The 45,972-nt window shown below is 44.9% G+C and carries 43 protein-coding genes and 1 tRNA gene; 15 read left to right on the forward strand and 29 right to left on the reverse strand.

Features of this window, described 5'->3' with window-relative positions:
* Window positions 1-85: 85 nt before the first annotated feature.
* Window positions 86-162, reverse strand: a tRNA-Arg gene (locus AC4MRV_RS15035).
* A gap of 314 nt (window positions 163-476) precedes the next feature.
* Here AC4MRV_RS15035 and AC4MRV_RS15040 point away from each other — a divergent pair.
* Window positions 477-890: a c-type cytochrome gene (locus AC4MRV_RS15040; RefSeq protein ID WP_491188144.1), complete on the forward strand. Its 414-nt coding sequence runs from the start codon at window positions 477-479 to the stop codon at window positions 888-890.
* Between the two features lie 72 nt (window positions 891-962).
* Here AC4MRV_RS15040 and rep read toward each other — a convergent pair whose 3' ends face one another.
* The gene (gene rep / locus AC4MRV_RS15045; RefSeq protein ID WP_491188145.1) at window positions 963-2,981 is read right to left on the reverse strand and encodes a DNA helicase Rep; all 2,019 of its coding nucleotides are present in this window, start codon (window positions 2,979-2,981) and stop codon (window positions 963-965) included.
* 198 nt (window positions 2,982-3,179) lie between these two features.
* Here rep and AC4MRV_RS15050 point away from each other — a divergent pair, with 198 nt between their 5' ends.
* The 4 genes from AC4MRV_RS15050 to ubiK all read left to right on the forward strand — a co-directional run bounded on the left by AC4MRV_RS15050 (window position 3,180) and on the right by ubiK (window position 8,408).
* Complete coding sequence (locus tag AC4MRV_RS15050) at window positions 3,180-3,761, forward strand: TetR/AcrR family transcriptional regulator (protein WP_491188146.1); 582 nt, start codon at window positions 3,180-3,182, stop codon at window positions 3,759-3,761.
* Between the two features lie 18 nt (window positions 3,762-3,779).
* Entirely contained in the window at window positions 3,780-4,886 is a 1,107-nt protein-coding gene (locus tag AC4MRV_RS15055; protein ID WP_491188147.1) for an efflux RND transporter periplasmic adaptor subunit, read from the forward strand.
* A gap of 11 nt (window positions 4,887-4,897) precedes the next feature.
* Complete coding sequence (locus tag AC4MRV_RS15060) at window positions 4,898-8,020, forward strand: multidrug efflux RND transporter permease subunit (RefSeq protein WP_491188148.1); 3,123 nt, start codon at window positions 4,898-4,900, stop codon at window positions 8,018-8,020.
* A gap of 136 nt (window positions 8,021-8,156) precedes the next feature.
* On the forward strand, window positions 8,157-8,408 hold the full coding sequence (ubiK, locus tag AC4MRV_RS15065) for a ubiquinone biosynthesis accessory factor UbiK (RefSeq protein ID WP_126575583.1): 252 nt from the start codon (window positions 8,157-8,159) through the stop codon (window positions 8,406-8,408).
* A gap of 35 nt (window positions 8,409-8,443) precedes the next feature.
* Here the strand turns inward: ubiK and AC4MRV_RS15070 are convergent, their stop codons facing one another.
* Both AC4MRV_RS15070 and ilvC read right to left on the reverse strand, forming a co-directional pair.
* Window positions 8,444-8,977 (reverse strand): hypothetical protein, encoded by a 534-nt coding sequence (locus AC4MRV_RS15070; RefSeq protein ID WP_491188149.1) that lies wholly within the window; start codon window positions 8,975-8,977, stop codon window positions 8,444-8,446.
* A gap of 375 nt (window positions 8,978-9,352) precedes the next feature.
* Entirely contained in the window at window positions 9,353-10,837 is a 1,485-nt protein-coding gene (gene ilvC / locus AC4MRV_RS15075) for a ketol-acid reductoisomerase (RefSeq protein WP_491188150.1), read from the reverse strand.
* Between the two features lie 145 nt (window positions 10,838-10,982).
* Between ilvC and ilvY the strand changes: the two genes are divergently transcribed.
* Window positions 10,983-11,876, forward strand: a complete 894-nt coding sequence (gene ilvY / locus AC4MRV_RS15080; protein ID WP_491188151.1) for an HTH-type transcriptional activator IlvY — start codon at window positions 10,983-10,985, stop codon at window positions 11,874-11,876.
* Between the two features lie 217 nt (window positions 11,877-12,093).
* Here ilvY and hemN read toward each other — a convergent pair whose 3' ends face one another.
* The 5 genes from hemN to AC4MRV_RS15105 form a co-directional block, all read right to left on the reverse strand.
* A complete protein-coding gene (hemN, locus tag AC4MRV_RS15085; RefSeq protein WP_491188152.1) occupies window positions 12,094-13,482 on the reverse strand; it encodes an oxygen-independent coproporphyrinogen III oxidase in 1,389 nt (462 codons plus the stop codon).
* 184 nt (window positions 13,483-13,666) lie between these two features.
* The gene (locus tag AC4MRV_RS15090) at window positions 13,667-14,155 is read right to left on the reverse strand and encodes a DUF2489 domain-containing protein (protein ID WP_491188153.1); all 489 of its coding nucleotides are present in this window, start codon (window positions 14,153-14,155) and stop codon (window positions 13,667-13,669) included.
* A 7-nt stretch (window positions 14,156-14,162) separates the two neighbouring features.
* Entirely contained in the window at window positions 14,163-14,699 is a 537-nt protein-coding gene (gene yihI / locus AC4MRV_RS15095; RefSeq protein WP_491188154.1) for a Der GTPase-activating protein YihI, read from the reverse strand.
* Complete coding sequence (locus AC4MRV_RS15100; protein ID WP_491188155.1) at window positions 14,699-15,337, reverse strand: class I SAM-dependent methyltransferase; 639 nt, start codon at window positions 15,335-15,337, stop codon at window positions 14,699-14,701. Before AC4MRV_RS15100 ends, yihI begins: the two co-directional genes overlap by 1 nt.
* A 726-nt stretch (window positions 15,338-16,063) precedes the next feature.
* The gene (locus tag AC4MRV_RS15105) at window positions 16,064-16,681 is read right to left on the reverse strand and encodes a c-type cytochrome (protein WP_491188156.1); all 618 of its coding nucleotides are present in this window, start codon (window positions 16,679-16,681) and stop codon (window positions 16,064-16,066) included.
* A gap of 148 nt (window positions 16,682-16,829) precedes the next feature.
* Here AC4MRV_RS15105 and yihA point away from each other — a divergent pair, with 148 nt between their 5' ends.
* Window positions 16,830-17,495 carry a ribosome biogenesis GTP-binding protein YihA/YsxC gene (yihA, locus tag AC4MRV_RS15110; protein ID WP_491188157.1) on the forward strand — a complete coding sequence of 222 codons (666 nt, stop codon included), beginning with the start codon at window positions 16,830-16,832 and terminating at the stop codon, window positions 17,493-17,495.
* A 150-nt stretch (window positions 17,496-17,645) separates the two neighbouring features.
* On the forward strand, window positions 17,646-18,035 hold the full coding sequence (locus tag AC4MRV_RS15115; protein ID WP_491188158.1) for a glycine zipper family protein: 390 nt from the start codon (window positions 17,646-17,648) through the stop codon (window positions 18,033-18,035).
* A gap of 440 nt (window positions 18,036-18,475) precedes the next feature.
* Here AC4MRV_RS15115 and spfP read toward each other — a convergent pair whose 3' ends face one another.
* From spfP to hemB, 4 genes are all read right to left on the reverse strand, one after another.
* Window positions 18,476-18,523, reverse strand: coding sequence for a small protein SpfP (gene spfP / locus AC4MRV_RS15120; protein ID WP_438356636.1), 48 nt, complete (start codon window positions 18,521-18,523; stop codon window positions 18,476-18,478).
* 193 nt (window positions 18,524-18,716) lie between these two features.
* Window positions 18,717-21,512, reverse strand: a complete 2,796-nt coding sequence (gene polA / locus AC4MRV_RS15125; protein WP_491188159.1) for a DNA polymerase I — start codon at window positions 21,510-21,512, stop codon at window positions 18,717-18,719.
* 625 nt (window positions 21,513-22,137) lie between these two features.
* Window positions 22,138-22,575 (reverse strand): GNAT family N-acetyltransferase, encoded by a 438-nt coding sequence (locus AC4MRV_RS15130; protein ID WP_491188160.1) that lies wholly within the window; start codon window positions 22,573-22,575, stop codon window positions 22,138-22,140.
* A gap of 63 nt (window positions 22,576-22,638) precedes the next feature.
* On the reverse strand, window positions 22,639-23,688 hold the full coding sequence (hemB, locus tag AC4MRV_RS15135; RefSeq protein ID WP_491188161.1) for a porphobilinogen synthase: 1,050 nt from the start codon (window positions 23,686-23,688) through the stop codon (window positions 22,639-22,641).
* 147 nt (window positions 23,689-23,835) lie between these two features.
* Here hemB and AC4MRV_RS15140 point away from each other — a divergent pair, with 147 nt between their 5' ends.
* Window positions 23,836-24,597, forward strand: a complete 762-nt coding sequence (locus AC4MRV_RS15140) for a TatD family hydrolase (RefSeq protein WP_491188184.1) — start codon at window positions 23,836-23,838, stop codon at window positions 24,595-24,597.
* A 327-nt stretch (window positions 24,598-24,924) separates the two neighbouring features.
* Here AC4MRV_RS15140 and tatC read toward each other — a convergent pair whose 3' ends face one another.
* The 7 genes from tatC to rmuC all read right to left on the reverse strand — a co-directional run bounded on the left by tatC (window position 24,925) and on the right by rmuC (window position 31,101).
* A complete protein-coding gene (gene tatC / locus AC4MRV_RS15145) occupies window positions 24,925-25,677 on the reverse strand; it encodes a twin-arginine translocase subunit TatC (protein WP_491188162.1) in 753 nt (250 codons plus the stop codon).
* Window positions 25,678-25,741: 64 nt separating this feature from the next.
* The gene (gene tatB, locus AC4MRV_RS15150) at window positions 25,742-26,173 is read right to left on the reverse strand and encodes a Sec-independent protein translocase protein TatB (RefSeq protein WP_491188163.1); all 432 of its coding nucleotides are present in this window, start codon (window positions 26,171-26,173) and stop codon (window positions 25,742-25,744) included.
* A gap of 3 nt (window positions 26,174-26,176) precedes the next feature.
* Window positions 26,177-26,413 (reverse strand): Sec-independent protein translocase subunit TatA, encoded by a 237-nt coding sequence (tatA, locus tag AC4MRV_RS15155; protein ID WP_491188164.1) that lies wholly within the window; start codon window positions 26,411-26,413, stop codon window positions 26,177-26,179.
* Between the two features lie 48 nt (window positions 26,414-26,461).
* Window positions 26,462-28,096 (reverse strand): ubiquinone biosynthesis regulatory protein kinase UbiB, encoded by a 1,635-nt coding sequence (ubiB, locus tag AC4MRV_RS15160; protein ID WP_491188165.1) that lies wholly within the window; start codon window positions 28,094-28,096, stop codon window positions 26,462-26,464.
* Window positions 28,093-28,698 carry a ubiquinone biosynthesis accessory factor UbiJ gene (locus AC4MRV_RS15165; protein WP_491188166.1) on the reverse strand — a complete coding sequence of 202 codons (606 nt, stop codon included), beginning with the start codon at window positions 28,696-28,698 and terminating at the stop codon, window positions 28,093-28,095. The genes ubiB and AC4MRV_RS15165 overlap by 4 nt, the downstream gene beginning before the upstream one ends.
* 11 nt (window positions 28,699-28,709) lie before the next feature.
* Window positions 28,710-29,492 (reverse strand): bifunctional demethylmenaquinone methyltransferase/2-methoxy-6-polyprenyl-1,4-benzoquinol methylase UbiE, encoded by a 783-nt coding sequence (gene ubiE, locus AC4MRV_RS15170; protein WP_491188167.1) that lies wholly within the window; start codon window positions 29,490-29,492, stop codon window positions 28,710-28,712.
* Window positions 29,493-29,550: 58 nt separating this feature from the next.
* A complete protein-coding gene (gene rmuC / locus AC4MRV_RS15175) occupies window positions 29,551-31,101 on the reverse strand; it encodes a DNA recombination protein RmuC (protein ID WP_491188168.1) in 1,551 nt (516 codons plus the stop codon).
* A 168-nt stretch (window positions 31,102-31,269) separates the two neighbouring features.
* Between rmuC and AC4MRV_RS15180 the strand changes: the two genes are divergently transcribed.
* Entirely contained in the window at window positions 31,270-32,175 is a 906-nt protein-coding gene (locus AC4MRV_RS15180) for a DMT family transporter (RefSeq protein WP_491188169.1), read from the forward strand.
* A gap of 14 nt (window positions 32,176-32,189) precedes the next feature.
* Here AC4MRV_RS15180 and AC4MRV_RS15185 read toward each other — a convergent pair whose 3' ends face one another.
* From AC4MRV_RS15185 to ftnA, 4 genes are all read right to left on the reverse strand, one after another.
* Window positions 32,190-33,014 (reverse strand): HDOD domain-containing protein, encoded by an 825-nt coding sequence (locus AC4MRV_RS15185; RefSeq protein WP_491188170.1) that lies wholly within the window; start codon window positions 33,012-33,014, stop codon window positions 32,190-32,192.
* A gap of 86 nt (window positions 33,015-33,100) precedes the next feature.
* On the reverse strand, window positions 33,101-34,294 hold the full coding sequence (locus AC4MRV_RS15190) for a BaiN/RdsA family NAD(P)/FAD-dependent oxidoreductase (RefSeq protein ID WP_491188171.1): 1,194 nt from the start codon (window positions 34,292-34,294) through the stop codon (window positions 33,101-33,103).
* A gap of 111 nt (window positions 34,295-34,405) precedes the next feature.
* Complete coding sequence (gene uspB / locus AC4MRV_RS15195; protein WP_491188172.1) at window positions 34,406-34,729, reverse strand: universal stress protein UspB; 324 nt, start codon at window positions 34,727-34,729, stop codon at window positions 34,406-34,408.
* A gap of 73 nt (window positions 34,730-34,802) precedes the next feature.
* Window positions 34,803-35,330, reverse strand: a complete 528-nt coding sequence (ftnA, locus tag AC4MRV_RS15200; RefSeq protein ID WP_491188173.1) for a non-heme ferritin — start codon at window positions 35,328-35,330, stop codon at window positions 34,803-34,805.
* A 154-nt stretch (window positions 35,331-35,484) separates the two neighbouring features.
* Here ftnA and uspA point away from each other — a divergent pair, with 154 nt between their 5' ends.
* Together uspA and AC4MRV_RS15210 are read left to right on the forward strand one after the other, a co-directional pair.
* Complete coding sequence (gene uspA / locus AC4MRV_RS15205; RefSeq protein ID WP_491188174.1) at window positions 35,485-35,910, forward strand: universal stress protein UspA; 426 nt, start codon at window positions 35,485-35,487, stop codon at window positions 35,908-35,910.
* 56 nt (window positions 35,911-35,966) lie between these two features.
* Window positions 35,967-36,845 carry a carboxylate/amino acid/amine transporter gene (locus AC4MRV_RS15210; protein WP_491188175.1) on the forward strand — a complete coding sequence of 293 codons (879 nt, stop codon included), beginning with the start codon at window positions 35,967-35,969 and terminating at the stop codon, window positions 36,843-36,845.
* Window positions 36,846-36,899: 54 nt separating this feature from the next.
* Here the strand turns inward: AC4MRV_RS15210 and AC4MRV_RS15215 are convergent, their stop codons facing one another.
* From AC4MRV_RS15215 to AC4MRV_RS15225, 3 genes are all read right to left on the reverse strand, one after another.
* The gene (locus AC4MRV_RS15215; protein ID WP_491188176.1) at window positions 36,900-37,463 is read right to left on the reverse strand and encodes a hypothetical protein; all 564 of its coding nucleotides are present in this window, start codon (window positions 37,461-37,463) and stop codon (window positions 36,900-36,902) included.
* Window positions 37,464-37,563: 100 nt separating this feature from the next.
* Window positions 37,564-38,343: a class I SAM-dependent methyltransferase gene (locus AC4MRV_RS15220; RefSeq protein WP_491188177.1), complete on the reverse strand. Its 780-nt coding sequence runs from the start codon at window positions 38,341-38,343 to the stop codon at window positions 37,564-37,566.
* A 47-nt stretch (window positions 38,344-38,390) separates the two neighbouring features.
* Complete coding sequence (locus AC4MRV_RS15225) at window positions 38,391-41,537, reverse strand: EAL domain-containing protein (RefSeq protein ID WP_491188178.1); 3,147 nt, start codon at window positions 41,535-41,537, stop codon at window positions 38,391-38,393.
* Between the two features lie 93 nt (window positions 41,538-41,630).
* On the opposite strand from AC4MRV_RS15225, the gene asnC reads away from it, so the two are divergent.
* Window positions 41,631-42,095, forward strand: a complete 465-nt coding sequence (asnC, locus tag AC4MRV_RS15230; protein WP_491188179.1) for a transcriptional regulator AsnC — start codon at window positions 41,631-41,633, stop codon at window positions 42,093-42,095.
* A 30-nt stretch (window positions 42,096-42,125) separates the two neighbouring features.
* Here the strand turns inward: asnC and tsrA are convergent, their stop codons facing one another.
* Together tsrA and AC4MRV_RS15240 are read right to left on the reverse strand one after the other, a co-directional pair.
* Complete coding sequence (gene tsrA, locus AC4MRV_RS15235; protein ID WP_491188180.1) at window positions 42,126-42,410, reverse strand: H-NS-like global regulator TsrA; 285 nt, start codon at window positions 42,408-42,410, stop codon at window positions 42,126-42,128.
* Window positions 42,411-42,492: 82 nt separating this feature from the next.
* A complete protein-coding gene (locus AC4MRV_RS15240; protein ID WP_491188181.1) occupies window positions 42,493-43,689 on the reverse strand; it encodes a multidrug effflux MFS transporter in 1,197 nt (398 codons plus the stop codon).
* Between the two features lie 107 nt (window positions 43,690-43,796).
* Here AC4MRV_RS15240 and AC4MRV_RS15245 point away from each other — a divergent pair, with 107 nt between their 5' ends.
* Window positions 43,797-44,738: a LysR family transcriptional regulator gene (locus AC4MRV_RS15245; protein ID WP_491188182.1), complete on the forward strand. Its 942-nt coding sequence runs from the start codon at window positions 43,797-43,799 to the stop codon at window positions 44,736-44,738.
* 87 nt (window positions 44,739-44,825) lie between these two features.
* The coding region (locus AC4MRV_RS15250) for an aminopeptidase P family N-terminal domain-containing protein (RefSeq protein WP_491188183.1) at window positions 44,826-45,972 on the forward strand (1,147 nt) is incomplete at its 3' end.

The following is a 45,972-nucleotide window of genomic DNA, read 5'->3' on the forward strand; positions in this document are numbered from 1 at the left end:
ACCCGCGACAACTGGAATCACAATCCAGGGCTCTACCAACTGAGCTATAGCCACCACTGATTTTTACCGATATTCCCCAGGCGAATGGTACGCCCGAAAGGATTCGAACCTTCGACCTTTGGCTCCGGAGGCCAACGCTCTATCCAACTGAGCTACGGGCGCATGCCCTATCGGCGGAGTGGAATAATACGTATATCACACTATGCCGTCTAGTACTTTTTCAACTTTTTTTATCGTTTGACGCCTTTTTCAACAATTAAAGTGTGATAAACCCCTATTTCCCATTAGATAACTGATTACAAGGAGGTAACTTGCTGTTTATTGCAACAAGTTAACAGGATATAATCACCCATTATTTACATTGATTTAACAGCAAGTTTCTCTTCTTATATGTATAGAAAGCCGCTGTAGGTCATAATCACACTCTAATAAATGGGTAAGCACGAACTTACCTTCAGGAATGTAAAGTGAGTTTAATGGATATGTCTCGAAAAATCTTAACCGCTTTGGTCGCTGCAGTAACTTTTTCTAGCGCCTCTTTCGCAGCTAACGTAAGCCAAGAAGAATATGATGCAATTGCTGAGCGCATTGCACCTGTCGGTGATGTTTACCTAGCGGGCGCAGAGCCAGTTAAAGTAGAACCAACCGGTCCACGCGATGGCGCGACTGTTTACGGCACTTTCTGTATTGCTTGTCACGCATCTGGTGTAAGTGGTGCACCGAAAACAGGTAATGCTGGTGATTGGGCTCCACGTATTGCTCAAGGCAGAGATGTGCTAAATAACCATGCAATCAACGGCTTCAACGCCATGCCAGCAAAAGGCTCTTGTATGGATTGTTCTGATGAAGAAATCATCGCAGCTATTGATCACATGATCGAAGGCCTCTAAGGCTTAAATCAAGAATATAAAGAAAGGGCTTGGTTTTTTAACCAAGCCCTTTTTGTTTGGACCAACTGGATATCAGTTTTTATTAAACATCGCTTTTAAGTTCGCAATATGCGCCTGCCCTTTTGCCATTCGCTCTTCTTGCGTTTGTGGCTTCTTATTGACTTCCCACTCAACGTCATCAAATGGTAGTTCATCAAGAAAACGACTCTGACTTGGTTTTATTAACTCACCAAACTGACGACGCTCTTTACACATTGTAAACGTAAGCTCTCGTTGCGCACGTGTAATGCCCACATACATCAAGCGACGCTCTTCCTCGACATTGTCCTCATCGATACTGGTTTGGTGCGGTAGAATCCCCTCTTCTGAACCAATCAAGTATACATATGGGAACTCCAGGCCTTTCGATGCGTGTAACGTCATTAATTGAACCGCATCGCTGTCATCGTCTTCTTCTCCCCGCTCCATCATGTCACGCAAGGTCAAACGCTGAACCACCTCTTTAATCGTCTTCTCTTCTTGGTCGTAGTTGTCCCCCTCAAGGTCTGCCACAATCCAAGAGTAAAGATCCGAGACGTTCTTCATCCGCATTTCCGCCGCTTTCGGGCTTGCCGAAGTTTCGTACAACCAATCTTCGTAGTTGATATCTCGTACAAGAGAGCGCACCGCCTCAACCGTATCGCCTCGCTCCGCTTGGTCAGCAATTTTCACCAACCAAGCTGTAAAGCGGCGCAAATTTTCTAAACCGCGACCCGATAACGTCTGCTCAAGCCCCATTTCGAAACTTACTTCAAACAAGCTTTTACCGCGCATATTGGCGTAGCTACCGAGTTTCTCTAAAGTCACAGGGCCAATCTCTCGACGAGGCGTATTCACAATGCGTAAAAACGCGTTGTCATCATCTGGGTTCACCAATACTCTCAAGTACGCCATGATGTCTTTGATTTCTGCACGAGCAAAGAATGACGTTCCACCTGATAGCTTATAAGGCACTCGGTTTTGCATTAAAGATTTTTCAATCAAACGTGATTGATGGTTGCCGCGGTAAAGAATGGCATAATCTTTATATTCGGTCCGATTCAGGAATTTATGTGCAATCAGTTCACCCGTAACGCGTTCAGCCTCATGCTCTTCATTCTTTGCCAGTAATACCTTTAGTTTTTCACCGTCAGGAATTTCGGAGAATAGTGACTTCTCATAGACGTGAGGGTTATTGGCGATAAGAATGTTGGCTGCACGTAAGATACGACTGGTTGAACGGTAGTTTTGCTCCAATTTTATTAAGCGTAAATTGGGATAATCTTGACCCAAAAGCACTAAGTTTTGAGGTTTCGCCCCGCGCCACGAATAAATAGATTGGTCATCATCACCTACCACCGTCAAACGGCCACGTTCACCGACAATCAGTTTCACCAAATCATACTGGCTGGTATTGGTGTCTTGGTATTCATCAACTAATAAATAACGAATACGGTTTTGCCAGCGTTGGCGTACTTCTTCGTTTGTTTTTAGCAAGAGTACTGGTAGCGAAATTAAGTCATCAAAATCGAGAGCGTTATAAGCCTTCATCTGCTTTTGATACATCTCAAAGCAGAAAGCAAACAGCTGTTGTTGCTCACCTTTAGCCTGGGCTTTGGCCTGCTCTGGTGTCAGCATGTCGTTTTTCCAATTGGAGATACAACTCAATAGCTGACGCAGGAGATCTTTATCTCCATCAAGCTGCTGCTCAGTCAGCTCTTTAAGCAGAGCCATCTGATCTTGGTCATCGAATAGAGAAAAGCCGGACTTAAGGCCTAACGCTTTATATTCACGCTTAATGATGTTGAGACCGAGTGTATGGAATGTGGAGACCATTAAGCCTTTAGCTTCGTTTTTACCTAATGTTTGTCCAACACGCTCTTTCATCTCACGTGCCGCTTTATTCGTAAACGTCACCGCCGCGATGTTACGCGCTTTATAGCCACACTGCTGAACCAAGTAGGCAATCTTGTTAGTAATAACACGAGTTTTACCGGAACCAGCGCCAGCCAATACTAGGCATGGCCCTGATACATATTTTACGGCTTCGTCTTGTCTTGGATTCAGCTTCATAAGTGTCTCAAAGGTGAAAAATGTGGCGCATATAATAATGGCGCAACAGATCGATTGCTATGGTTAATCGTAAACCAATCAGCAACTCAACTGTTTCTTAATCACGATAATTTTATCTGATTAATTAAAAATCTTTATTGCACACTTGTATAGCTGTTAGGCTATAATGAATGAACGTTCATTCATTGTGGTGGGATTATGTCCAGTAACACCCAGATAGATAAACGCGAACAGATTCTTTCCGCGGCAGAAAAGCTAATTGCAGAGTCAGGTTTTCAAGGCCTCTCGATGCAAAAGCTAGCCAAAGAGGCGGGAGTTGCTGCAGGAACTATCTATCGTTATTTCTCAGATAAAGAGCACCTCCTTGATGAAGTACGTTTAATGGTTTCAAGACGAATTGCTGATGCTGTTCAAGCAGGTGTTAGCGATGATATGCCTTTGAAAGAGCGCTACCGCACGATGTGGCTCAATATTTGGACTTTAGCGGCTTCACATATTGATACCATAAGCAATCGCGTTCAGTATGAGTCTTTACCCTGTGCAAACAAACGCACAACAAGGGAACTTGAGCGAGAAATGTTTGCCCAAGTGGATCGCTTGTTTGTGGAAGGTAAAGAGCAAGGAATCTTTAAACCACTCGATAACGAAATTTTGTCAGGGCTCAGTTTTGAGGCCAGTGTCGCACTGGCTCGTAAACACGCTTTGGGGTTTTATCAATTGGATGACGATGCGCTCGATGCAGCAATCGAAGCCAGTTGGGATGCAATAATTAATCATTAACTTGGAGTTCTAATTAGAATGAAAAAGTGGACTTTCTTTATGTTGCTTATCGCAATTCTGCTGTTTGGCAGTGTGATAGGCTTCAATCTCTTTAAACAGCAGAAGATAGCCGAGTATTTGGCGAATCGACCTGAGCCTGAGTTCCCTGTTACTGTTACAGAAGTTCAGCCTGTTGACTGGGTACCTGTTATCGAAGCGATCGGTTTTATCGAACCTAACCAAGGTGTTACGGTTGCAAACGAAACGAGCGGTGTTATCGATAAGATTTCATTTGATTCGGGCACTCAAGTAGAAGAAGGCCAGCCTTTAGTACTGTTGGACTCTGAAGTTGAAAAAGCAAACTTGAAGAGTGCTCAAGCTAAGCTTCCTGCAGCGCAAGCAAAGTACAAGCGCTACCAAGGCCTGTACAAAAAAGGTTCTATTTCGAAAGAAGCTTATGATGAAGCAGAAGCAAACTACTTCTCCCTTCAAGCTGATATCGAGAGCCTAAAAGCAGCGATTGACCGCCGTGAAATCAAAGCGCCATTTGCTGGTGTTGTCGGTATTCGTAATGTTTACCTAGGTCAGTACCTACAAGCTGGCACAGATATCGTGCGTCTAGAGGACACCAGCGTGATGCGTCTACGCTTTACGGTTCCTCAAACAGACATCTCTCGCATTAGCTTAGAGCAAGAAGTAGATATCTTTGTCGACTCTTACCCAGAGATCGCATTCAAAGGCTCTATTTCTGCCATCGAGCCTGCTGTTAATATCCAAAGCGGTTTGATTCAAGTACAAGCAGACATTCCAAACAGCGATGGCAAATTACGTAGCGGTATGTTCGCACGTGCAAACATCATCCTTCCTAAGCTAGATAACCAAGTTACGCTGCCTCAAACAGCCATCACTTTCACTCTATATGGTGACAACGTGTACATCGTTTCTGACCAAGATGGTGAGCAGCGAGTGACTCAGCAAGTGGTTAAAGTGGGTGAGCGAACCAAAGATATCGCACACATTCTGGAAGGTGTGAAGCCTGGTGATGTCGTCGTCACATCAGGTCAAGTACGTCTAAGTAACCACGCGAAAGTTCGTGTAGTAGAAAGCGATGCGACTACTCCACCAGCTGAAACACCAATGCTGTAATTGGAGGCCTCATGCGCTTTACTGATGTTTTTATTAAACGTCCAGTTTTAGCGGTATCGATCAGCTTTTTGATAGCTCTACTTGGTTTACAAGCTATCTTCAAAATGCAGGTCCGTGAATACCCTGAAATGACGAATACAGTAGTGACGGTTTCGACCAGTTACTACGGTGCCAGTGCAGACCTTATCCAGGGCTTTATTACTCAGCCTTTGGAGCAAGCCGTCGCGCAGGCAGATAACATTGATTATATGACTTCGCAGTCGGTGCTAGGTAAATCTACCATCACCGTCAACATGAAGTTGAACACTGACCCGAATGCAGCATTGTCTGACATTTTGGCCAAGACTAACTCGGTTCGTTCTCAGCTACCTAAAGAAGCAGAAGACCCAACCGTAACCATGTCTACCGGTTCTACAACGGCAGTACTTTACATCGGCTTTACCAGTGACGAGCTTTCTTCAAGCCAAATCACTGACTACCTTGAACGTGTAATCAACCCTCAGTTGTTTACTGTTAACGGTGTATCTAAAGTCGACCTTTACGGTGGTATGAAGTACGCACTGCGTATCTGGCTAGACCCTTCTAAGATGGCAGCGCTTGGCTTAACAGCAACTGATGTTATGGGTGTATTGAATGCCAATAACTATCAATCTGCGACAGGTCAGGCAATTGGTGAATTTGTTCTGTACAACGGTAGCGCGGATACTCAGGTATCCAACGTTGAAGAACTCTCTAACCTAGTTGTTAGTACTGATGAAGGTGATGTGACTCGTTTGAGTGATATTGCAAAAGTATCACTAGAGAAAAGCCACGACGTTTACCGCGCAAGTGCTAACGGCCAAGAAGCGGTGGTTGCGGCGATCAACGCAGCCCCAAGTGCGAACCCAATCAACATCGCAGCTGACGTGCTGGAACTATTACCTCAGTTAGAGCGTAACCTACCAAGCACCATCAAGATGAACGTGATGTATGACTCGACCATCGCGATCAATGAGTCAATTCATGAAGTTGTTAAGACTATCGTGGAAGCAGCGCTGATCGTTCTTGTCGTTATTACCTTGTTCTTAGGTTCGTTCCGTGCGGTCATTATCCCTATCGTTACTATCCCACTCTCTTTGATTGGTGTTGCGATGGTAATGCAAGGTATGGGCTTCTCGTGGAACTTGATGACACTACTAGCAATGGTACTGGCTATCGGTCTGGTAGTAGATGATGCGATCGTTGTTCTCGAAAACGTCGACCGTCATATTAAACTGGGTGAGTCTCCATTCCGAGCTGCGATTATTGGTACTCGTGAAATCGCGGTACCTGTTATCGCAATGACATTGACGCTAGGTGCCGTATACGCACCGATCGCCTTAATGGGTGGTATCACCGGTTCGCTATTTAAAGAGTTCGCCTTAACTCTAGCAGGTTCGGTATTCGTATCAGGTATCGTGGCACTGACACTATCGCCAATGATGTGTTCAAAAATGCTTAAAGCTAACGAAGCGCCAAGCAAATTTGAACAGAAAGTTCATCACATCCTAGATGGCATGACCAATCGCTACGAGAAGATGCTAAAAGCAGTTATGCTTCACCGTCCTGTCATTTTGGCATTTGCGGTGATCGTATTTGCGAGCTTACCTCTGCTGTTTAAGTTCATCCCAAGTGAACTTGCGCCATCGGAAGATAAAGGCGTTGTGATGCTGATGGGTACAGCGCCATCAAATGCCAACTTAGACTTCATGCAGAACACCATGAACGACGTAAACGAAATTCTGTCTGATCAGCCAGAAGTAGCGTTTGCCCAGGTGTTTACTGGTGTGCCTAACTCAAACCAAGCATTTGGTATTGCGTCTATGGTGCCTTGGAGTGAGCGTGAAGCGAGTCAGTCTGAAGTAGCGAATCGCGTGGGTGGATTAGTCGGTAACGTTCCTGGAATGGCGGTAACTGCATTCCAGATGCCAGAGCTACCAGGTGCGGGTTCAGGCCTTCCAATCCAATTCGTTATCACAACACCGAATGCGTTTGAAAGCCTATTCGCGATTGCGACTGAAGTCCTAACCGAAGTTAAATCTAGCCCTATGTTTGTATATTCAGATCTCGATCTGAACTACGACTCAGCGACGATGAAAATCAACATCGACAAGGACAAAGCTGGCGCTTACGGCGTGACCATGCAAGACATTGGTATCACGCTAAGCACCATGATGGCCGACGGTTATGTAAACCGTATTGACCTAAATGGTCGCTCTTATGAGGTGATCCCTCAAGTTGAGCGTAAGTGGCGTCTAAACCCAGAGTCGATGAACAACTACTATGTTCGCAGTGCAAATGGTAAAGCGGTACCTCTAGGCAGTCTCATCACTATTGATGTTGTTGCAGAGCCTCGCTCACTACCTCACTTCAACCAGCTAAACTCAGCAACGGTTGGCGCGGTACCTGCGCCTGGTACCGCGATGGGTGATGCAATCAACTGGTTTGAAGGCATAGCGACCGACAAACTACCTAGCGGCTACAACCATGACTATATGGGCGAAGCGCGTCAGTACGTGACCGAAGGTAGTGCACTGTATGCGACATTTGGTTTAGCACTGGCGATCATCTTCCTCGTTCTGGCGATTCAGTTCGAGTCACTGAAAGATCCAATCGTTATCATGGTATCGGTACCTCTTGCAGTGTGTGGCGCGTTGATTGCTCTTGCATGGGGCGCGGCAACGATGAACATCTACTCTCAGGTAGGTCTAATTACCCTAGTTGGTCTAATCACCAAACACGGAATCTTGATCTGTGAGGTGGCCAAAGAAGAACAGTTGCACAACAAACTTGGCAGAATGGAAGCGGTAATGGAAGCGGCGAAAGTACGTCTACGCCCTATCCTAATGACCACTGCGGCGATGATCGCAGGTCTTATTCCACTGATGTATGCAAGTGGTGCAGGTGCGGCTCAGCGCTTTAGTATCGGTATCGTAATCGTTGCTGGTCTTGCGATTGGTACTCTGTTTACCCTGTTCGTACTTCCAGTTATCTACAGCTACCTTGCTGAGAAACATAAGCCTTTACCAGTCTTCGTAGAAGATAAAGACTTAGAGAAACTAGCCCGCATTGATGAAGCGAAAGCAGCGCAACGTGAGCTAGCCGACAATCACTAAGCTGATTACTAAAACAACCCCAAAAGGTCACTTCGGTGACCTTTTTTATTACTGGTCTCTTTTTTACTATTGAACTAGCGACTTTCTTGTAACGTTTAAATAGAATGTAGGCAAAGATACAGGAGTTTTAGTCACCATGTTTGACCCAAAAAAACTAGAGCAAATCGCTAAACAAATTCATGACTCTATGCCAGCCCCAGTAAAAGAGCTCGGTTCGGACGTCGACCAAAAAGTTCGCCAAGTAATCCAAGGCCAACTCAATAAGCTAGACGTAGTGAGTCGCGAAGAGTTCGATGTACAGACTCAAGTGTTGCTACGTACGCGCCAAAAGCTTACAGAAATGGAAAAGAAGCTGGCGGATTTAGAAGAAAAGCTGGCGGATAAATAATAAAAACGCTTCCCAGGTGGAAGCGTTTTTTAGTATTACTGTTCCGCTTTGAAAGCTATCTGAGAAGCTTGCTTGAAGCCCAAAGCAGAAACGGTATAAGTGTAGTCTTCCATCACCGTTTGTTCTGCTAGATTGATACTTCCAATCTTCACTTCTTTATTACCAATAAAGTGCCCATGTAAAAAGCTCTTACCCGCTTCAGTCGCTGGAGAATATTGGGCAAAACCATCATGGCAAACCCCTCTCATATCGATAAACTTGCCATCAACGGCAATCTCTCGATTTGGCAATGGTCGATCATCCGACCCTTGCTCATCTTCACCATTACAGCGATGGCCACGATCAACAAAGTGCAAACTGAAGTCACCATCAAAGCGAACCTTCAAATAGCCATAGTTATGCTCATCTGCGGCGATAGTATCAGAGACGACTTGAGCACCTAGACCTTGGACAAACTGCCACTGTTGAGTATCAAACTGGTGTTTATCAAGTTCTGGTAGCGGGCGCCCCATCGCCAAACACATGGTCGACGTTAAGCTCAACACTGCACTTACTATAAATTTGTTCATGGCTACTTCCACCTCATTGATTCTACGCTCACGATCTAACCACATTAAAGGTGTCATTAGGCTTCAATATGTAAGGCTCCTACAGAGTTTTGACTGACTTTTTACCTCAGATAAAACAAAAAGGGCTTGGTCACGGCGACCAAGCCCTTTCAATTAGATGTTGTGTTTTATTTTGTATTTATTGACCCCAGTCTATCTGGAGTTCTTACTGCTTTGCTTTAGTGCAATTACGCAGATTGTATATTCGAAGCTAAGAGCTTCGTTCCCTAAGGGAACAAATTACGCTGAATTAAGGTTTCATTTCTAGGAGAAGGCGCGAGTTTACGTTAGTAAATGAGCACCTTCGACACCGAAATGGAACCTTAAGGCAAGTAATTAGCCACCTACCGCGATGTTCTTCATATCAGTCATGTACCCACGTAGCTCTTCACCGATGTACTCAACTGGGTGGTTACGGATAGTATCGTTTACCGCGATTAGCGTTGCGTTATCAACTTGGTTAGACGTTTCGCCTAGACCTTTACCGATTACGTCTGTACCTACTGAAGGCATGAACTTCTCACGTAGTAGCGGTGTTGCTACGTTAGCAAATAGGTAGTTACCGTATTCTGCTGTATCTGAGATTACTACGTTCATTTCGTATAGACGCTTACGTGCTACTGTATTCGCGATTAGTGGTAGCTCGTGTAGTGACTCGTAGTACGCTGACTCATCGATGATGCCTGATGCTGTCATCGCTTCGAATGCTAGCTCAACGCCGGCACGAACCATAGCAACCATTAGGATACCGTTGTCAAAGTACTCTTGCTCAGAGATTTCTACGTCGCCTGCTGGGTAGTTTTCAAATGCTGTTTCACCCGTCTCTGCACGCCAGCCTAGTAGGTTTGCGTCATCGTTAGCCCAGTCAGCCATCATAGTGCTTGAGAACTCACCAGTGATGATGTCATCCATGTGCTTGTTGTAAAGCGGACGCATTAGCTCTTTTAGCTCTTCAGATAGCTCAAATGCTTTGATTTTCGCAGGGTTTGATAGACGGTCCATCATGTGCGTAATGCCACCGAATTTCAGTGCTTCTGTGATGGTTTCCCAACCGTACTGAAGAAGTTTACCTGCGTAGCTTGGGTCAATGCCGTCAGCAATCATTTTCTCGTAAGATACGATAGAACCCGCTTGTAGCATGCCACATAGGATGGTTTGCTCACCCATTAGGTCAGATTTAACTTCAGCAACGAATGAAGACTCTAGACAACCTGCGCGGTGACCGCCTGTACCTGCTGCCCATGCTTTCGCGATATCCCAGCCTTCACCTTTAGGGTCATTTTCTGGGTGAACGGCGATTAGTGTAGGAACACCGAAACCACGCTTGTACTCTTCACGAACTTCTGTACCTGGACATTTAGGCGCAACCATTACAACCGTTAGGTCTTTACGGATTTGCATGCCTTCTTCAACTACGTTGAAGCCGTGTGAGTAACCTAGTGCTGCGCCTTCTTTCATTAGCGGCATTACCGTTTCTACAACGTTAGTGTGCTGCTTGTCTGGAGTCAGGTTGATTACTAGGTCTGCTTCAGGGATTAGCGTTTCATAGCTTGCTACTTCAAAACCGTTTTCTTTTGCGTTCTTGTAAGACTGACGCTGCTCGTCAATCGCTGCCTGACGCAGTGCATACGCTACGTTTAGGCCAGAGTCACGCATGTTTAGACCTTGGTTTAGGCCCTGAGCACCACAACCAACAATAACGACTTTCTTACCTTTCAGGTAATCCGCTTCTGTTGCGAATTCGCTGCGGTCCATGAAACGACAACGACCTAATTGGTCTAGCTGCTCGCGTAGGTTTAAAGTATTGAAATAGTTAGCCATCTGGGCGCTCCTTAAAAGAATTTTTCCATTGAGGTCGGTCGTTTTGTTACCGAATGAGTTCATACTAAAACAGACATTCTGTTGCTTAAAGTGATATATTCACAATTAGTAATTGCAATTAATGCAACAGGGATGTGACCTTTTCATGAACATTAAATGTCTGCAGCTGTTCATTCATCTGTGTGATAGTAAAAGCTTTGCTAAGACTGCCTCGGCAATGCATATCAGCCCTTCAGCTCTCAGCCGCCAGATCCAAAAATTGGAAAGCGATACTGGTCAAGCGCTGTTTCTGCGTGACAATCGCAGTGTCGAACTGACCCCTGCTGCGAAAAAACTATTACCTGTGGCTCTGAATATCTTGGGAGAGTGGCAAAACTACAATGCGCAGCTAAAAGGACATGACGAAGAACTAAAGGGGGAAATTCGCTTATTCTGCTCAGTAACCGCCAGTTACAGCCATTTGCCCGAGCTGCTCTCTGAGTTTCGTCTCCAGCACCCCTTTATTGAATTCAAACTTTCAACTGGCGACCCCGCACAAGCGATTGGCAAAGTATTAGCTGATGAAGCAGATATTGCTATCTCTGCTCAACCGGAACAGTTACCAGCGCGAATCGAGTTTGAAACCATCAGTGAGATTCCGCTGTCTGTGATCGCCCCGGTTGGGGTAAGTAATTTTGCGGAAGAGTTGAGAAAAGATAAGCCTGATTGGTCTGTGATTCCATTTATTGTCCCAGAGTCAGGTACCGCCCGAGACCGCGCCAATGCTTGGTTTAAATCAATGAAGATTAAACCTAACATCTATGCTCAAGTGTCAGGTCATGAAGCGATTGTCAGTATGGTCGCGCTCGGGTGTGGTGTCGGTATTGCGCCAGATGTGGTGATCAACAACAGCCCAGTTAAAGAGAAGATAGAACGGCTCAAGGTCGCCGCTTCGGTCAAACCCTTTAAGCTTGGGGTGTGCTGCAAGCGCTCACAGCTGGATAACCCGCTAGTTAAAGCCTTATGGGAGATGGCGCACGATACTTATATCGCTCCTTAATCATCACAGCTCCAAATACAACAAAGCCACCGTTTTTTCAGAAATCAAGAAACTCGGTGGCTTTTGTAATTAAAGCAGTTTTCTAAATAGTTGGAGTCACAGCTAGGCGTCAAACAACCTTATTCCCCTGAGCATAGTGCGCTATGTGATTGGGTCGGCCGGCGCTCCGGGAAGGTTGTGAAGCCAACGACGCTGTGGCTTCAAATATGACGAAAACTTAGATGACGCGAGAGAACTGCTGCTGCCTAGCCTTAGCTCTAAGATACTTATCGAAACACATACAGATGTTACGAATCAGCAAGCGGCCACGTAGGGTTACTCGAATCTCTTTATCGTCGACTTCAACCAGCTCATCATTAATAAACGTCTGAAGTAGTTCTAAATCTTCTTTAAAGTACTGATTAAATTGCACCTTAAACTCAGACTCAATCATGGTCTTATCCAGTTTAAAGTTACAGATAAGCTGTTTAATCACTTCGCGACGCAGTAAGTCATCACTATCAAGAGCCACGCCTTTCCATAATGCGTGGCGCTGATCACTCACTTGCGCATAGTACTTTTTCAACTCTTTCTGGTTCTGCGCGTAAGCATCGCCAATCATTGAAATCGCAGAGACACCGAAGCCCACTAGATCGGCTTCACCTTGGGTTGTGTAACCTTGGAAATTGCGGTGAAGCACACCTTCACGCTGCGCCACAGCCAACTCATCATCTGGCTGAGCAAAGTGATCCATACCAATAAACTGATAGCCAGCATCGGTTAGCGTTGCAATGGTATCTTGTAGGATGGCCATTTTCTCTTCAGCGACAGGTAAATCTTCATCTTTAATTTTGCGCTGAGCCGCAAATAGCTGAGGCATATGGGCATAGTTAAACACCGATAAACGACCCGGCTGCATCTCAAGGACTTGTTTTAGTGTGTCAGCAAATGAATCTTTGGTCTGTTTTGGTAAGCCATAAATCAAATCTAGGTTAGTCGAACGAAAACCTAGTTCTTTAGCGCGCGCAACCATGGCAACGATAAAGTCTTCATCTTGCTCACGGTTTACCAGTTTTTGCACTTCTTTATTGAAGTCTTGTACGCCAATACTTAAACGGTTGAACCCTTCACCACGCAGGTGATCCAGCATATCTAGCTCGATTTCACGCGGGTCAACTTCGATACTGATTTCAGCATCACCTTCAAAGTAGAACTCGCCACGAAGAATCGCCATTAATCGGCTAATTTGCGCTTTGGTTAGGAAAGTTGGTGTACCACCACCAAAATGCAGTTGAGTCACTTTGCGCTCTTGCAGTAATGCCGCTCTGGTACGGATCTCCAGCTCCAATACATCAAGATACTCATCCGCTTTATGAGCGTGACGCGTAATCACCTTGTTACAGCCACAGTAGTAGCAAAGCTTGTGGCAGAAAGGGATATGGATATATAGAGAAAGCGGTCGCTCTGGATACTGTGTACAAGCCATGTCGTAATCAGAAACCGTAAAGGCTTCATGAAACTCGAGTGCTGTTGGGTATGAGGTATAGCGAGGACCAGAATAGTTGTACTTATCCAGTACCGCTTGATCCCAGACAATTTGTTGGCTTGCGACGACAGGCTGCGACATGTTGGTATTTCCGTTTGGGCTTAATGCTTAGCTGGCTTGAGTGCCATTGTAATTAGCAGGCTATTTTGCCACACCTGAGTTCAACTCGCGGGTAGCCGGACTGCTTTTTGAGTAGCAATACTCAGAATTGATAACTCGATCACTACCCCATAAGTGTAAGCGATCGAGCTATAAAAACATCCACCTAGATCATTTGAATGTTGATCTGGTTGTTGAGAGGTTGAACCTTTTTCTGCAGTAGCTTCAGCTCTTCGATGATCGCATCTTGAAGACGCGATTCTGCTTTGTGACGCTCTAGGTTTTGTTTCATGCGGTCTTTCTTCACCAAACTTTGGCGATCTTCACCACGAGCCATATCTTTTACGATATGGAACAACTCTGACGTAGCTGGGTACTCTTTATCAAAATCGACCCTGTCATCACCCTGCACATAATCCATAATGTTATAGAGTCGGATGCTAATTTCCGACAAGTCACATTGTCCTTGTATACCGGCTAAACAAAGCACATGAACACTTTCAAAGATGTTAGCGTTACGCTTTTCAATTGCTAACTTCTGGTGCTGCAGTTGCAATTCCTTTTGCTTCTTAAGCTGGAGCAGAAGGTAACCTGCATATGACGCTAAGCCGAGGATAATCGCTCCACCCGTAATGGCTAACAAGGTTACATTCATCGCTTACTTATCCTTTAAATTGGTCTAGGTCCAAATCTTCAAATTGTGATAGAAGATCGTCATCAGAGCCAGCATCACCCTTTACGGTACTGTCTGTCTCTTGCTCAGACTCATCTTCATCATAAATGCCAAGTTGCTTCATCAATACTTCGATACGCGCTAGTTTCTCGTCAACGTACTTCTGTAGACCTGCACCTAGGTTTTCACCTTCTTCAATACGGTCTAGCAATACATTCAGCTGCGCATCATTTTCTAGCATCGCCAGCTCTTGCTCCGCACTCAAACGGCGCTCTGTTTTGCTAAGCTTCTTCTGAGGCTCTACCACAAGTGGAATTTTCTTTTTACTGCCTAAGCGAGGGTCACGTTTTTGGCCAGCCGCTTGCTGCTTACCAGCCTTCGCTTCAGAATTACGACCACCTGTCTTTAGACCTTTACGCTTTTTGTCTTTCTTACGCAGACGTCCTTCAACATCTGACTGAGTGCGGTTACGAACAACAACAACGTCGCCATTACCGCCAGATCTTACTTTTTTACTACGGCTCATTACTGGGCTTTCCTCAGTAAAATTACATCATTACCTATAAATTCAAGCTCGAGCTGATCCCGCTCTGCCAAATATTGAAACGTTTTACGACTGAAAAACACCACGTGAGTCAGATCGTTTTTGTAATGCCATGAGGCGAATGCTTCAACATCAATGACCATCTTAGTCATAAGACCAATCCAGCCACCGGGCTTAACTAAATTTAACCATTGCTGCCACACCAGGTTGGGCTCATAAAGATGCTCAATCACTTCTGTAGCAGTCATAAAATCATACGACGTGCCTAATACCGCTTTATCTGGGTGGTAGTAGATATCGTATAAATTCATGGTGTGCCCCTTCTCTTCCAACATTAATGACAATGTAGGACCTGGGCCACAACCAAAATCTATCCCATGAGAGTTTGGTTTAATACGCTCTAATATGGGGTCTGCAACCCGAGATAAAAAGCGTCGATAGCCTTCGTCTTCCGGGTTGTTCTCATGCATATCATAGTGTGCTTTTTCTTGCTCCGCATCTAAACGCTGGTCCGGATTCACGAACACAAGTTCACATTGCGAGCACTGAAGATATTCTCTGCGCTTATCTTGATGGTAGTGCTGAGTATCTAGGCTTTGGCAAAGGGGGCAATTATGCATATCGACTGCGTTAACTCATCCTCAAACGGGGGATGCGAAACATACCAGAAACTGGCGTTAGAGTGGAGCACTATTGTGCAAATAATCATCGATTCATTGAAATTTAGAGATAAAAAAAGCGATAGGGTTAACTATCGCTTTCTAAATGCCTTACGGCCAAACTGTGTTGTACTGATTTCAGTACACCAATATTCCATTTGTTTTTGGTGCTTTCCCTGCCAAAAGTGTTGTTTGCCACCATCCTGGTGAATTTTGGCTTTCCTTTTACTTCCTGCTACCTGGGTTAATCCTTAACCTGATCCGTTTCACTGTCTTAAACCATTAGACAAGGTGACCATCCGTATCCAGTAGGCTTCCTACCTACCCTGCATCCTGCTTATCACCCAAGCTATCCTAGCTTGCGTCCTTGGAGACCTCCTGGTCTGAATTCCGTTATCAGCGTCCTACCGATGAATACACTTTACCGCTTTGGTTCGAGCGAACAATCCCTGAAAAAAAATATTTAGCCATTATTTTTTGCCAAAATTGAAACCTTTTATTTTTCAATCGCTTACACAAAGACACTAGACATCCAAGCAATCAAGTATGGCAAATATCTTACACCAAACTGAGAAAGATGCAGTTTCACCGCTTAAGCTCATATGTGATGTCGATCATACGAAAAAGCCCAGAGGACTCTCTGGGCTTTTTCAATACAACTAGTTGCTCGAACAAAATTTTTAGGGCTTAGTGCAGGCCACCAACGTACTTAGAAAGAGTATCGATATCTTCATCCGTTAGCTTCTTCGCGATATCACGCATCATTGCGTTCATATCGTTACCACGAGAGCCGTCACGGAATTTCTCTAGCTGAGCTTTAATGTAGTCAGCGTGCTGGCCAGAAATCTTAGGGAAGCCAGACAGTTCGGTACCGTTACCACGAGGGCCATGACAAGCAATACATGCTGTTAGACCACGTTCTGCATCACCTGCGGTGTAAAGTACTTTACCCGCTTCAACAACGTTTTCAGGTGTTGTGTTGTGAGAGATAGGCAGAGATGCGTAGTAAGCACCTAGGTCTTTCATATCTTGCTCAGATAGCGGCATAGCCATGCCACTCATCACAGGATCCATACGACCTTGTTTACCATTGCTAGTCATACCCAATTTCAGATCTCTAAGTTGCTTCTCAATATACTTAGCATGCTGACCCGCAAGTTTAGGGTACATAGCGAGTTGACTGTTGCCGTCAGCACCATGGCAGGCAACACAGGTTTGAGATTTTGCTTTACCAGCTTCAATACTGCCTTGGGCCCATACAGAGCAACTGGCTAAAAGACTCAAGATTAGCGCTAATTTCTTCATGACATTCCATTATAATTATCAAGCTTCCAGTACCACTTGCTGTTGCCAGTCGTGATACAATAGGCGACCTTATGCCGAGCACGGTTATTTTACACAATTTCACAAAAAAGTAATCAATCGACTACACAAAGTCGAGATGGAGTTAACAGTGAGCGTAAAAATTCATTATCAAAACACGCATTTCATCACGAGTGCGCCGGATATCCGCGCCTTGCCAACCGATGAAGGCATCGAAGTTGCGTTTGCAGGGCGCTCCAATGCGGGTAAATCTAGCTCTCTAAATCGCCTGACGAACCAACGTAGTCTTGCAAAAACCAGTAAAACCCCTGGTCGAACACAATTAATTAACCTTTTTAAGGTCACTGACGGCTGCCACATTGTCGATCTTCCTGGGTATGGTTTTGCTCAAGTTCCGCTTGAAATGAAGAAAAAGTGGCAAAAATCTTTAGGAGAATACTTACAAAAGCGCCAAAGCCTGAAAGGTCTTGTGGTACTGATGGATATTCGCCACCCAATGAAAGATCTCGACCAACAGCTTATCTTCTGGGCTGTTGACAGCGGTATCCCAGTTCAAGTTCTGTTAACAAAAGCAGACAAACTGAAAAGTGGCGCTCGCAAAGCTCAAGTATTGAAGATCAAAAAAGATGCAGTAGGTTTTGGCGGTGATGTAAGCGTAGCGGCCTTCTCGTCACTAAAAGGCATCGGTGTCGATACACTCCGTAATAAGCTTGATGAATGGTTTGCTCCTGCACTTGCAGACTCATTAGTTGAAGAGATCGTTGAAGAAGAGAATATCGACGACGAACAACCATAATCACCATTTGGCACATCAATCATTCTCGAAAGCCCTGCAACTATGCAGGGCTTTTTCTTTATTCCATTGAGAATAGCGGATATTCCAATAATAGAATTCCGCCTCTTTATACTGGCCTCAATGCAAAACCACTTAATAGGCGAGTCAAAAATGAAATCTATCACTTCCCTATCGCTTGCGATGGTCTTTTCAATGTCTGCTCATGCGAGCCTTATCGCTGATAAATCAGGCATCAATGAAAAGGACTATATATACGACATGCATCAGTGTGAGACGCTAGCTGGTCAAGTTCAAAAAGAGACTCGCTCTCGCGGTGCTGTAGGTGGTGCATTGAAAGGTGCAGCCGTCGGTGCTGCAGGTAGTGCAATTGCTGGAGGCTCTGGTACTCAGGGGGCAAAAACTGGTGCCGCAGTTGGCGGAACTGCCGGAGTAATAGGTGGAAGTCGAGATCGTAGAGCAAACCAAACTGCCTACAAACAGGAGCAACATGTTGTCATGAGAAACTGTATGACAAATCGAGGCTATACCGTTCTCAATTGATAAAAACAAAACGCCCCACCTTCATGGCGGGGCAACGGGAGAGAAATAGGAGGTAATAATTATTATGTGCCGATGATTATGGATAAATCGTCGCAATGCAATCCTTACTCTCTTCCCTCTTTTAGCACAACCCAAATAACAAAAAAAATCACATAAGCGCCTGTTATAAAAGAACTTAATCTCGCAACTGGTTTACTCTTCGCTTCTGTTACTTTATTAGTTTCCTAACAAAAATAACTAAACTGTGATTGGCATTTTTTTACAAAGGTTATGAAAGTTACAAAAAGAAGAACTTATTACGTGAGTCAGTAACTGAAGAAGATGTTAATAGGAAATATTGACGGAAACTGAGGATAAAGTAGTTAGAGGACTGATTTTTATGATTTTTTCTTTGCCACAATAAAAAACGCCCCAGTCAAAAACTGACTGGGGCGGCTGAATCAGCCTAATCCAATAACGTGAAACAAAAGGTCTGAAAGATAGAACATCTTACCTCTGTACCCTACGCCGTTAAATGTACAACAATTGGTCAGAAATGGAAACTGTTTTTGTAATTTTTTTTCATTGAAATTTTGTTAAATAACATTTCACCAAATTTGATTGGCACTTAATTGGCGACAAAAAAAAGCCAGCGTTTGTGCGCTGGCTCATATTATTTCTCATTTTTAGCTCACTTTATGTCTAGTGAGCCTGATCCCAGTTATCACCATGACCTGCCTCAGCAACTAACGGCACATCTAACTCTGCAGCTGATTCCATTAATTCTTGTACTTTACTTTCAATTTCGGTCAAAGCTGACTCTTCAACTTCAAATACCAATTCATCGTGTACTTGCATCAATAGCTTAACGCGACCAGCACCTTCCGCTTGAATCCACTCATCCACAAGCAGCATTGCTTTCTTGATGATGTCTGCCGCGGTGCCCTGCATTGGTGCGTTGATTGCAGCACGTTCAGCCGCTTTACGACGCATACCATTACGTGATTGGATCTCTGGCAGATGTAAACGACGACCAAAGATGGTTTCTACGTAACCTTGCTCGGACGCTGCACTGCGCGTGTCTTCCATGTACTGCATAACGCCAGGGTAACGCTCGAAGTATTTGTTCATGTAGTCTTGCGCTTCACCACGTGGGATACCCAGTTGCTTCGCCAAACCAAATGCACTCATACCGTAGATAAGGCCAAAGTTGACCGCTTTAGCACGGCGACGCTGCTCTGAGCTCACTTGGTCAATGGTGGTGCCCATGATCTCAGCTGCCGTTGCAGCGTGGATATCTTTGCCTTGTTGGAACGCTTCGAGTAGTGCCTTATCACCCGAGAGGTGAGCCATGATACGCAGTTCAATTTGAGAGTAATCGACTGCCATGATCTTAAAACCGTGTGGCGCAACAAATGCCTGACGAATACGACGACCTTCATCATTACGAATTGGAATATTTTGCAGGTTTGGATCGGTGGATGATAGACGACCTGTCGCTGTTACCGCTTGATGATAAGAAGTATGCACACGCCCCGTTTCAGGGTTGATCATCTTCGGTAGCTTGTCAGTGTATGTCGATTTGAGTTTTGCTAAGCCACGATATTCCAGAATTAGTTTTGGTAGTGGGTAATCCAGAGCCAGCTCTTGCAGCACTTCTTCATTGGTTGAAGGCGTGCCTGATGGCGTCTTCTTAATAACAGGCAGGCCCATCTTATCAAATAGTAACGCTTGCAGTTGCTTCGGAGAGTTCATGTTGAACTCTTGCTCTGCGATTTCGTACGCCTTTTGCTCTAACTCATCAAGACGCTGAGCGATCTCTTGCGATTGAGCCGCTAGCTTCATGTCATCAATCAGAACACCGGTACGCTCAATCCGAGATAACACCGGTACGAGAGGTACTTCGATCTCTTCATAGATAGATTTCAGCTTTTCGTCTTGTTCGATATTACTCATTAGACGATTGTGCAAACGCAATGTCACATCAGCGTCTTCAGCGGCATAAGGAGACGCCTGATCGAGCTCAATCTGATTGAACGTCAGTTGCTTCTTGCCTTTACCAGCAATCTGTTCGAACGAAATGCAGCTGTGCTGAAGGAAACGCAGTGCCAAGCTGTCCATGTCGTGCTTGCCACCCACACTGTTGTAAACATACGAAGCGAGCATGGTGTCGTGTTTGATGCCTTTCATCTCAATACCGTAGCGCGCTAATACGCTCGCATCGTATTTAAGGTTCTGACCCACTTTCGCTTGAGCATCATCTTCAAGAATCGGTTTCAGTTGCTCTAGCACCCAGTCACGCTTTAACTGCTGTGGCGCATCTAGGTAGTCATGAGCGACAGGGACGTAAGCAGCCACTCCTTCTTCAGTCGCAAACGAAAGGCCAACCAGATTTGCAACCATGTAATCTAGGCTGTCAGTTTCAGTATCAAACGCAAATACCTCGGCCGCTTTGAGCTTATCTAGCCAAGCGTTAAAGCTCGCTTCATCTAAGATAGTCTCATATTGGCTGCGATCGATAGTCACGGCTGACGTATCCATCTCTACGCCACTAGACGCTTTCGTCGCACCTGTAGCAGCGCCCGATTTTTCGTCCGCTTCGACTACACCAGTGCCACCGTCAAGCAGCTCATTCAACCAAGACTTAAACACAAGCTGACCGTAAAGCTTAACCAGTTCATCTTTGTTTGGTTCTGCTTTTAGCAGCGATTCTGGTGTCTCTTCGAGTTCAACATCAAGCTTGATAGTCGCAAGTTCGTAAGAAAGCTGCGCATTGTCTTTATTATCGACCAGCTTCTTCGCCATGGTTTTAGAACCACGGAAGCCAAGCGGTGCAATGTCATCAAGATTTTCATACAGCTTATCTAGACCGCCAATGCCTTGCAGTAGTGCCGTTGCAGTCTTGTCACCCACACCCGGTACACCCGGAATGTTATCGACTTTATCGCCCATTAACGCCAAGTAATCGATGATAAGCTCTGGTGGGATACCAAACTTCTCAACCACGCCCTCACGATCCATCACCACGTTAGTCATGGTGTTGATCAAAGTAACATTGTCATCCACCAGCTGAGCCATATCTTTATCGCCTGTGCTGATCAATACCGGCATGCCTGCTTGCGATGCTTGGTAAGCCAACGTACCAATCACGTCATCCGCTTCCACGCCAGGAACGCAGATCAACGGTAAGCCCATCGCACGAATTACATTATGTAGAGGCTCGATCTGACAACGCAGATCATCAGGCATTGGTGGACGATTTGCTTTGTATTCTGGATACATATCATCACGGAAAGTTTTACCTTTCGCGTCGAAGACTACGGCAATACGGTCAGAAGCGAACTGGCGCATCATGCTGCGTAGCATGTTAACCACGCCGTAAACCGCATTAGTTGGAATATCACCATTACTCATCGTGCCTGGGTAGGCATGAAATGCACGATATAGGTAAGAAGAACCATCGATAAGAATCAACGGATTATCAGGAATGTTAGCCATAGTCTTTACGTATCCAAAGAAAATGCAAAAAAGATCTGCTTAGGATGCCATGAGTCCGTCAGTGAATCCATTTTAACTCTCAGAACTCGACTCACACATTTGATTATTCTTATATCAATGGACACCATCATCTGTGGATAACTCTGTTTATATTATTTATTCACAGGATATAAAAACGAATTAAAAGCACAAGAAAAACAACATAAGCTAATGTAATAAAAGAAAATTATCAGAGATCGATCGTTGATAGATCGATCTTGAAATGATCTTGAGTTGTGGAAAAGACTATTGGTGTCCTTTTATTCGATCCCAAATTTCAGGCATAAAAAAAGCGACATCTTTCGATGTCGCCTAGCAAAAAGGGGTCAAAGCGAATTTAGGTGAATAAAGTGCTTTGCCATAAAGCTATAAATTACACTGGAAGCAATGTGAGCAATGTCGTGTCAAAAAGAACTCGTGCAAGTTCGATTAAGTTCAGTGTCATCACCGTCTCCAATTTGAATCTGGTAAGTCAACGTCCTTGTGAACTTCTCTCATTCCCTAAGACGAGATAAATAATAACCATTCTCATTTATCTCGTCAACATCTAAATGAGAAAAAATCTCATTTAATTTTTATGACACTGCTATAGCGACTTCAAAAAGTGTATGCGACTTTCTAGCAAAGGTTCTTTTTGTTCATAATTTTCAATTAGATAGCCATTCTTTATTAACAGCCTTAGCATGCTGGGAAACTGGTTACGCGACTTCACTCTGAGATATTTGTACCCTTGCTGTTGTACCCACTCTTCCTGCTGTTCCAATAAAGATTGAGCAACACCCTTATTTCTGGCTAGTGGTGATACTCCGCCAAACCAGCTATAGAAAGTCTCATCATCCAACTGGTATCCAATCTTAAACCCAAGAAGCTTATCCTCTTCTTGAGCAACTTGGATAAACCAACGCAGCTTACCCTCCAATCGAGCCGATAAACTTTCAACCGTTTCTTTATGGGCAAACTCATCAATCTGAGCCACAACTTGGACGCACTCTTCTAGCGTCCCTTGACGATAAATCACACTCATAGCTTTTCTCGCAATAAAAAGGCTGACAATCGCCAGCCTTTAGAAGTTGATCAATTCAAGAGATTACTCTTGTTCACCTTTCAAAAAGGTCGCCGCTTGTGCATTTTCTTCCGCTAACCACTCTGCCACATCTTTAGCAAAATAAGTAAGGATGCCGTCTGCACCCGCACGTTTAAAGCAAAGAAGAGATTCCATTACTGTCTCACGCTCTTTTAGCCAGCCGTTCGCAAACGCGGCTTTGTGCATCGCATATTCACCAGATACTTGGTAAGCAAACGTCGGGACTTCTAGTTCTGACTTCACACGGCGAACGATGTCTAGGTAAGGCATACCTGGCTTAACCATTACCATATCAGCACCTTCGTTCACATCCATCGCAACTTCATGGATTGCTTCATCGCTGTTAGCAGGATCCATTTGGTAGTTCTTCTTGTTACCGCCTTTTAGGTTGCTTGCACTGCCGACCGCATCACGGAAAGGACCATAATAACAAGACGCATATTTTGCAGAATACGCCATGATTTGGGTATTGATATAACCGGCTTGCTCAAGCGCTTTGCGAATCTCACCAATACGTCCATCCATCATGTCTGAAGGCGCGACTACATCAGCGCCCGCTTCCGCATGAGAAAGAGCTTGTTTAACCAAAACCTTAGTGGTCTCGTCATTTAGAACATAGCCATCTTCATCGATGATGCCGTCTTGACCATGAGTCGTAAATGGATCCAACGCAATATCGGTAATCACACCAATTTCTGGCACATGCTCTTTGAGTGAACGTACCGCGCGCTGAACCAAACCTTCAGGATTATACGCTTCTGCCGCACAAAGGCTTTTCGCATCTTGGTTTACCACAGGGAACAGAGCAATCGCAGGCACTCCTAACTGTGCAAGGTATTGTGCTTCTTCCAACATGAGGTCGATGGACAAACGCTCAACGCCCGGCATTGACTCAACCGTTTCGCGACGATCTTTACCCATTAAAATAAACATAGGGTAAATCAGATCGCTAACAGACAATTGGTTCTCCGCCATTAAGCGGCGGCTAAAGTCATGCTTGCGCATACGGCGCATACGACGGCCAGGAAACTGACCTTGAATAGAAACTGACACTCTGTTCTCCTTGTGTGGTGAAAGTGCTTGATTCGCATAATATCACTCCAAGTTTGAGACGCCAGAGAGAGAACGGAAAAATGCAGAAAATGACCAAAAGCTCACACTGCCGTATACTGAGCACACGAATGACCAATGAGAAATACCATGATCGATACCCATGCCCATATTTACGCTAGCGAATTTGATAATGACCGCGATGACGTCGTTCAGCGCGCTCTAGAGCAAGGGGTTGAAAAGATTCTATTACCAAACATCGACTTAGAGTCTATCCAACCAATGCTTGCAACCGAAGCCGCTTACCCAGATGTGTGTCGCTCTATGATGGGTTTGCACCCTTGCTACGTTGACAGCAATGTCAAACAGACATTAGATACTATCCACTCTTGGTTTGATAAACACAGCTTTATCGCTGTAGGTGAAATTGGTATCGACCTCTATTGGGATAAAACGTATAAAGCTGAACAAGAGATGGCATTCATCACTCAATTGAACTGGGCAAAAGAGATGAATTTACCTGTCGTAATTCACACTCGTGATTCAATTGAGGAAACCTTAGCACTGCTGCGCAGCGAACAGGATGGTTCTCTATCGGGGGTATTCCACTGCTTCGGCGGCAGTGTAGAAGAAGCGAAAGCAATCAACGATCTTGGTTTTCATCTAGGTCTAGGTGGCGTATCTACATTTAAAAATGGTGGTATGGATAAAGTCATTCCCCACCTAGACATGAACTATGTAATTCTAGAAACAGATTGCCCATATTTGGCTCCAGTGCCTCACCGGGGTAAACGTAATGAACCAGCATACGTATCATTGATTGCGCAAAGAATAGCCGACTTACGCAATTGTTCTATCAATGACATTAATACAATTACTAGCAAAAATGTTAAGCAACTGTTCTTATTGTGAAAATTGACAATTGATTAACGACATTTTTATCATTACATCGTGAGCTATGCCACACTTTTTACTTTTAAACAAACTGCAACTGATTTAACATTGCGTCTCAATAATTAGAAGGCGTCTTGTATGTGCAACCACGGTAGTTACTTACAAAGACAGCACCGAACATTTTTGCAAAAGTTGCTAGGTATTAAAGAAATCTACATATGTTCTCACTGTGGGCATACTATCAAGGTTAAATAGTTCCTCGCGACAGTATGAGATGTATTGGTACTGTCCATAAACAAAAAAGCTTGCCGTGAGGCAAGCTTTTTTGTTTTATCGAACTCTAATCTACGCTTCTTCTTGCTCTTCTTCATTTTCATCTTTGCGAACGTAAAAGCGCGCAAAAAACAAACCAACCTCAAAAAGCAAACACATTGGTATCGCAAGCAAGGTTTGAGAGATCATATCTGGTGGCGTTAGCATCATACCGACAATAAACGCACCAACAATGATATACGGACGTTTCTCGCTCAGGCTCTTAGGGTTCGTTGCCCCTGTCCAACATAACAAGATAATCGCCACCGGTACTTCGAACGCGATACCAAAGGCCAAGAACAACGCTAGAACGAAGTCGAGATAACTCGAGATATCCGTTGCGAACTCTACCCCACCTAAAGAGATGGCAGTAAAGAAGCCAAACACCAATGGGAACACCACAAAGTAAGCAAAAGCTACGCCACAGTAAAACAGCAGCGAGCTAGAAAACATCAGTGGCATAATCAGGCGACGCTCATGCTTATAAAGACCCGGAGCGACAAACGCCCAAACCTGGTACAAGATAAACGGAACCGCGAGGAAGATAGCCGCAATTAAAGTTAACTTAAGCGGAGTGAAAAATGGAGATGCGACATCTGTGGCAATCATTGTTGCGCCTTCAGGCAGTCGTTCTACCAAAGGTGCTGAGATGAACTCATAGATATCGTTGGCAAAGTAAATCAGACCGATAAAGACTACCAGCACCGCTAGGATCGCACGAAGCAGGCGATTACGTAGTTCTAATAAATGACTGATTAAAGGTTGTGTCTGCTCAACAGAAGACATGGAAACCTCTTCCTATAAAAGATCGAAAAGGAGCTACTTAACAGCAGCTCCTCCTAATGCGAGACTATTCGGCTTTCTTATCTGCTTGTGGCGCTGACGGAGTGGTTAAACTCTCGACCGCACCTGCTGAGTCATCGGCATTCTGAGCGGATTCATGTTTCTCGTTCAGAGGCTCAGCAGCTTTTTCTGCTGAGTCGCTTTTGCTCGCATATGGGCGTTGCACTTCTTGAGCAGCTTGCTTCAATTCTTCTACCGAAGATTTGAGCTCTGGAGATAGATCTTCCATCCCCATCTGCTCAGCTTTGCGCAGATTTTCTTGCAGTTCTTGCACCTTAAGCTCATGTGAAAGTTCATCTTTCACACTGTTTGCCATGTTTTTCGCCGCTCCAATAAATTTGGAAACACTGCGAATCGCGTGAGGCAAGCGCTCTGGCCCTAAAACAACAAGCCCGACGACAGATATTAATACCAGTTCCCAAAAACCGATATCAAACACGTGTTACGCCTGCTCTTTGTCTTTCTTAGTTTCAGCAGAAGCCTCTTTTTTCTGCTGCTCAACAGCTTTAGGCTCAAAGTCAGCATCTTTCTTTGCTGTCTCATCTTCGCTCATGGCTTTCTTAAAGCCTTTCACTGCACTACCTAGATCGCCACCAATACCACGTAGCTTCTTAGTTCCGAATAGTAGAACGACGATGACAGCAATAATCAGAAGTTGCCAAATACTAATACCACCCATTCTTTTTACCTCGGGTCTATAAACAAATTTATTTCAAGAGTTTAACGTCTATTGACGGTAAGCTCGCCAACTAAGCAACCAAAATGTGACACCGCCAAGGGCGCTCACCATTGAAAGCTGCTCATAAGTGCTGTTTACCAGTATTGCCGAGCATACGACTAATGTGGCACCAACACCAAATAAAAATTTACCCGTTGCTTGCTGACGCTTGCTTGAGCGATAACCTTGGTAAAGCTGATCCATTCGTTGGTTCATCATCTTACCTTGGCGCAAACTATCATAAAGCAACTCCGGCAACTCCGGCAGTTTCTCCGCCCAAAACGGCGCTCGATCTTTCACCGCGTTGATCACCGCTTGTGGGCCAACTTGATTCATCATCCACTCTTCAAGGAATGGTTTTGCGGTTTCCCACAGATCAAGCTGCGGGTAGAGTTGTCGCCCTAACCCTTCAACGTACAACAACGTCTTTTGCAGCAACACAAGTTGAGGCTGTACTTCCATATTGAAGCGACGTGCTGTATTGAACAGGTTCAATAACACATGACCAAATGAGATCTCACAAAGCGGCTTCGCGAAGATTGGTTCGCAAACAATTCGAATCGCAAACTCAAACTCATCGACATTGGTTTCACGTGGAACCCAGCCTGACTCAACATGCAATTCAGCAACCCGGCGATAGTCACGGTTGAAAAACGCCAAGAAGTTTTCCGCTAGATAACGCTTGTCTTCACTATTTAACGTTCCAACAATGCCACAATCTAAACCAATCCAACGTGGGTTTTCCGGATGCTCAGGTTCAACAAAAACGTTGCCTGGGTGCATGTCCGCATGAAAAAAGCTGTCTCTAAACACTTGAGTAAAGAAGACGCTTACACCACGCTCTGCGAGCAGCTTCATATTGGTGCCGTTCGCTTTAAGACCTTCAATGTCAGACACTTGGATGCCGTATATTCGCTCAGAAACCATGACAGTTTCATTACTAAAGTCAGTAAAGACTTCAGGAACATACAATTCTTCGCTGCCTTCAAAGTTACGACGTAGTTGAATGGCATTAGCGGCTTCTCGGCGCAAGTCTAACTCATCAAGTAGCGTTTTCTCATATTCACGCACCACTTCAATTGGTTTCAATCGACGTGCTTCAGGAAGAGCTTTGGCGACTATACGCGCCATCCGGTACATCAGTTTTAGATCTGCATCAATGACTGGGCGAATATCTGGCCTGATGACTTTTAATACCACTTCTTGGTTAGTCGATTTCAGCTTAGCCGTATGCACTTGAGCGATAGACGCTGAAGCCAAAGGTTCGATTTCAAAGTCATTAAACCAAGTATCTAGTGGACCACCCAGCGCGAGCTCTATTTGCTCTTTGGCTAGCTGGCCATCAAACGGGGAAACTTGGTCTTGAAGTAGCGCGAGCGGATCAGCAATATGAGGAGGAAAGAGGTCCCGGCGCGTAGACATCATTTGACCAAACTTAATCCACACAGGACCAAGCTCTTGCAAAGCTAAACGCAGTCTCTCACCAAGCTCTTTTTCTGGATGCTGATTCTTAATCCAAAATAAACTCTTACGCGCCAACAATGGCGCTTTGGTTAACTGATGCTCCGGGAGCAATTCGTCTAAACCATATTCGAGCTGCACCTTAATGATTCGGTACAAGCGCTTTAGTTCTGTGGGAGTCATACGCGATCCAACAACTGGTTCAATTTAGCTTCTACCCGAGCCGCTTGGCTTTTTACATCATCAACTTGATCGCAGAAATGTGCTACTTCAAGCGGTGCAGGTGCCATACGCCACTCTTCTGTGATCACTTGGCCTAAATGACGTTGGTGTTTTGATGCTTGATTTGAGACAAGCTGACCAAGACTACTTACGCCTTTTACCAGGGTATGAGCAACCACATCACCAGTGACTCGTGACAACCATTCTTCAATATCTGGCTTGCAATCGGTCATTAATTGCGAAAACTTCTGCGCTAACTGAATGTCGCCTTCTAGCACCAGCTTATCTTGCTTGATAAGTTTGGTGATATTGGACTGGTCGCGCAACTCTGGTAGCACAGCAAGGTTCAAAGAAAGATAGCAATCCGGTTCACCTTCATAGTTCCCTAGCACATCGATTTGCTGGCTAAAAATAAAGGTTAGCGTCTTATTGATCTCTTTTAAGTGAACTTGAATCACTTGTCCTTTCAGGCGCCCGAGACGACGACCCAATTCAGGGTCATCTTTAATAAGAGTATTGAGTGATGTTTCAATCACTGCGGTGGCTAAAGGTTCAAATGGCATAATGCGTGACCTTAGAACTTGTAACCACGGTGAAGAGCAACAATACCACCGGTTAAGTTGTAGTAGCTGGTGTTGTCAAAGCCGGCTTCGTCCATCATGCCTTTCAGCGTTTCTTGGTCTGGATGCATACGGATCGACTCTGCAAGATAACGGTAACTCTCAGCATCGTTTGCCACTAGCTCACCCATTTTTGGTAGCAAGTGGAATGAATAAGCGTCATACACCTTAGAAAGCGGCTCTAGGATTGGCTTAGAAAACTCTAGTACGAGCAGGCGGCCTCCAGGCTTAAGCACACGATACATAGAACGAAGTGCTTTATCTTTGTCAGTTACGTTGCGTAAACAGAAACTGATCGTAATCGCATCAAAGTAGTCATCTGGAAATGGCAGCTCTTCGGCATTCGCTTGCACGTAGTGAACATTTCCTACTACGCCAATGTCACGCAGCTTATCACGACCAACATTAAGCATAGAGTTGTTGATATCAGCCAGAATAACGTGGCCTTTCTCACCCACGATACGTGAGAACTTGGCCGTTAGGTCACCTGTACCACCACCAAGATCCAGCACACGATGACCAGGACGAACACCACTACAATCGATTGTAAAACGTTTCCAAAGACGATGAACACCACCTGACATTAAGTCATTCATGATGTCGTATTTTGCTGCGACAGAGTGGAACACTTCTGCTACTTTTTCGACTTTCTGTTCTTTTGCTACGGTGGTGAAACCAAAATGGGTAGTTTCACTCGATTCTAAAGCTGTATTCGATTGCACGCTTGTATCCGTCATGATGATTCCTCTTCAGGCAATGCTTCATTATTAATTACGACCTGAGCATTGCGGGCGATTAGTTTACTTTATCCTCATCCGGATGTCTTTGTGCGATAGAATCATTTTCATGCAATGCCGCATTTTCTGTGAGCCCGTCATATTGAGCCATTTGAGTCAGCGTAGTTGAAATGGGTCTTTTCACTTCGACCCCCAACAGTTTAAAGCTCTCCGCCTGACGAATCACATTGCCTCGCCCCGTTGCTAACTTGTTCATGGCGCCCTGATAATTCTGGTTTGCCTTGTCCAACGCACCGCCTAAGCTTTCCATATCGTCGACGAACAAACGTAACTTGTCATACAACTTGCTAGCGCGCTCAGCGATCACTTGAGCATTTTGGTTTTGCCTCTCGTTGCGCCACAAATTATCAATCGTGCGTAAGGCCACCAGCAATGTGGTCGGGCTAACAAGGATAATGTTTTGTTCCATCGCCTCTTTGACCAAACTTGGATCAGCCTGAATCGCCACCTGGAAAGCGGGCTCGACTGGGATGAACATCAATACATAGTCTAAGCTTTGGATGCCTTTCAACTGGTGGTAGTCTTTATTTGACAGTCCTTTAATATGTGCTCTTAACGCAAGTAAGTGGTCACTTAGTGCTTGGTCACGATCTTGGTCTGTCTCAGCGTTAAAGTAACGCTCATACGCCACTAGCGCCATTTTCGAGTCTACAACCACTTGCTTATCTTGAGGTAAGTGAACAATCACGTCAGGCTGGTAACGCTTGCCAGCTTCATTCTGTAAACTGACTTGGGTCTGATATTCATGCCCTTCACGCAAACCAGATTCGGCTAATACTCTAGCTAAAACCACTTCCCCCCAGTTACCTTGCTGCTTGTTGTCCCCTTTCAAAGCTTGAGTTAAGTTGACCGCTTCTCGAGTCATTTGCTCATTCAAGCGCTGTAAGTTCTTCAGTTCGTGCACTAAGGTATGACGCTCTTTGGCTTCGATATTAAAGCTGTCGTTCACTTGACGCTTAAAGCCTTCAAGCTGTTCACGAAGCGGTGACAATAGCCCCTCTAAACTTTGCCGGTTTTGCTGATCCACCTTGGCCGTTTTGGTCTCAAACAGCTGATTAGCCAGGTGCTCAAATTGTTGCTTTAAGCGCTCTTCCGCTTTTTCGAGCAATTGCAGTTTTTCTTGGTTCGCTTTGTTCTCTTGTTCATGACGTGCTTCCTGTTCACGAAGCTGGGCATCAAGCTGCGATTTCTGTTCACGAACCCGATTTAAATCATCGGCATATTGTTGGCGTTCTTGCTTCACCGCTTCGAAGTAACGAAGCTTCTCCATTACGGCCATGAGTTTGCCGTGCGCTTGTTTAAGTTCGTAAGCGGCTTTATCTCTTTCGCTGTCTAATTCGTCCAGTTCTTGTTGGCACTGTTCGAGATCGCTTTGTAGCTGCTGAATTTGATTGGTAGCGAGCTGTCGATTGGATTCTAATTGCTGCTCAGTCAGTTGCTGTTGAAACTGCATTTTTTGCTTAACCCACCAGCCAACCGCTAAGCCGCTAATCGCAGCACTGCCAATTGATGAAATCAGTAAACTTTGATTCTCTAGAATCCATTGCATAGTAAAGGCTTAACTCATTAATAAAGGCTTTTATCAATGGTATTTTACCACTGGATAAATGTCCAGTTTGTAGGCTAGATATCGAACAGCTAGACTAGGCGATCCGTACCCTATACCACACTCAATAATCAGTGATAGATAACTGACTGGTTTTATTAAAGGAACATCATGAACGAGCGTCGCGCTTTAGGATTAGGTTTATCCGCTGTACTACTCTGGTCGACCGTAGCCACTGCTTTCAAACTCACTTTGGCTGAGTTCTCCCCCATACAGATGCTCACCGTGGCCAGTATTGTCTCGGCTTTGGCGCTGTTTATCATCTGCGCAGTGACTGGCAAGCTCAAACTATTACCCAGTACCTTTCTTTCTAACCCGTTTTACTACCTGCTACTTGGCATCATTAATCCACTGGCATATTACATTATTCTGTTTAAAGCCTATGACCTGTTGCCCGCTTCCCAAGCTCAGGCGATTAACTATAGCTGGGCCATTACCCTTACCTTAATGGCATCGGTGTTTTTGGGACAAAAGATCCGCAAACAAGATTGGATAGCTTGTTTATTCAGCTATATGGGGGTGATTGTCATTGCGACGAAAGGGGATGTACTAGGATTAAACTCTGACAGCCCATTAGGGGTAGGACTTGCGCTACTATCCACCCTACTTTGGGCAGGATATTGGATCTTAAATGCAAAAAACAAAGCCGACCCCGTGGTTGGTGTTCTACTAGGCTTCTTAGTCGCTATCCCATTTGCCATTGGGTTAACTCTTTATGAAGGCGAAAGCTTTAGCCAAGTAACCACTCAAGGATGGTTAGCGGTAACTTATGTCGGCCTATTTGAAATGGGCGTGACCTTTGTCCTTTGGCTTAGCGCCCTGAAAGCCACACAAAACACTGCTCGTATCAGTAATTTGATTTTTGCGTCACCGTTTATTTCTTTGATGTTGCTTGCAACCATCATTGGTGAAGAAATTCACCCAGCGACATTAGTTGGCTTAGTGTTGATTATCACTGGGCTTGTGATCCAGCAGATCAAAATGGGCAAAAAAGATCTCTCTCAAGCCGCTAGTTAACAGTTGATATACATCTAGAAAAGTTGATACGCAAGCTCACTTCCTTGGCCACGAACGGCATCAATGTTCGTGGCAAGTTCAGGAGAGACATGCAAAGCGATCGCCGCTTTACTATTTGCAAGGTAAGTCTGCTTCTCTTGCTCATCTAGCATATTGTCCCAGCGCTGGTGAATATCACGAGCGAGATACATCAAACATGCCAAGCGTTTCGACTCAACCGCTTTAGCGGGGTGGTTAACATTCGCGATTGCGTCCACCAGCTCGTTCGGAAACTTCCAACTTTCAGCCAATACCGCACCTAGCTGTTGTGCGTCGGTCCCCAATACTTCCCTTTGCACATTCGCCGCATTTTCACCATTCCAGATCCGCTGCTGAATATCGACCGCTTTTTCTGGCTCAAGGGCATGAATCATCAATTCGCCGATATTGTGCAAAATGCCAGTGGTAAAGGCTTCATTAGGGTCCAGCTTTATGTCTTTCGCGATAGTACTGGCGATAGTTGCCACTTCAAAAGTACCAGCCCAATAGTCTTTAATATTGAGAGTTTCTAATTTGGGAAAAGTCGTTGCTAGGATAGAAGAAGAGATAAGGTTACGAATTGCACTGACACCAATTCGGACAATCGCATCGTTGATGTTGGAGACGCCTTTTACACCGCCGAACTGCGCAGAATTCGCCATCCTCAGAACTCGTGCAAGTAACACCTGATCCATAGACATCTTGCGAGCTAACTCCCCAAAATCAATCTGTTCTCGATTGACCATTTCGAGCAGCTCCTGCAGTACACTCTCGATTCGAGGTAGTTCGTTAATACGGGAAATTAACGCTTCTTGACTCATAGAATTCACTCCTTTGACCACACTGCCATCTCAATAAATAAGTGTAGTACTAAAGAGTGAATTCTCAGTAATAATTAGTGCTAGCGTTACACCCACTGACCAGCGACAAACCCAGAACTCCAACACCACTGGAAGTTGTAACCACCAAGCCAGCCAGTTACATCCATTACCTCACCAACAAAGTAGAGGCCTTGTACCTTTTTACACTCCATCGTTTTTGACGAGATATGATCGGTATTCACGCCACCTAAGGTAACTTCTGCGGTTCGATAACCTTCTGTTCCGTTGGGGACGATATGCCAGTTTTCTAACGTATGGCTGATGGCTTTGAGCTGATTGACACCAAATTGTTTAAGTGGTTTATCTTCTAGCACTTTACGCTCGATAAGGACTTCCACTAAACGTTTCGGCAGTACCTTCGCCAGCGTGTTCTTTAAGCTTTGATTTGGGTGCTTTTCTAAGTTTTGAGTGAGCAACGCTTCCATATCGACTTCCGGGACAAGGTTAATTGTGACCTTTTCACCAGGCTTCCAGTAAGAAGAGATTTGCAGTACAGATGGGCCAGACAAGCCACGATGGGTAAACAGCAAGGCCTCTTTAAAAACCGTATTGTTTTCTGTCGTCATCTCAACAGGAATCGCAATACCTGATAATTCAGCGAAGTCTTCTTTGTCCTCTTTGTGCAGAGTGAAAGGAACTAAGCCCGCAGTCGTCGGTACAATCGATAAGCCAAACTGCTCTGCAACCTTGTAGCCAAAAGGAGTCGCGCCGAGTTTAGGCATAGACAAACCACCAGTGGCGACCACCAATGACTGACACTCAATTACGTTGGTATTAGCATGTAATTCAAAGCCGAAATCCGTCTTTCCGATATGGTGGATATCTTGTTGGTAGCGCTGCTCTACCGATGGTAAGTCGCATTCTGCCAGCAGCATTTTGACGATGTCTTTAGAGTCATAGTCGCCAACACAAAACAGCTGGCCATGATCACGCTCTTCGAATTCGATGCCATGCTTGTAAATCATCGAGATAAAGTCCCAGTTGGTATATTGCGCCAATGCAGACTTAACGAAGTGAGGGTTTTGACTCAAGTAATGTTTAGCTGTCACATCATAGTTCGTGAAGTTACAACGACCGCCACCCGCTATTAGGATTTTACGTCCTGGCTTTTTAGCATGATCGAGCAGCAGTACTTTACGCCCTCGTTTGCCTGCTTCCGCAGCACACATTAAACCTGCGGCACCAGCACCAATAATGACAACGTCAAACTTTTCTGCCATGACTATTCACTCAACCAAAGACCAATAAAAAAGGATGTGCACTACGCACATCCTTTGCAATTTAGGTCGCTATTCTAGCGGTATTCGCGCTGCTTGCCAAATCATCAACGGTCAGAGAATAAACGCCGCCAACAGGGTCACCCCGAGCAGTGAAGTCGACAGAATAAAGAGCTCTCTTACTCTTTCACACTTGCCGGTAAATACCTCATCATGATGATGATGGTACTCTTTACTTTTAAGGTAATGGAAAAGACGCACTTGCTTGGTCACGTTACCATGAGTGGTAAAGAAACCATTACCATCAACTTGTTGATACAACAGAGGATGAGCTTCTCGCATGATGTAAATCAGAGAGCGGAGCGCTGTAAGGTATCTGGCTAAATTAACCAGCGTCACCAACATCAGCGTAAATAGAATTGTGTCAGCATTGATCATCTTTTCCTCCCTACATCTTCACAGAATACCCAGAAGAAAAAGACGATCTGATTAGAGAGTCTTTCGCTGAAGATTATTCAGCAGGGGCATCCATGATAGAAGATGAACCTTCTTTAGCTAGAGCCGCTAGATCCTTGTCGATAAAGAATAGCGCTTTGCCATCTTCACCTACCAATTCTAGCTTGTCTAAAATCCCTTTAAATAACTTCTCTTCCTCGTGCTGCTCTGCAACGTACCACTGCAAGAAGTTGAAAGTTGAGTAGTCTTGAGACGTAAAGGCAACGTGAGCAAGCGTGTTGATTTTCTGTGTAATCATTTGCTCGTGCTCGAATGTTTCGCGGAACACTTCACCAAGGCTATTGAACTCATGTTTAGGTGCTTCAATTGCCCCTAAAATAGGCATCGCACCTGTCTCACTTACATACGTAAATAGACGCTGCATGTGCTCCATCTCTTCTACGGCGTGCGCACGTAAAAATTCAGCTGCACCTTCAAAACCTTTGTCTTCGCACCAAGCACTCATTTGTAAGTATAGATTGGATGAGAAAAATTCGAGATTAATTTGCTCATTCAATTGTTCAACCATTGCTTGTGAAAGCATTTGCCTCTCCTACTAAGTCTATGAACTGTAAACGACTATATCATGATCAATACCATAACACTTTGTCGTGTGAATGTGGATATGAGATCACTACGACAAAATTTATCGATTCGGGGTGCTAATCTTTAACCAGTTACCTAAAGGAGATAGCACTATGAGTTATCAACATATTTTGGTTGCCGTCGACCTATCAGAAGACAGCAAACTGCTTATTGAGAAAGCCGTTTCGCTGGCTAAACCTCTCGATGCCGCAGTCTCTTTTGTACATATTGATGTCAACTATGCAGAGCTCTACACTGGCTTAATTGATATCAACCTAGCAGAAACTCAACATCAAGCCATTCAAGCTTCTCAAGCCCAATTGCAGGAGTTTGCCGATCATGCAAACTACCCAATCAAACACACCCTTGTGGGCAGCGGTGATTTGGGTAATGAGTTGTGTGAAACTATCCAAGAGTTCAACATAGATTTAGTCGTTTGCGGTCACCACCAAGATTTTTGGAGCAAACTGCTTTCGTCAACGCGACAGCTGATTAACTGCTCTCCGGTCGATATGTTGGTCGTGCCACTTAAAGACTGATCGACAGACAAAATTCAGATAGACTGCAGAGCAATTATTGATAATGAGTATTAGTTATGGGTTATCTTTCTGCTGTCACCCTCTTATGGGCTTTCTCGTTTAGCTTGATCGGCGTCTACCTCGCCGGTCAAGTCGACTCTTGGTTTTCGGTGTTTATGCGAGTTGCGTTAGCTAGTCTCGTATTTCTTCCATTTTTAAAGTTTAAAGGGGTCGATCGCACCCTGATCGCTAAGCTAATGACGGTTGGCGGCTTCCAGCTTGGCTTAATGTACTGCTTCTACTACCAATCTTTCTTACTTTTATCTGTACCAGAAGTATTGCTGTTTACTGTCTTTACACCCATTTATGTCACCTTGATCTATGACTTATTGAAAGGTCGGTTCTCGCCTTGGTATCTCGTGACGGCAGCTATCGCTGTCGCCGGAGCCGCTTTTATCAAGTTTGCAGGTATCAACGAAAACTTCATCCTTGGTTTCTTGGTGGTTCAAGGGGCAAACCTGTGCTTTGCCATCGGCCAAGTGGGCTACAAGTACATTATGGAAAAAAGCCCAACTGATTTACCGCAGCACACAATATTTGGCTATTTCTATTTGGGCGCTCTGTGTGTCGCAACAATCGCGTTTGTATTTATGGGCAATATCGAGAAGCTCCCAACCACCCAAACCCAATGGGGTATCCTGGTTTACTTAGGGCTTATCGCATCAGGTGTCGGGTATTTTGCTTGGAACAAAGGCGCAACCATGGTGAATGCAGGCGCTCTAGCCGTCATGAACAATGCACTTGTTCCTGCAGGTCTTATCGTCAATATCGTAATTTGGAACCGTGATGTTGACCTCGTCCGCTTAGCCATTGGCGGTGCCATTATCATGTTGTCGTTATGGATTAACGAGACTTGGGTGAAGAAGAAAGTCGCGCAGGCTTACCAATCAGCTTAACCAAACGAAAAACGCTCTCCAACTGGAGAGCGTTTTAGTATTTGCTATTGAGAACTAATGCATTTGAGAATCTGACTGAACTTCAACAAGCTCAGGGAGTATCACCGGCACTTGCATATTGATACTTGCTTCAAGCTTTTGCTGCTTCTTGAGTAGCTTACGCTGTTTTTTAGCCAACTTGAGCAGCTTCTTCTGTTGCTTGTATTGCTTTTTCAAAGCTTTCTTAGCCGCTTTAATAGACTGAGTATCGGAAAAGTCCACGACAGACTCAGTAGACTCGACCTGGGGCTGATTAGCTCGCTCAGAGGGTTGGGAAGACTTCTGCTTAACCTTATCAATAACTCGGCGAACAGCTTGAGCTCTCTTCTCCGCAACGCTCTCCGCTTTCTCAGTTTTAGGTAATGCTTCCGCAAGAAGCCCACACGCACGTTGCTGTTCGATAGGCTTATCTTGGCAGTGCTGAGGAGGAATCGCAGCCGGCTTGCACAACGAACCTTGTGACGAAGATGAACGAGCACAAGATCGGCATACAAACTTAGGCTCAATCACCAAACGATGAATATCTCCTAAGTTTTCAGCGATTTGCTTACGGTTCATCTTACAAAGACGTTTAGCCATGCTACTACTCCAGCTAAGAATACGAATAATTCTTAGTAAGGTATACCTACATAGCGGTTGTTAAGCAAGGACTAAATTGTGTTTATAAACACTCTGTGCGCTAAGTCATTGATGCATTGACATAAACATCAAAACGATTTTTTTTGGTCTCAATTGCCATGGTTGGACGCAGCTCATCAAGCCAATTTGCGTAATCTGGGCGCTTCACAACAACCCGTTTAGTGGCAAGCGCAAGAGCTGGTTCTAAGAGACCATCCGCATCAAGATCTGCGCCAACCAGCGATTGGAAAACACGCATTTCTTTCTTCACTAGTGCACTTTTCTTTTTGCTTTCTGGATGAGGATACATTGGGTCTAGATAGACTACATCAGGGCGAACAAACTGTTCATCATTTACTAAATCTTGCAGCGCTGTGTGACTAGAAGCGTGCAACAATGACATCCGCTCCGCCACCCAAGTGCCAATTTCAGGATCTTGCTGAGCACGCGATAAGCCATCATCCAACAAAGCAGCAACAACGGGATGACGCTCGACCATTTGCACCTTACAGCCCAAAGAAGCCAATACAAATGCATCACGTCCAAGGCCAGCAGTACCATCTAGAACATGCGGAGTCGCACCTTTATTTAGTCCTGCGGCTTTCGCGATAGCTTGGCCTTTACCACCCCCGAACTTACGTCGATGACCTACCGCACCACCGATTAGATCAACATAGATTGCCCCTAACTTAGGTTCATCTACTTTGCGTAGCTCTAGGCGTTCTTTTGTCAAAACCAGAGCAAAACAACTTTCTTGGTTATGCTCTAATCCCCAACGCTCTGCGATACGTTCGAGCTGCTCACTCTGCTCAGGGAATTCACAAATAAGTTGTAGCTGCACAATAGGCTCCGATTCGACGCAATAAATTGGCGCAAGTGTAATGGATTTTACGACTCGGTACTAACCTTGTTCTCATCAATAAGTTCCTTAACAAGGGTCGCTAACGGCATAGGCTTGCCAATGATATACCCTTGAGCGTAATCCACTCCAAGTTCCATCAGTTGATCAATAATTCGTGTATTTTCCACAAACTCTGCCACTGTTCGTTTACCCATTTGCTGGGCTAAGTCATTGATAGAGCGCACCATCAAACGATCCATCTCATTGACATCAATATCGCGCACGAAGATACCGTCAATTTTGACAACATCGACTGGCAGCTTTTGAAGATAGCCAAATGATGACAAACCTGAGCCAAAGTCATCCAGTGCAATTAAGCAGCCTAACTCCTTTAATTGACTAAAGAACTCAATAGCTTGGTTCATATTGCTCATCGCTGCCGTTTCAGTGATTTCAAGGCACACTTTATGACATGGTACTTTGCTCTCTTTTAGGCGCTCTAATAGAAACTGGGTAAACTCTCGATTCCCCATCGAATGACCAGATAGATTAATGGCGACCTGACTTAAACTTTCAAGCGCTTCCGGATTATCGCTAAACCAATCCAGAGTTTGGCTTACTACCGCCTTATCAATTAGATGGGCAATATTATAGCGCTCTGAAGCAGGCATAAAAATTCCTGGAGAAATGTACTCGCCCTTAACATTACGGATCCGGACAAGAATTTCGAAGTGCATTCCTGTATCGCTATCATCTAAGGCCATAATTCGCTGTGCGAACAGCTCAAGGCGTCGGTTCACCAGTGCATCATGTACTAAGTTAACCGATTCCATTTCCTGTTCACGACGGCGCAGCTCTTTGTCGTCTAAGCAATACAGACTGTAGCGATTTCTCCCTTCTTCCTTGGCCACGTGACATGCCGTATCAGCTTGGGCGTGAACCATTTGTGGTGATGAAGCGGTGTGGTCAATAAGTCGAATACCAATAGAACAATTGAGACTCAAGCGAATATCCTCCCAAACAAACGGATGCTCGCCAAGCGTATCAATGATCATCTTGGCCAGCTTCTTCGCATCAAGCTCAGTACAGTCTTTAAGTAGGATGGCAAATTCATCTCCGCCCATCCGCGCCAGCACAGTATTGTAAGGCAAGACTTCTTCTAACATGCTGGCACAGAACTGAATAGCGGCATCGCCAGCTTCATGACCTGCGGTATCGTTGAGGACTTTTAGTTGATCTAAATCGAGGTAAAGCATCGCATGAGTTCGAGTGTAGCTTTCCACTTCCTTCAAGGCTTTTGCGAGCTCTTTTTCAAAGTAGTTACGACTGTAAGTACCAGTCAGCAAGTCGTGACGGGCTTGGTAAGCCAGCTGGTCAGATAGCTTACGCGTTTCCGTGATGTCTTCACCGACAATCAACAAGTGGCCCGATTCCACCAGTGGCCTGATATTCTCGCGGATCCACAGAACTCGCCCATCTGCGTGACGGTACTCAATTTCCCTCCGCCAAACTCCTTTCATTACCTGTTTAGGCTGAAGTAACACTTGTCGAGGGATCAGGGCATCTTCATGGAGATAAAATTCGCGCAGTCGATGCCCAAGAATTTGGTCGGGAGTATAACCAAGTAACTGCTCGGCAAAATGGTTCACTTGCTGAACGCGGTTTTGATCGTCTAAAGTCACCATCATAATCGGCTGCTGGTCATAATAGTGGCTCAGATTCGCCTCACGTTGGTAAAGGCGCTCTTCAGTAATCTTGCGCGCCGTTATGTCTTTAGCTTCTAGTAAGTAACATGCACTCTCGACCCCTGATGGGATTGGTTTTAGAGTAATCTCCAGTACCAACGCACCCTGCTCTGCATGCCATATTTCAGCCTCAAATTGAGTGACGTTTTCCTGTTGCTCTTTTTCTAGAAAGCGCTTGAACTGTGAAACAGCACTGTCTTGCCAATAACGATGTTGCCAAATAGGTGATTCTTGACTGAAGTCCTGGTTGTAAAGCAGCTCTTGCAACTTACGGTTGCTCGACGTAATGCATCCATTAGCATCAAGTACGCCTATAAAATGGTAACTCTGATCAAACACCATCTCGGTCAGCGTTTGGCTTTCCGTAGCCAACTGTTCGCTGCGTTTTAAGCGGCTCAAGTAGTAAACCAGAATCAAAATGATGAGCAGTAGTATCGAAACTAATGTTCCCGCGAGCTTAAGCTCTTTGTGGTATCGGTCAGCAAACGAGCGAGGCTTGTTGAAAAACATGGATGTAGCGACATCTTCTGCCCCTAAGCCCCATTTTTTTACCGCCACATAGTCGAGTTTAATCTCTGGTGTCGCCACTCGGACCTTAGGAATAGAATGCTTGTCAGCTAACACCTCACTGAGCATCTCACCAGTTTGAACGCCATGCGCCTTACTGCTTTGAATCACCCCTCCTACAGCGCCAAAGCCTAAGCCCAAATCATGCACCATGTATATCGGTGCGCTAGCGGATTGATTTAGCTCTCTCCATAAGTGATGGTCGGCAACAATGTGACCAGACTTGTCGCGATAATAGACCCAAAAAAGCACACCGTCATTGCTCTTTAGTGAGCTTAAAACGTTAAGCAAGTTCGGAAAGTCATCAGGCGTCACATGCCGTATCTTAGTTCGATACTCTGGGTAACTAGTGAGGAATTTATCGACTTGGCTTCGAACAGCCTCACCTGTGATAGAGTGATCGCTAACAATATGAATGGTTTCAACGTCTGGCTGTAGACGTTCGATAAGAGAAATATTGCTGTAGAGGTCTATGTCTTCAATCACCCCTGAGGCATTCAAATGACTATGTAGCTCCGGACTATAGTTATTAATTCCACCAAAAATGACTGGCGTGCCTTTCAGCTGAGGACCTAAACGGTTCATCAAACTTAAGGCTGTATTGTCGCTCACCACTACCGCTTCAAAATCCTCTTGCTCGAACTTCGTACGGTAGAGAACATAAAGCTGATCCAAGTACTCAGCACTCTGGTTACGCTTGGTATCTAAGTACATCACACGAGTTGATATACCAGATCCAGATAGTGCGACTTCTAAGCCATCTTGAAATCCATCTGTCCAAAAGAAACCTTGATGATAGGAATGAACGATTAGTACGTCATTGTCTTTTGCATAGGTCAAAGAAGACAGAAATACAGCTAGAAGGATCAGACTATAGCGCACTAAAATAGCTCTCAGACATATTGATAATTCCTTTAATAATATCACTCTTGTTGATATTTTGAACTAAGTGGAAGGCGACGCTGGGAGAGAAATGTGCACGCACACAACGTAAAACTGGATGATTTAGACCGAGCGATATTAAAGACCTTAATGGAAGATGCTCGCACACCGTATGCCGAAATGGCTAAACAGTTCGATGTCAGCCCAGCGACGATCCATGTTCGTATAGAAAAGATGAAATCTGCAGACATCATCCAAGGAACGGAAGTCATCGTCGATACAAAGAAACTTGGCTATGACGTTTGCTGTTTTATTGGGATCAATTTAAACGCAGCGCGCGACTATCATTCTGCTCTGGAAAAGCTTAACGCCTTGGAAGAAGTGGTTGAAGCTTACTACACAACCGGTGCTTACAATATCTTTGTAAAGCTGATGTGTCGTTCAATTGAAGAGCTACAGTATGTGTTAATAGACAAATTACAAGCCATTGATGAAGTCCAATCAACGGAAACCTTAATTTCCTTGCAAAACCCCATCAACCGCAATGTAAACCCATAATAAAAAGCCCCTATTGATAGGGGCTTTTTATTAACGTGATTCTAGATATCTTTTCAGCTCTTCTGCAGAGATGCCTTGTTCAGCGATGGATTGCGCCATCAATTCAACTTGCTCACCTTTGCGTGATTCGATGACTTGTTGAAATTGGTAAACGATGTCACGCAGCATATGTAGTGGTACTTGCTTTGCAGCACTGCGAATACGCTCTCCACTTTGATTGCCTAGCTCGTTTAGCAATTTGCCAAACATAATCTTTTCTGGAGAATCTTCTAGTTGCTCCAAAACACGAGCCATTTCGTAGGTTGTCATCGACATTGTCGTTCAAAGTCCACAGTATTAGTTAGCAAAGGAGCTCAAATATACAACGTTTTCATGATGCATCAAAGTAAATCAATTATCATTGTGCAGTTGCATAATGCCAGTTTTTTCCGCTTTTACTGACTAAAATCAGTAACCCAGGTAATAAAACAAGCATTTGAATCGCAATCATTATTTGTGGTTCCAACCCTAATCGCTGCACAGTGCCAACAACTAAGCCCGACCCACTCATTTGGAATAGTCCCAGTAACGCAGCAGCAGTGCCAGCTTTGTCACCAAATGGCGCAAGTGCTTTACCTGCGGCGGCACCCAGAATCCAAGCAAATCCGATCGACGACATAAAGATAGGCAGCATAAACGCAAATGCGGTTGCTTGTTCTGACAGAACCAACATCACGATACCTGCGATGGCAAGAGTCACGATACCTACGATTAAAGTTTTATGAGTACCGAATTTCTCCATAAACTTCGGAGCGGTCATACATGCAACTATGTTGATCGCCGCATTAATGCCGAACCACATAGTAAACTCATTCATGCTTAATCCAAGCCCTTCCATCAGCACTACCGGCGCCGACGTTACATATGCAAGAATAACGGCCATCGCGAACATGCACAGTGACGCATGGAACACAAATGAAGGTGTTTTCAATACCGCCCAGTAGCGGCTCGGTTTAAACACCGCTTCCTTGCTAGGAGCTGGGTTAGTTTCTTTTAGCTTGAATGCCATAGCGACTAGAGCAAGTATTGCGAAGCCTGCCATAAAGCTAAAGTTAGAACGCCAACCAAACTGTTGCGTTAGCCAACTGCCTAGAATTGGCGCCAATGCAGGTATAAAGCAGATCGCGCCGTTTAAATAGCTGATCATTTTACCGCTTTTCTCTGGGCCGAACATATCGCGAACTGTTGCAAAGGCTGCTACCGATGTCGCGCACGCACCTAAGCCTTGTAGCAATCGGGCCGTTAGCATCCACTCAATATTTTGAGCGCTCCACGCCAATAAAGCACTCATTGCGTAGATACTAATGCCTACCAATGCAACAGTTCGACGTCCATATTTGTCCGCGAGTGGTCCGGCAAACAGTTGACCAACCCCCATCGCAAACAAAAACCATGTAATCGTGTCTTGAGCAAGTGCATGTTCCACGTGAAACGAAGAAGATATTTGCGGTAACGCAGGAAGATAAATATCAATCGCCAGTGGGCTAAACAAAACCAACAGCGTTAAAAGAATAAGCTGTATCTTAGAGCGCTGTTGTTGGTTAATAGAATGCACTTTTGATCTCCACAAGAACTAATGAAATTGTCGAGATTCTAAGCTAACCTAAGATATGAATTCCAATGACATTTAGTCATCGATGATATTCCGAAGGAGAATTTCTTGTGAGTTTAGAAAAATTGGTTCGGCTAGACCTTAACTTGCTAATCTGTTTGAAGGTGCTTATTGAAGAGCTAAACGTTACTCGAACAGCACATAGACTATGTCTCAGCCAATCGGCAGTTAGTAAGAATTTAGCTAAGTTACGCAGTCAATTCGATGATCCTTTGTTTATTCGAAACGCTCACGGCTTAACGCCTACACCCAAAGCGATATTTCTAAAACCAAAGTTGGAGTCTCTCATACACCAACTTGAACAAATTACCCAACCAGAGGAATTCTCACCTGAATCGAGCTCATATCGATTCCAAATCGCTGCGGTGGAAAGTGTCTATCCACTCATCTTGCCGCATTTCTTGCCAGCAATTTTCTCGCAAGCTCCAGGCGTGACAATCAGCACTCATGCGTGGTCCGATACTACATTCAAAATGCTCCAGCGAGGCGAGCTCGATCTTGGAATTACAGGTAAAGACATCGACATCAATGATGCCAAGCTGACGATGTACCCACCAAATGATATTTGCGAAGCAGAAATCTATCGTGACAGCCAAATGTGCTTAATGCGTAATGACCACCCTGTTTTGCAGCAGCCTTGGAATCTAGAAAACTATCTAGCGCATCGACATGTGCAAGTTAGGTGTGATGGCAATGAACGTTGGCTGCTTGATTATCGTCTGGCGGACATAGGTAAAGAGCGTGATATCGCGATTATGGTGCCAGATTTTAACAGTGCTGCCAGTCTATGTTCATACACTGATTTCATCTTTACGGCGCCAAGCCACTTCGTCAAACTTGCCTCCGAACAACTTAATTTAACCGTTCGACCTTTGCCTATGGAATTCCCGCCAATGGCATATACTCTTTTTTGGCACAGAGATAGAGAAAATGACCCTGCATTAGCTTGGTTGCGACAGATCATCAAAGATAAGACTGAAACCCTCAGATAATTTGCAGCTCTTGTGCAAAAGGAGTAGCTTATTGCCATCGTCCCAAGAGTAAGAAATGGACGCAAAAGAAATTTGAAGGAATAACCCATGCTCAGCACTACTGAACAGCGTGTCTTAGCTATCCGAGAATGGCTAGCACAACATAATATTGATGCCCTACTTGTCCCACATGAAGACGAGTACTTGGGCGAATACGTACCAGCGCACAACGAGCGTTTACATTGGCTAACTGGTTTTACCGGTTCTGCTGGTGCTGCGGTAATCACCAAAGACAAAGCCGCTATCTTTGTTGATGGTCGCTACACGGTACAAGTCACTAAGCAGGTTCCTGCTGATCTATTCGAATACCGCCACCTGATTGAAGAGCCTGCACTAGATTGGATTAAAGACCATCTTGCAAATGGCGCGTCTGTGGCAATCGACCCTCGCATGCACAACTCTGCTTGGTTAGACATGGCACAAGCAAAACTTGCAGGTGCACTTGAGCTTAAGATTCTCGACAGCAACCCAATTGATGAGCTGTGGCACGACCGCCCTGCTCCTGTGGTTTCTGATGTTCGCCTAATGGCAACAGAAGCAGTTGGTCAATCAAGTGAAAGCAAACGCCAAGAAATCGCAGAGCTCGTGAAAAAAGCCGGCGCTGATAGCGCAGTGATCACAGCACTAGATTCAATCTGCTGGCTGCTCAACGTTCGTGGTCTCGATGTATCACGCTTGCCGGTTCTGCTTTCTCACGCGATTCTACACTCAGATTCAAGCGTGGAGTACTTTCTAGATCCAGCTCGTCTACCTGCTGAGTTTGACGCTCATGTTGGTGCGGACGTAACAGTTCATCACCCAGAAGCATTGCAAGCGCGACTAGAAACTCTAACTGGCAAGAATGTATTGGTTGACCCTGCGACAAGTAACGCTTGGTTTAAGCTGGTTCTTCAAAATGCCGGCGCATCTGTGGTGAGTAAGGCTGATCCATGTCTAATGCCAAAAGCGGCAAAGAACGCAGTTGAAATCGCAGGTATGAAAGCATGTCATATCCGCGATGGTGTGGCCATGAGTAAGTTCCTATCTTGGTTAGATGCTGAAGTCGTTGCGGGTAACCTGCATGATGAAGCGACGCTTGCAGACAAACTGGAAGCGTTCCGTAGCGAAGACCCGACACTGATGGATCTTAGCTTCGATACCATTTCGGCAGCAGGTGGCAACGCGGCGATGTGTCACTACAACCACGAGAACCAAC

It is taken from the genome of Vibrio sp. (genome assembly GCF_984391705.1).

Coding starts and splice junctions, on each gene's coding strand:
- tatC (WP_491188162.1), bottom strand. CDS start 25,677: ATGTCTTCTGTTGAGCAGACACAACCTTTAATCAGTCATTTATTAGAA.
- rep (WP_491188145.1), bottom strand. CDS start 2,981: ATGAAGCTGAATCCAAGACAAGACGAAGCCGTAAAATATGTATCAGGG.
- AC4MRV_RS15055 (WP_491188147.1), top strand. CDS start 3,780: ATGAAAAAGTGGACTTTCTTTATGTTGCTTATCGCAATTCTGCTGTTT.
- AC4MRV_RS15165 (WP_491188166.1), bottom strand. CDS start 28,698: ATGCCATTTGAACCTTTAGCCACCGCAGTGATTGAAACATCACTCAAT.
- ubiK (WP_126575583.1), top strand. CDS start 8,157: ATGTTTGACCCAAAAAAACTAGAGCAAATCGCTAAACAAATTCATGAC.
- rmuC (WP_491188168.1), bottom strand. CDS start 31,101: ATGCAATGGATTCTAGAGAATCAAAGTTTACTGATTTCATCAATTGGC.
- tsrA (WP_491188180.1), bottom strand. CDS start 42,410: ATGTCGATGACAACCTACGAAATGGCTCGTGTTTTGGAGCAACTAGAA.
- AC4MRV_RS15060 (WP_491188148.1), top strand. CDS start 4,898: ATGCGCTTTACTGATGTTTTTATTAAACGTCCAGTTTTAGCGGTATCG.
- AC4MRV_RS15180 (WP_491188169.1), top strand. CDS start 31,270: ATGAACGAGCGTCGCGCTTTAGGATTAGGTTTATCCGCTGTACTACTC.
- AC4MRV_RS15210 (WP_491188175.1), top strand. CDS start 35,967: ATGGGTTATCTTTCTGCTGTCACCCTCTTATGGGCTTTCTCGTTTAGC.
- AC4MRV_RS15070 (WP_491188149.1), bottom strand. CDS start 8,977: ATGAACAAATTTATAGTAAGTGCAGTGTTGAGCTTAACGTCGACCATG.
- AC4MRV_RS15185 (WP_491188170.1), bottom strand. CDS start 33,014: ATGAGTCAAGAAGCGTTAATTTCCCGTATTAACGAACTACCTCGAATC.
- AC4MRV_RS15040 (WP_491188144.1), top strand. CDS start 477: ATGGATATGTCTCGAAAAATCTTAACCGCTTTGGTCGCTGCAGTAACT.
- yihI (WP_491188154.1), bottom strand. CDS start 14,699: ATGAGCCGTAGTAAAAAAGTAAGATCTGGCGGTAATGGCGACGTTGTT.
- ftnA (WP_491188173.1), bottom strand. CDS start 35,330: ATGCTTTCACAAGCAATGGTTGAACAATTGAATGAGCAAATTAATCTC.
- tatA (WP_491188164.1), bottom strand. CDS start 26,413: ATGGGTGGTATTAGTATTTGGCAACTTCTGATTATTGCTGTCATCGTC.
- ilvY (WP_491188151.1), top strand. CDS start 10,983: ATGAACATTAAATGTCTGCAGCTGTTCATTCATCTGTGTGATAGTAAA.
- AC4MRV_RS15115 (WP_491188158.1), top strand. CDS start 17,646: ATGAAATCTATCACTTCCCTATCGCTTGCGATGGTCTTTTCAATGTCT.
- AC4MRV_RS15090 (WP_491188153.1), bottom strand. CDS start 14,155: ATGAATGTAACCTTGTTAGCCATTACGGGTGGAGCGATTATCCTCGGC.
- AC4MRV_RS15100 (WP_491188155.1), bottom strand. CDS start 15,337: ATGCATAATTGCCCCCTTTGCCAAAGCCTAGATACTCAGCACTACCAT.
- polA (WP_491188159.1), bottom strand. CDS start 21,512: ATGGCTAACATTCCTGATAATCCGTTGATTCTTATCGATGGTTCTTCT.
- AC4MRV_RS15190 (WP_491188171.1), bottom strand. CDS start 34,294: ATGGCAGAAAAGTTTGACGTTGTCATTATTGGTGCTGGTGCCGCAGGT.
- hemN (WP_491188152.1), bottom strand. CDS start 13,482: ATGTCGCAGCCTGTCGTCGCAAGCCAACAAATTGTCTGGGATCAAGCG.
- ubiB (WP_491188165.1), bottom strand. CDS start 28,096: ATGACTCCCACAGAACTAAAGCGCTTGTACCGAATCATTAAGGTGCAG.
- AC4MRV_RS15215 (WP_491188176.1), bottom strand. CDS start 37,463: ATGGCTAAACGTCTTTGTAAGATGAACCGTAAGCAAATCGCTGAAAAC.
- ubiE (WP_491188167.1), bottom strand. CDS start 29,492: ATGACGGATACAAGCGTGCAATCGAATACAGCTTTAGAATCGAGTGAA.
- AC4MRV_RS15140 (WP_491188184.1), top strand. CDS start 23,836: ATGATCGATACCCATGCCCATATTTACGCTAGCGAATTTGATAATGAC.
- AC4MRV_RS15130 (WP_491188160.1), bottom strand. CDS start 22,575: ATGAGTGTGATTTATCGTCAAGGGACGCTAGAAGAGTGCGTCCAAGTT.
- uspA (WP_491188174.1), top strand. CDS start 35,485: ATGAGTTATCAACATATTTTGGTTGCCGTCGACCTATCAGAAGACAGC.
- AC4MRV_RS15105 (WP_491188156.1), bottom strand. CDS start 16,681: ATGAAGAAATTAGCGCTAATCTTGAGTCTTTTAGCCAGTTGCTCTGTA.
- ilvC (WP_491188150.1), bottom strand. CDS start 10,837: ATGGCTAACTATTTCAATACTTTAAACCTACGCGAGCAGCTAGACCAA.
- uspB (WP_491188172.1), bottom strand. CDS start 34,729: ATGATCAATGCTGACACAATTCTATTTACGCTGATGTTGGTGACGCTG.
- AC4MRV_RS15050 (WP_491188146.1), top strand. CDS start 3,180: ATGTCCAGTAACACCCAGATAGATAAACGCGAACAGATTCTTTCCGCG.